The organism is Frateuria sp. YIM B11624, assembly GCF_049727805.1.
Taxonomy (GTDB): Bacteria; Pseudomonadota; Gammaproteobacteria; order Xanthomonadales; family Rhodanobacteraceae; genus Frateuria_A.
In genome coordinates this window covers 1-56,654 of the sequence record NZ_JBCNYA010000012.1, presented here as the reverse complement: position 1 = coordinate 56,654, position 56,654 = coordinate 1, and the positions used below count along the sequence as shown (strand labels likewise).

General features: G+C 69.9%; 49 protein-coding genes and 1 riboswitch (1 of these 50 running past the window's edge). Of the genes, 34 read left to right on the top strand and 15 right to left on the bottom strand.

Translation table 11 applies throughout. From position 1 onward, the window contains the following. The 6 genes from atpG to glmU form a co-directional block, all read left to right on the top strand. A protein-coding gene (gene atpG / locus AAIL17_RS07980; protein WP_424682297.1) for a F0F1 ATP synthase subunit gamma crosses the window boundary here: on the top strand, nt 1-330 show its 3' portion. 588 nt of this gene lie to the left of the window's left edge; only the last 330 of its 918 coding nucleotides appear in the window; the start codon falls outside the window, past its left edge; it ends in the stop codon at nt 328-330. Nucleotides 331-412: 82 nt separating this feature from the next. Next, nucleotides 413-1,846: a F0F1 ATP synthase subunit beta gene (gene atpD, locus AAIL17_RS07975; RefSeq protein ID WP_424682296.1), complete on the top strand. Its 1,434-nt coding sequence runs from the start codon at nt 413-415 to the stop codon at nt 1,844-1,846. Between the two features lie 53 nt (nt 1,847-1,899). Next, nucleotides 1,900-2,328, top strand: coding sequence for a F0F1 ATP synthase subunit epsilon (locus AAIL17_RS07970; protein ID WP_424682295.1), 429 nt, complete (start codon nt 1,900-1,902; stop codon nt 2,326-2,328). Nucleotides 2,329-2,598: 270 nt separating this feature from the next. After that, nucleotides 2,599-3,117 (top strand): energy transducer TonB, encoded by a 519-nt coding sequence (locus AAIL17_RS07965; RefSeq protein WP_424682294.1) that lies wholly within the window; start codon nt 2,599-2,601, stop codon nt 3,115-3,117. 73 nt (nt 3,118-3,190) lie between these two features. Beyond that, the gene (locus AAIL17_RS07960; protein ID WP_424682293.1) at nt 3,191-4,273 is read left to right on the top strand and encodes a DUF748 domain-containing protein; all 1,083 of its coding nucleotides are present in this window, start codon (nt 3,191-3,193) and stop codon (nt 4,271-4,273) included. A gap of 65 nt (nt 4,274-4,338) precedes the next feature. After that, nucleotides 4,339-5,715, top strand: a complete 1,377-nt coding sequence (gene glmU, locus AAIL17_RS07955) for a bifunctional UDP-N-acetylglucosamine diphosphorylase/glucosamine-1-phosphate N-acetyltransferase GlmU (RefSeq protein WP_424682292.1) — start codon at nt 4,339-4,341, stop codon at nt 5,713-5,715. A 53-nt stretch (nt 5,716-5,768) separates the two neighbouring features. Here the strand turns inward: glmU and AAIL17_RS07950 are convergent, their stop codons facing one another. Continuing rightward, a complete protein-coding gene (locus tag AAIL17_RS07950) occupies nt 5,769-6,761 on the bottom strand; it encodes a pteridine-dependent deoxygenase (RefSeq protein ID WP_424682291.1) in 993 nt (330 codons plus the stop codon). A 91-nt stretch (nt 6,762-6,852) separates the two neighbouring features. Here AAIL17_RS07950 and AAIL17_RS07945 point away from each other — a divergent pair, with 91 nt between their 5' ends. The 8 genes from AAIL17_RS07945 to fabG all read left to right on the top strand — a co-directional run bounded on the left by AAIL17_RS07945 (nt 6,853) and on the right by fabG (nt 13,233). After that, a complete protein-coding gene (locus AAIL17_RS07945; RefSeq protein ID WP_424682290.1) occupies nt 6,853-7,122 on the top strand; it encodes a phosphopantetheine-binding protein in 270 nt (89 codons plus the stop codon). 86 nt (nt 7,123-7,208) lie between these two features. Beyond that, on the top strand, nt 7,209-7,913 hold the full coding sequence (locus AAIL17_RS07940; RefSeq protein WP_424682289.1) for a xanthomonadin biosynthesis protein: 705 nt from the start codon (nt 7,209-7,211) through the stop codon (nt 7,911-7,913). Next, a complete protein-coding gene (locus AAIL17_RS07935) occupies nt 7,910-8,212 on the top strand; it encodes a hydroxymyristoyl-ACP dehydratase (RefSeq protein WP_424682288.1) in 303 nt (100 codons plus the stop codon). Before AAIL17_RS07940 ends, AAIL17_RS07935 begins: the two co-directional genes overlap by 4 nt. After that, a complete protein-coding gene (locus AAIL17_RS07930; protein ID WP_424682287.1) occupies nt 8,209-9,162 on the top strand; it encodes an acyltransferase in 954 nt (317 codons plus the stop codon). Before AAIL17_RS07935 ends, AAIL17_RS07930 begins: the two co-directional genes overlap by 4 nt. Next, entirely contained in the window at nt 9,086-9,724 is a 639-nt protein-coding gene (locus tag AAIL17_RS07925; protein ID WP_424682286.1) for a LolA-related protein, read from the top strand. The genes AAIL17_RS07930 and AAIL17_RS07925 overlap by 77 nt, the downstream gene beginning before the upstream one ends. Before the next feature lie 17 nt (nt 9,725-9,741). After that, nucleotides 9,742-12,075 (top strand): MMPL family transporter, encoded by a 2,334-nt coding sequence (locus AAIL17_RS07920; RefSeq protein WP_424682285.1) that lies wholly within the window; start codon nt 9,742-9,744, stop codon nt 12,073-12,075. Then, entirely contained in the window at nt 12,059-12,499 is a 441-nt protein-coding gene (locus AAIL17_RS07915; protein ID WP_424682284.1) for a phosphotransferase, read from the top strand. The genes AAIL17_RS07920 and AAIL17_RS07915 overlap by 17 nt, the downstream gene beginning before the upstream one ends. Next, the gene (gene fabG, locus AAIL17_RS07910; protein WP_424682283.1) at nt 12,496-13,233 is read left to right on the top strand and encodes a 3-oxoacyl-ACP reductase FabG; all 738 of its coding nucleotides are present in this window, start codon (nt 12,496-12,498) and stop codon (nt 13,231-13,233) included. Before AAIL17_RS07915 ends, fabG begins: the two co-directional genes overlap by 4 nt. 57 nt (nt 13,234-13,290) lie before the next feature. On the opposite strand, the gene AAIL17_RS07905 is transcribed toward fabG, so the two are convergent. From AAIL17_RS07905 to AAIL17_RS07870, 8 genes are all read right to left on the bottom strand, one after another. Next, the gene (locus tag AAIL17_RS07905; RefSeq protein ID WP_424682282.1) at nt 13,291-15,195 is read right to left on the bottom strand and encodes a M56 family metallopeptidase; all 1,905 of its coding nucleotides are present in this window, start codon (nt 15,193-15,195) and stop codon (nt 13,291-13,293) included. Nucleotides 15,196-15,197: 2 nt separating this feature from the next. Further along, nucleotides 15,198-15,584, bottom strand: a complete 387-nt coding sequence (locus AAIL17_RS07900; RefSeq protein WP_424682281.1) for a BlaI/MecI/CopY family transcriptional regulator — start codon at nt 15,582-15,584, stop codon at nt 15,198-15,200. 264 nt (nt 15,585-15,848) lie between these two features. After that, entirely contained in the window at nt 15,849-16,298 is a 450-nt protein-coding gene (locus AAIL17_RS07895) for a nuclear transport factor 2 family protein (protein ID WP_424682280.1), read from the bottom strand. A gap of 49 nt (nt 16,299-16,347) precedes the next feature. Then, a complete protein-coding gene (locus tag AAIL17_RS07890) occupies nt 16,348-17,214 on the bottom strand; it encodes a helix-turn-helix domain-containing protein (RefSeq protein ID WP_424682279.1) in 867 nt (288 codons plus the stop codon). Nucleotides 17,215-17,247: 33 nt separating this feature from the next. Then, the gene (locus tag AAIL17_RS07885) at nt 17,248-18,255 is read right to left on the bottom strand and encodes a ribonucleotide-diphosphate reductase subunit beta (RefSeq protein WP_424682278.1); all 1,008 of its coding nucleotides are present in this window, start codon (nt 18,253-18,255) and stop codon (nt 17,248-17,250) included. Between the two features lie 114 nt (nt 18,256-18,369). Further along, nucleotides 18,370-18,594, bottom strand: coding sequence for a hypothetical protein (locus AAIL17_RS07880; protein WP_424682277.1), 225 nt, complete (start codon nt 18,592-18,594; stop codon nt 18,370-18,372). Nucleotides 18,595-18,607: 13 nt separating this feature from the next. Further along, nucleotides 18,608-21,025: a ribonucleoside-diphosphate reductase subunit alpha gene (locus AAIL17_RS07875; protein ID WP_424682276.1), complete on the bottom strand. Its 2,418-nt coding sequence runs from the start codon at nt 21,023-21,025 to the stop codon at nt 18,608-18,610. Between the two features lie 244 nt (nt 21,026-21,269). After that, nucleotides 21,270-21,484: riboswitch (cobalamin riboswitch) on the bottom strand. A 73-nt stretch (nt 21,485-21,557) separates the two neighbouring features. Next, a complete protein-coding gene (locus AAIL17_RS07870) occupies nt 21,558-21,962 on the bottom strand; it encodes a hemerythrin domain-containing protein (RefSeq protein ID WP_424682275.1) in 405 nt (134 codons plus the stop codon). 180 nt (nt 21,963-22,142) lie between these two features. On the opposite strand from AAIL17_RS07870, the gene AAIL17_RS07865 reads away from it, so the two are divergent. Beyond that, nucleotides 22,143-23,159, top strand: coding sequence for an SDR family oxidoreductase (locus AAIL17_RS07865; RefSeq protein WP_424682274.1), 1,017 nt, complete (start codon nt 22,143-22,145; stop codon nt 23,157-23,159). A gap of 4 nt (nt 23,160-23,163) precedes the next feature. After that, nucleotides 23,164-23,631, top strand: a complete 468-nt coding sequence (locus AAIL17_RS07860; RefSeq protein WP_424682273.1) for a DUF421 domain-containing protein — start codon at nt 23,164-23,166, stop codon at nt 23,629-23,631. A gap of 92 nt (nt 23,632-23,723) precedes the next feature. Here the strand turns inward: AAIL17_RS07860 and AAIL17_RS07855 are convergent, their stop codons facing one another. The 4 genes from AAIL17_RS07855 to AAIL17_RS07840 all read right to left on the bottom strand — a co-directional run bounded on the left by AAIL17_RS07855 (nt 23,724) and on the right by AAIL17_RS07840 (nt 27,933). Beyond that, complete coding sequence (locus tag AAIL17_RS07855) at nt 23,724-24,122, bottom strand: hemerythrin domain-containing protein (protein WP_424682272.1); 399 nt, start codon at nt 24,120-24,122, stop codon at nt 23,724-23,726. Then, entirely contained in the window at nt 24,119-25,942 is a 1,824-nt protein-coding gene (locus tag AAIL17_RS07850) for a putative bifunctional diguanylate cyclase/phosphodiesterase (RefSeq protein WP_424682271.1), read from the bottom strand. Before AAIL17_RS07850 ends, AAIL17_RS07855 begins: the two co-directional genes overlap by 4 nt. A 127-nt stretch (nt 25,943-26,069) precedes the next feature. Next, a complete protein-coding gene (zapE, locus tag AAIL17_RS07845; protein WP_424682270.1) occupies nt 26,070-27,176 on the bottom strand; it encodes a cell division protein ZapE in 1,107 nt (368 codons plus the stop codon). A 67-nt stretch (nt 27,177-27,243) separates the two neighbouring features. Continuing rightward, nucleotides 27,244-27,933: an alpha/beta hydrolase gene (locus AAIL17_RS07840; protein WP_424682269.1), complete on the bottom strand. Its 690-nt coding sequence runs from the start codon at nt 27,931-27,933 to the stop codon at nt 27,244-27,246. Nucleotides 27,934-27,993: 60 nt separating this feature from the next. Between AAIL17_RS07840 and AAIL17_RS07835 the strand changes: the two genes are divergently transcribed. Continuing rightward, a complete protein-coding gene (locus tag AAIL17_RS07835) occupies nt 27,994-28,572 on the top strand; it encodes an ACP phosphodiesterase (RefSeq protein ID WP_424682268.1) in 579 nt (192 codons plus the stop codon). Between the two features lie 204 nt (nt 28,573-28,776). On the opposite strand, the gene AAIL17_RS07830 is transcribed toward AAIL17_RS07835, so the two are convergent. After that, the gene (locus AAIL17_RS07830) at nt 28,777-29,298 is read right to left on the bottom strand and encodes a c-type cytochrome (RefSeq protein ID WP_424682267.1); all 522 of its coding nucleotides are present in this window, start codon (nt 29,296-29,298) and stop codon (nt 28,777-28,779) included. A gap of 313 nt (nt 29,299-29,611) precedes the next feature. On the opposite strand from AAIL17_RS07830, the gene AAIL17_RS07825 reads away from it, so the two are divergent. From AAIL17_RS07825 to AAIL17_RS07815, 3 genes are all read left to right on the top strand, one after another. Continuing rightward, nucleotides 29,612-30,838, top strand: a complete 1,227-nt coding sequence (locus AAIL17_RS07825; protein ID WP_424682266.1) for an efflux RND transporter periplasmic adaptor subunit — start codon at nt 29,612-29,614, stop codon at nt 30,836-30,838. A 154-nt stretch (nt 30,839-30,992) separates the two neighbouring features. Next, nucleotides 30,993-34,241 carry an efflux RND transporter permease subunit gene (locus tag AAIL17_RS07820; protein WP_424682265.1) on the top strand — a complete coding sequence of 1,083 codons (3,249 nt, stop codon included), beginning with the start codon at nt 30,993-30,995 and terminating at the stop codon, nt 34,239-34,241. A 634-nt stretch (nt 34,242-34,875) separates the two neighbouring features. After that, the gene (locus AAIL17_RS07815; protein ID WP_424682264.1) at nt 34,876-37,989 is read left to right on the top strand and encodes an efflux RND transporter permease subunit; all 3,114 of its coding nucleotides are present in this window, start codon (nt 34,876-34,878) and stop codon (nt 37,987-37,989) included. A gap of 46 nt (nt 37,990-38,035) precedes the next feature. Here AAIL17_RS07815 and AAIL17_RS07810 read toward each other — a convergent pair whose 3' ends face one another. Further along, nucleotides 38,036-38,821 carry a TatD family hydrolase gene (locus AAIL17_RS07810; protein ID WP_424682263.1) on the bottom strand — a complete coding sequence of 262 codons (786 nt, stop codon included), beginning with the start codon at nt 38,819-38,821 and terminating at the stop codon, nt 38,036-38,038. A gap of 269 nt (nt 38,822-39,090) precedes the next feature. On the opposite strand from AAIL17_RS07810, the gene AAIL17_RS07805 reads away from it, so the two are divergent. From AAIL17_RS07805 to gspD, 14 genes are all read left to right on the top strand, one after another. Continuing rightward, complete coding sequence (locus AAIL17_RS07805; RefSeq protein WP_424682262.1) at nt 39,091-41,055, top strand: S8 family peptidase; 1,965 nt, start codon at nt 39,091-39,093, stop codon at nt 41,053-41,055. Between the two features lie 238 nt (nt 41,056-41,293). After that, the gene (locus tag AAIL17_RS07800) at nt 41,294-42,871 is read left to right on the top strand and encodes a M4 family metallopeptidase (RefSeq protein ID WP_424682261.1); all 1,578 of its coding nucleotides are present in this window, start codon (nt 41,294-41,296) and stop codon (nt 42,869-42,871) included. Nucleotides 42,872-42,974: 103 nt separating this feature from the next. After that, on the top strand, nt 42,975-44,645 hold the full coding sequence (locus AAIL17_RS07795; RefSeq protein ID WP_424682260.1) for a YadA family autotransporter adhesin: 1,671 nt from the start codon (nt 42,975-42,977) through the stop codon (nt 44,643-44,645). A gap of 207 nt (nt 44,646-44,852) precedes the next feature. Next, nucleotides 44,853-46,583, top strand: a complete 1,731-nt coding sequence (gene gspE, locus AAIL17_RS07790) for a type II secretion system ATPase GspE (RefSeq protein ID WP_424682259.1) — start codon at nt 44,853-44,855, stop codon at nt 46,581-46,583. A 215-nt stretch (nt 46,584-46,798) separates the two neighbouring features. After that, nucleotides 46,799-48,016 carry a type II secretion system inner membrane protein GspF gene (gspF, locus tag AAIL17_RS07785; protein ID WP_424682258.1) on the top strand — a complete coding sequence of 406 codons (1,218 nt, stop codon included), beginning with the start codon at nt 46,799-46,801 and terminating at the stop codon, nt 48,014-48,016. Nucleotides 48,017-48,060: 44 nt separating this feature from the next. After that, nucleotides 48,061-48,468, top strand: coding sequence for a type II secretion system major pseudopilin GspG (gene gspG, locus AAIL17_RS07780; RefSeq protein ID WP_424682257.1), 408 nt, complete (start codon nt 48,061-48,063; stop codon nt 48,466-48,468). 131 nt (nt 48,469-48,599) lie between these two features. Further along, nucleotides 48,600-49,046: a GspH/FimT family pseudopilin gene (locus tag AAIL17_RS07775; RefSeq protein ID WP_424682352.1), complete on the top strand. Its 447-nt coding sequence runs from the start codon at nt 48,600-48,602 to the stop codon at nt 49,044-49,046. Nucleotides 49,047-49,120: 74 nt separating this feature from the next. Then, nucleotides 49,121-49,612 carry a type IV pilus modification PilV family protein gene (locus AAIL17_RS07770; RefSeq protein WP_424682256.1) on the top strand — a complete coding sequence of 164 codons (492 nt, stop codon included), beginning with the start codon at nt 49,121-49,123 and terminating at the stop codon, nt 49,610-49,612. Between the two features lie 170 nt (nt 49,613-49,782). Then, nucleotides 49,783-50,427 carry a hypothetical protein gene (locus tag AAIL17_RS07765; protein ID WP_424682255.1) on the top strand — a complete coding sequence of 215 codons (645 nt, stop codon included), beginning with the start codon at nt 49,783-49,785 and terminating at the stop codon, nt 50,425-50,427. Then, the gene (locus tag AAIL17_RS07760; RefSeq protein WP_424682254.1) at nt 50,424-51,275 is read left to right on the top strand and encodes a general secretion pathway protein GspK; all 852 of its coding nucleotides are present in this window, start codon (nt 50,424-50,426) and stop codon (nt 51,273-51,275) included. The genes AAIL17_RS07765 and AAIL17_RS07760 overlap by 4 nt, the downstream gene beginning before the upstream one ends. Next, a complete protein-coding gene (locus tag AAIL17_RS07755) occupies nt 51,272-52,441 on the top strand; it encodes a PilN domain-containing protein (protein WP_424682253.1) in 1,170 nt (389 codons plus the stop codon). The genes AAIL17_RS07760 and AAIL17_RS07755 overlap by 4 nt, the downstream gene beginning before the upstream one ends. Beyond that, complete coding sequence (gene gspM / locus AAIL17_RS07750) at nt 52,438-53,100, top strand: type II secretion system protein GspM (RefSeq protein WP_424682252.1); 663 nt, start codon at nt 52,438-52,440, stop codon at nt 53,098-53,100. Before AAIL17_RS07755 ends, gspM begins: the two co-directional genes overlap by 4 nt. Next, complete coding sequence (locus AAIL17_RS07745; RefSeq protein WP_424682251.1) at nt 53,097-53,966, top strand: hypothetical protein; 870 nt, start codon at nt 53,097-53,099, stop codon at nt 53,964-53,966. Before gspM ends, AAIL17_RS07745 begins: the two co-directional genes overlap by 4 nt. A 3-nt stretch (nt 53,967-53,969) precedes the next feature. Further along, nucleotides 53,970-56,597, top strand: a complete 2,628-nt coding sequence (gspD, locus tag AAIL17_RS07740; protein WP_424682250.1) for a type II secretion system secretin GspD — start codon at nt 53,970-53,972, stop codon at nt 56,595-56,597. The last annotated feature ends 57 nt before the right edge of the window (nt 56,598-56,654 follow it).

Genomic DNA, 56,654 nt, shown 5'->3' with positions numbered 1-56,654 from the left:
GCGGCCGAGCTGGCCGCACACCAGCAGGCGGGCGAGTCGGCCTATGCCGGCATCACGCTGGAACAGACCCACGACTGGGACTACATCTACGAACCCGATGCCGCCGCGGTGCTCGAGCACGTGCTCGGCCGCTACATCGAGTCGGTGGTGTACCAGGGCGTGCTGGAGAACCTTGCCAGCGAGCACGCGGCACGCATGGTCGCCATGAAGAGCGCCTCGGACAACGCCAACAAGGTCATCGCCGAACTGACGCTCAGCTACAACAAGGCACGCCAGGCCGCGATCACCCAGGAAATTTCCGAGATCGTCGGCGGCGCCGCGGCGGTCTAAGGCAGCGCCTCAAACAATCACTCGTGGCGACGCGTAGCGGCGCCGAAAACAGACACTGAAAAGATCCATCCGGAGCACATCCATGAGCCAGGGCAAAGTTGTTCAGATCATCGGCGCGGTCATCGACGTCGAGTTCGCGCGCGATCAGGTGCCGCAGGTGTACGACGCACTGAAGATCGACGGCATGGACATCACGCTGGAGGTCCAGCAGGTGCTGGGCGACGGCGTCGTCCGTACCATCGCGCTGGGCTCCACCGAAGGCCTGCGCCGCGGCCTGGTCGCGCACAACACCGGCGAAGGCATCAAGGTGCCGGTCGGTGCCGCCACGCTCGGCCGCATCATGGACGTGCTCGGCAACCCCATCGACGAAGTCGGCCCGATCAACGCGGAAGACCACTGGGTCATCCACCGCGAGGCGCCGACCTACGACGAGCAGGCTGCCGCCAATGAGCTGCTGGAAACCGGCATCAAGGTGATCGACCTGGTCTGCCCGTTCGCCAAGGGCGGCAAGGTCGGCCTGTTCGGCGGCGCCGGCGTGGGCAAGACCGTCAACATGCTCGAACTGATCAACAACATCGCGACCCAGCACGCGGGCCTGTCGGTGTTCGCCGGCGTGGGTGAGCGTACCCGCGAGGGCAACGACTTCTACCACGAGATGCAGGACGCGGGCGTGGTCAAGCTCGACAACCTGCCCGAGTCGAAGGTGGCGATGGTCTACGGCCAGATGAACGAGCCGCCGGGCAACCGTCTGCGCGTCGCGCTGACCGGCCTGACCATGGCCGAGTACTTCCGCGACCAGAAGGACGCATCGGGCAAGGGCAAGGACGTGCTGCTGTTCGTCGACAACATCTACCGTTACACCCTGGCCGGTACCGAGGTGTCCGCGCTGCTCGGCCGTATGCCGTCGGCGGTGGGCTACCAGCCGACCCTGGCCGAGGAAATGGGCGTGCTGCAGGAACGCATCACCTCGACCAAGACCGGCTCGATCACCTCGATTCAGGCCGTGTACGTGCCCGCGGACGACCTGACCGACCCGTCGCCGGCGACCACCTTCGCCCACTTGGATGCGACCGTGGTGCTGTCGCGCAACATCGCCGCGCTGGGCATCTACCCGGCGGTGGACCCGCTGGACTCGACCAGCCGCCAGCTCGATCCGAACGTCATCGGCGCCGAGCATTACGACGTCGCCCGCCGCGTGCAGGGCACGCTGCAGCGCTACAAGGAGCTCAAGGACATCATCGCGATCCTGGGCATGGACGAGCTGTCCGAGGAAGACAAGCAGGTCGTGTCGCGCGCGCGCAAGTGCGAGCGCTTCTTCAGCCAGCCGTTCCACGTGGCCGAGGTGTTCACCGGCGCGCCGGGCAAGTACGTGTCGCTGGCCGAGACCATCCGCGGCTTCAAGATGATCGTGGATGGCGACGTGGACCACCTGCCGGAGCAGGCGTTCTACATGGTCGGCGGCATCGACGAGGCGATCAAGAAGGGCGAGGAAATGTCCGCCAAGAAGGCGGCCTGATCCGACGGCGGGCCGTCCGGCCCGCCTTCCCCTGAGCAGAACGAGACACCACCATGGCAACCACCATCCGCGTCGAAGTCGTCAGCGCCGAAGCCGCGATCTATTCGGGCGAGGCCACGATGGTCGTCGCCACCGGCGACCAGGGCGAGCTGGGCATCACGCCCCGCCACGCCCCGCTGATCACCCGCCTGAAGCCCGGTAAGGTCGTCGTGACCGAGGCCGGCGGCGAGAAGGTCGACATCTCGGTCACCGGCGGCGGCATCCTGGAAGTACAGCCACACGCGGTCACCGTGCTGGCCGACACGGCCGTGCGTTCCGAGGAAATCGACGAGGCTGCCGCGCTGGCCGCCAAGAAGGAAGCCGAAGACGCCCTGGCCAACCGCTCCGACGCCATCGATGTGGCCGAGGCGCAGGCCAAGCTGGTCGCCGCGCTGACCCAGCTGCAGGCGCTCGAGCGCCTGCGCAAGAACCTCAAGCACTGACGGCTGCCAAGCCCGAAGAAAACGCCGGCCTCGCGCCGGCGTTTTCGTTTCCGCAGTCTCCAGTTCCCTCTTCCCTCCGAGGGAGGGTCAGGGTGGGAGGCCACTCTTGCGGAAGGTCCGCTTCCAAGCCATCTCTCACCGAGCTTCCTCGTAAGCTGGGCTCCTCACCCCGGTCGCTCACCGGAGGGAGGGAAAGCGGAGCGCACCCCATGGATTGGCGCCTGCGGCGCTCCCGGCTAGGCTGGCCCGAGCCTCCAGGAAGGACCGACCATGACCCGCGCCATCACGCTGCTCGCCGCCGCCACGCTGCTGGCCGGATGCGCCCATACGGCCCGGAAGCCGTCCACCGAGCCCGGCGTCGGTTCGGCCAGCTACCGCACCGCGAACGATACGGGCCTGGCGCACTACAACCTCGCCTTGGGCCAGGTCGCCATGGGCGCGACGCTCGAAGCGCACGATCCACCCGCTTATCCCGATGCCATGCTCACCACCTGCCCGGCGCGGATCGAGCTGCCGGCGCGGGTGATCGTCGGCACGCAGGGCAACGTCGACGAGGTGCGCATGAACCCGCCGGCCACGCAGCGGGCTTTCGCCGACGCCGTGCGCCGGGCCGTCCAAGGCTGGCGCTACACCCCGCTGACGATTACCCGTTGGGCCGCCGACGCCGATGGCACCAGCCATCCGGTGGATACCGAGGCCAAGCCCTTCAGCCTCGACTACGTGTTCACCTTCCGCTGCGAACACGGCCATACCTCGGTGACGTCCGGCCCCCAGCAGGCGGCGCGATGACCGCGTCGCTCTGGACGCCGCGCCCACACTCGCGCGCCTAGACTCCGAGGCAGACTGGGCCTCAGGAGTGCGCATGAAACACGTCGCCCGCCGCACGCTGGCCGTCGTGCTGGTCGTCGTCGCGCTGCTGGTGGTGGCACGCCTGGTGCTGCCGTACGTGGTCAAGGACTACCTCAACCGCAAGATGGACCGCATGGGCGATTACCACGGCCAGGTCGCCGACGTGGACATCCACCTGTGGCGCGGCGCCTACAGTCTCGGCGACCTGCGCATCGACAAGGTCGACGGCAAGGTGCCGGTGCCGTTCTTCTCCGCCGCCACCACGGACATCGCAGTCAGCTGGCGTGCGCTCACCCACGGCACCGTCCGCGCCCGCGTCGAGTTCGACCATGCCAGCCTCAACTTCGTCGATGGCGGCGACAAGGCGCCCAGCCAGGCCGGCACGGGCGTGGATTGGCGCAAGCAACTGGAAGGCCTGATACCGATCCGCCTGGACGAAGTGAGGATCCACGACAGCCAGGTGACCTTCCACAACTTCGTGTCGCATCCGAAGGTGGACATGAAGATGACCGACGTGGAGGCGACGGTGGTCAACCTGAGCAACGCCGACCGCAGCCAGGGCCGCCGCGCCGCCGATCTCGACGCCACCGCCAAGGTACTCGGCGACGCGCCGCTGATGGCCAAGGCGAACTTCGATCCCCTGGACGAGCGGCTGCTCGACTTCACCCTCGCCCTGCGCATCCGCGACATCCAGCTCGAACGCCTGAACGACCTGGCACGTGCCTACGCCAAGCTGGATTTCGCCGGCGGCCAGGGCACCTTCGTGATGCAGCTCGAGGCGCAGGGCGGCCAGCTCAACGGCTACGCCAAGCCGCTGCTGCACGACGTCAAGGTGTTCAGCTGGAAGCAGGACGTCGAGCAGGAGAAGGAGAACCCGCTGCGGGTCGCATGGGAGGCGATCGCCAGCGGCATCACCTGGCTGTTCAAGAACCACAAGGAGGACCAGTTCGCCACCCGCGTGCCGATCAGCGGCCGCATCGACGACAAGGACATCGGCACCTGGCGGGCGGTCATCAACGTGCTGCACAACGCCTTCGTGCAGGCCTACACGCCCAAGCTGGAGGGCCTCAAGCCCGCACCCGAGAAGCAGGACTGACCGGCCTGCTTCGCGGACGCACTGCTATCCTGCCGGACCATCGATCGCTTCCACCCGGAACCCGCATGCCTGCTTCGCCGCTGCACGTCGTGATCCTCGCCGCCGGCGAGGGCAAGCGCATGAAATCGCGCAAGCCCAAGGTGCTGATGCCGCTGGCCGGCCGGCCGCTGCTGGCCCACGTGCTGGCCACCGCGCGGGCATTGTCGCCGGCCACCGTGCACGTGGTGTACGGGCATGCCGGCGAGCAGGTGCACCAGGCCTTCGCCGCCGATCCGGACATCGACTGGGTCGAGCAGGCCGAGCGCCTGGGCACCGGCCATGCGCTGGCGCAGGCTCTGGCGCACATTCCCGACGACGCGCGCGTACTGGTGCTGTACGGCGACGTGCCGCTGCTGCGCGCCGAAACGCTGGCGCCGCTGGCCGGCGCCGAAGGCCTGGCCCTGCTGGTCACCGCACTGGACGATCCGCACGGCTACGGCCGCGTGCTGCGCGATACGGACGGCCGCGTCGCCGGGGTGGTCGAGGAGAAGGATGCCGATGCCGCCCAGCGCGCGATCCGGCTGGTCAACACCGGCATCCTCGCCGGCGAGGCCGCCGCGCTGCGCGGCTGGATCGAGCGGCTGGACCGCAACAACGCGCAGGGCGAGTACTACCTCACCGACGTCTTCGCCATGGCGGCGGCGGAAGGGCGGCCGGCCGCCTGCATCGAATGCAACGATCCCATCGAGGCGGCCGGCGCCAACGATCCGCTCCAGCTCGCCGGACTGGAAGGCCATCACCGCCGCCGCGCGGCGCGGGAGTTGCTGCTCGCGGGTGTGCGCATGGCCGACCCGGCGCGCATCGAGGTGCGCGGGCAGGTGCAGGCGGGCATGGACGTGGAACTGGATATCGACGTGATCCTGGAAGGTCGCGTGGCACTGGGCGACGAGGTGCGCGTAGGGCCGTTCGTGCGGCTGAAGGACGTCGAGCTGGCAGCCGGCACCGTGGTGCTGGCGCACTGCGACCTGGAGGGCGTGGTCACCCACGGCGCCTGCACCATCGGCCCGTTCTCGCGGCTGCGCACGGGCACCGAGCTGGCCGCCGGCGTGCACGTGGGCAATTTCGTGGAAACCAAGAAGGCCAGCCTGGGCGAGGGCAGCAAGGCCAACCACCTCAGCTATCTCGGCGATGCGCGGATCGGCGCCGGCGTGAACGTGGGCGCCGGCACCATCACCTGCAACTACGACGGCGTCAACAAGCACCTGACGCAGATCGGCGACGGCGCCTTCATCGGCTCCAACAGTGCGCTGGTGGCGCCGGTGACGATCGGCGCCAACGCCACCATCGGCGCGGGTTCGGTGATCACCAAGCCGGCCCCGGACGGCGAGCTGACCCTCGCGCGCGGGCGGCAGCAGACCATTCCCGGCTTTAGGCGTCCCACCAAAAAGCCCAGGCCCGCCTAGGTGACCTGTGTAGGGTGGGCTTCAGCCCACCGCACTCCGCCGGGATGGTGGGCTTACGCGTAACGCCAGCCGTCGATTTCCACCAGCAGTTCGCTGCGGCAGATGTCGCCGTGCAGCAGCAGCACCGGCACGCCAGGCAGGCGGCCGGCGATGAACTCGCGCACCTGCGCGGCATCGGCCGGATGGCGCACGTAGGCCTTCAACGGCGATTGCGTGTCGAAGCCGGGCGCCAGGCGGCCGCGCGTCAGCAGCGCCTCGAGGTTGGTGAAGGTTTCCTCCAGTTGCGCCTGCAGGTCGTCCTCGTGCGCGGAGGCGTGGCCCACTACCGCGGCGGTACCGGAAATCGCCAGCGCATCCTGCGCCGGCAGCAGCATCGCGCGGGCGAAGCTCGGCGGCGTGCGGCCGTACTGGCGCGGGTAGCACCAGGCGCTGACCTGGCGCGGGTTCTCGATGCGCTCGCCCGGCTGGTCGCAGGCCAGCAGGTAGACCTGCAGGCGGCCGGCCGGGCCGTGGTGGCCGATCGCCGTGGCGGCGGGAAAACCTTCGGCGAAGAAGGCGCCCATGCCGGTCGCGCGGCCCTCGCAGAACTGCTTGTAACGCTCGGCGTCGCCTTCGCCGCGGTTGATCGCCTCCAGGTAGTTCCACACCCGCAGCACGTGCCGCTCGGCGCGACCCTCGACCAGCCGGCGCAGCGCCTGGTAGGCGTGGGTGGCCGCGCCGCCGGGCCCGCCATGTACCGCCTCGTCCAGCTCCACCGCGGCGAACAGCCAGCCGCCGCCGGCGGCCCAGCGCACGTCGCCGTCGCGGCCGTGGACGACCTCGGCGTCGACCTGCCACAGCTCCAGCGGCGCGGGGGCGTCGAAGCTTTCCAGCGCCACCCGCAACCAGCGCGGATCCTCGCTCGCGGGCACGCCGCTGCCGAAACCGAACACCGCCAGCGTGCCGTGCTCGGCCAGCACCGAAGCCACCTCGCCGCTGCGGTAGGCGACCCGCGGCGCGCGGCGCGGGAGCGCCTCGGCCAGCACGTTTTCACAACCCTGCATCATGCAATGCGAACCAGGAGCAACAGGGCCGCTATGTTACACTCCGCGCCTGCTGCCGCCGGGGGGAGGCAACACATGGGGTACGGAATTTCGCATGGCAGAACAGACCGCGGCCCAGCACGAGCTGGCCACCTTGATCGTCCAGAGCCTGAACCTGGAATCGGTCGCACCGGAGCAGATCGGGCCGGACGCGCCGCTGTTCGGCGGCGAACTGGGGCTGGATTCGATCGACGCGCTGGAAATCGCGCTGGCGGTATCCAAGCGATACGGCTTCCAGTTGCGCTCGGACAACCCGGACAACAAGCGCATCTTCACCAGCCTGGCCACGCTCTCGGCGCATATCGAGCAGAACCGCGCGGCCTGAGCCCGCGCGTGCGCGTCGCCGTGACGCGTCCGCCAACCCGTTGCGCGGACCATCACCCTCTCCAATCCTAGATGTACGCGCACGTCATGTCCGATTCCCGGCGCCCCGGTGGGCGCCCGCTGCCGCTGCTGCTCGCCTATCCGCTGCTGGCGCTCGCCGGCGCGTTGCTGCATCGGCAATCCCTGTCGCTGGCCGCGCTCGCGCTGTTGCTGGGCCTGCTGCTGTGGCCGGCGCTGCGCAATCGCCAGCCCGGCGCGTGGCTGCTCTGGCTGGGCCTGCTTGCGGCGATGGCCTGGCTTGCCGCGCGTGGCCTGGCCGCGCTGGCGCTCGATGCCGTGCCGGTGTTGCTGAACCTGCTGCTGGCCTGGATCTTCGGGCGCACCCTGCGCGCCGGCCGGCAGCCACTGGTGGCGCAGTTCATCGAGGCGATCGAGGGCGCGCCGCGGCTGGCCATGCCTGGCATCGCCCGCTACGCGCGTCACCTCACCGCCTTCTGGACCGTGCTGTTGACCGCCCAGGCGATGTGGCTGGGCGTGCTGCTGTCCTGCCAGGTGCCCGGCGGCCTGCTGCTTCGGCTGGGCGTCGCTTCGCCATGGCCGGTGCCGCAGGCCTGGGTGCAGGGTTACGTGCACCTGGGCGTCTACCTGCTGCTGGCCGCGGTGTTCGTGCTGGAGTATCTGTTTCGCCGCTGGCATCTGCGGCACCTGCCGCACCTAGGCCTGCATGCCCTGTTGCACCGGCTGGCGCTACGCTGGCCCCAGCTGATACGCGGCAGGAACCGCGCGCCATGACCGACGGCTACCACACCACGCTGCGCTTCCCGGCCGACCACCCGAGCCTGCCGGGCCATTTCCCGGGCCGCCCGCTGGTCGCCGGCGTGCTGCTGCTCGAACGGGTCGCCGACGCGCTGCGCGCCTGGCGCGGCGAGCGGCTGGCCTGCGTGCGCGAGGCCAAGTTCGTCGCGCCGCTGGAGCCGGAGCAGACCGCCGAACTTCGATTGACGCCGGCGGGGACGCAGGTACGCTTCGAGCTGCGCCGCGACGGCACCCTGCTGGCGCGCGGCCTGGTCGAGGGAGCGACGGACGCATGACCCATCACTGGCAAAGCCGGCCCGAAGGCGGCGGACGCTTCGCGCTGTGGCTGATCCGCAACATCGCGCTGTACGGCGGGCGGCGGTTCGGCCGGCTGTTCCTGTATCCGATCACGCTGTACTTCTTCCTGCGCCGCGGCCCCGAACGCGCCGCCTCGCGCGCCTACCTGAGCCGCGTGTTCGGCCGCCGCGCCTCGGCCTGGCAGGTCATGCGGCACATCCACTGTTTTGCCGCCACGATCATGGACCGGATCTTCCTGCTCGCCCACGGCGAGAAGAATTTCGAGATCGAGACGGTCGGCCTGGAGATGCTCGACGAGCGTCTGGCGCAGGGCCGCGGCGTGCTGCTGTTCGGCTCGCACCAGGGCAGTTTCGAGGCGCTGCGCGCGATCGGCGCGCGCCGCCCGGAAATGCCGTTGCGCGTGCTGCTGGACAAGCAGAAGACCCCGGCGATGACCGAACTGCTCGAGGCGCTGGCGCCGGAGGTGGGCGCCTGCGTGATCGACGCTTCGCAGGATGGCACCTCGATCACCCTGGCGATCGCCGAGGCCTGTCAGCAGGGCGCGCTGGTGGCGCTGCTGGCCGATCGCGGACGCAGCCACGAGGCGCTGCGGCATGCGCCGTTCCTCGGCCAGAACGCGCCGTTCCCGGTCGGCCCGTGGCTCCTGGCGCATTCGCTGAAGGTGCCTGTCGTGCTGTGCTTCGGCCTGTACCTGGGCGGGCGGCGCTATCGCCTGGTGTTCGAGCCGATGGCCGACCAGGTGGACATCCCGCGCCACCAGCGCGGGCCGGCCCTGGACGCGCTCATCGCCCGTTACGCCGAGCGGCTGGAGCATTACGTGCACGTGGCCCCCTACAACTGGTTCAACTTCTATGACTTCTGGCAGCAAGATCGGCGCGCTCCTGTGCACCCTGGCCCTGAGCTGCTCGGCGGCCGCCTCGGCACCTGACGCCACCGATGCGCTGATCGGCGCGCTCGGCCGGCCCGCCCCGGCGCGCACGGCCTTTGCCGAGGCGCGCTTCATGCAGGTGCTCGACCGCCCGCTGGTGGTCTCCGGCGAGCTGGCCTGGCTGGGCGGCGACACGCTCGAGCGCCACGTCACCCGGCCGCACGAGGAAACCGCGCGCATCGCCGACGGCAAGGTCAGCCAGCAGCGCGAGGGCAAGGGCGAACGCAGCTTCTCGCTCGAACGCGCGCCGCAGTTGAAGGTGCTGGTGGACAGTTTCGTGGCGCTGCTGGGCGGCGATGCCGGCCGCCTGCGCAAGGCTTTCGCGATCGCCCGCAGCGGCGACGCCAGCGGCGCCTGGGCGCTCACCCTCACCCCGCGCGACCTGGACGTGGCGCGCACCGTGGCGACCATCCGCATCGACGGTGAAGGCAAGGAAGCGCGTTGCATGTGGATGCAGGAAGCCGACGGCGACGTGGCCGTCGACCTGCTCGGCAGCCTGGCGGCGAAGATGCCGGCCGAGCCGACGCGCGAGGCGCTGGCCACGCTCTGCCGGGGCCGATGAGCAGCGGCCGGCCTAGCATGCCCCTGCGCGCACGCGCCGCGCTGCTGGGCGGATGGCTGCTGGTGCTCGCCCTGCTGGGGCTGTGGGTGGCCAGGCACCTGCAGGTCAGCTCGGACCTGCGCAGCTTCATGCCTGCGCCGACCACCCCCGACCAGCGGCTGCTGATGGAGCAGGTGGGCGAGGGCCCCGGTTCGCGCCTGCTGCTGCTGGCGATCACCGGCAAGGACGAGGCCACCCTGGCGGGCCTGAGCCAGGCGCTGGCGACGAAGCTCAAGGCCGACCCGCGCTACGCGCAGGTGCTCAACGGCAGCTTCGATCTCACCGCACTGGATCCGAAGCTGCTGCCCTACCGTTACCTGCTCTCGCCCACGCTGGACACGCATGCACTCGATGCGCCGTTCCTGCGCGACGAACTGGAGCAGCGCCTCGACGATCTCTCTTCGCCGGCCGCCGGCCTGCTCAAGGGCCTGCTGCCCCGCGATCCCACGCTGGAGGTACTCAAGCTCGCGCAGCGCTGGGCGCCGGCGCGTTCGCCACAGATCCGCGACGGCGTGTGGTTCTCGCCCCAGGGCGAGGCGCTGCTGCTGGTGCAGACCCGTGCGGCCGGCTTCGATCCGGATGCGCAACAGGCCGCCATCGCGGGCATCCAGCAGACGTTGCACGCGCTGCCGGATGGCGGCGACGCGAAGCTGGCCGTCTCCGGCCCGGGCTACTTCAGCGTGGTCGCCAGCACGCAGACGCGCACGCAGGCCGACTGGATCGGGCGCGTCTCCACGATCGGCTTCATCGCGCTGCTGTTGCTGGCCTACCGCAGCGTAGGCTCGCTGCTGCTGGCTGCGCTGCCGGTGGCCAGCGGCGCGCTCGCGGGCATCGCCGCGCTGACGTTGGTCTATCCGCAGGTGCACGGCATCACGCTGGCATTCGGCTTCACCCTGCTCGGCGTGGCGCAGGAATACCCGATCCGCGTGCTGAGCCACCGCCGCGCCGGCGAGGATGCGGTGGCCAGCGTGCGCGACCTGTGGCCGCTGCTGCTCACCGCGATCGCCTCGGCCTGCATCGCCTACCTCGCCTTCTATGCGTCCGGCGTCAACGGCCTGAAGCAGCTCGCGGTATTCACCATCGTGGGCCTGCTCGCCGCCGGCTTCAGCACGCGCTACCTGCTGCCGTACCTGTTGCCGGTGCGCGTGCGCGACGTCGCCGTGTTGCCGTGGCTCAAACGCCTGCGCACGATGGTCGACGCGCTGCCGCGGCCGCGCTGGATCCCGTGGGCGGTCGCGGTCGCGATCGTGGCGATGCTGGCGCTGGCACGCGGGCCGTTCTGGCAGAACGACCTGGCGGCGCTGACGCCGTTGCCGACCGAGCTGCTGCAGCGCGACGCGCGCCTGCGCGCGGCGCTGGGCGCGCCGGACGTGCGTTATCTGCTGGTCCTGGAGGCCGCCACGCCCGAGGCGGTGCTCGCGCTGTCGGAAAAGCTGGAGCCGAAGGTGGATGCACTGGTCGCACGACATGCCGTGGACGCGATCGAACTTCCCTCGCGCTACCTGCCCAGCGCGGCGACCCAGCATGCGCGCCAACGGAGGCTGCCCGACCACGCGGCGCTGGAACGGTCGCTTGCCGAAGCCACCGACGACCTGCCGTTCCGCCGTGACCTGTTCGCGCCGTTCGTGGCCGACGTGGACGCCGCACGTGGCCTGCCGCCGCTCACGCCGCAGGCGTTCGCGACCAGTCCGCTGGGGCAGCGCCTGGCGGCGATGCTGGTGCAGCGCGACGGCCACTGGCTGGGATTGGGCACGGTCAGCGGCGTGCACGATGCGGCGGCGCTCGCGGCGCTGTCCCGCGACAGTCGCGGTGCCGTGCGCGTGCTGGACCTGAAGGCCGCAGCCGAGTCGCTGGTGGCCGCCTATCGCACGCGCATCCTGCAGGCGCTGCTCGTCGCCACGATCCTGCTGGTGCTGACCATCAGCCTGGCCCTGCGCAGCCTGCGACGCGCCTGGCACGTGCTGGCGCCGATGACGCTGGCGACCTTCCTGGTGCTGGCGGTCGAGCGCGTGGCTGGCGTGGAGATCTCGCTGTTCCACCTGGTCGCGCTGATCCTCGCCGGCGGGCTCGGACTGCACTACGCGCTGTTCTTCGAGCGCGACACCGGCGATGCCGACGAACAGCGACGCACGCTGCACGCCACGCTGGTCTGCGTGCTCTCCGCGCTGCTGGTGTTCGGCATGCTGGCCTGGGCGACCATCCCGGTGCTGCGCGCCATCGGCCTGACCGTGAGCCTGGGCGTGGCCTTCCACTTCTGCCTTTCCATCCTGATGGCGCCGCACGCGCAGGCCGACGATGCTGCCGAAAAGTGACTGGGCGCACCTGATCCCGCACGCCAATGGCATGTGCCTGCTCGATGCGGTGCTGGCGTGGGATGCCGACACCCTCCACGCCAGCAGCGAAAGCCATCTGCGGCGCGGGAACCCGCTGCGCGGCCCGCACGGATTGCATGCGGTGCATCTGGCCGAGTACGGCGCGCAGGCGATGGCCGTGCACGGCGCCCTGCTGGCGCGCGCCCGCGGCGTCGAAACCGCCCGGCCAGGCATGCTGGTGAGCCTGCGCGACGTCAGGCTGCAGATCGAGCACGTCCCGACCCACGGACGTCTGGACGTCCACGCGCAATGCCTCTATGCCGACGATGCAGGTGCGCAGTACGGCTTCCGCGTCGAGCATGGCGGCCGGCTGCTGGCCAGCGGGCGTGCAGCCGTGATCCATCCCCAGGAGGCCTCGCCATGAGCACGAACCCCACGCCGCGTCGCGCCCTGGTCACCGGCGGCAGCGGTGATCTTGGCGGCGCCATCTGCCACGCGCTGGCCGCCGCGGGCTACCACGTGATCGTGCATGCCAACCGCGCCCCGGAGCGTGCCGAAGCGGTCGTGGCGGCGATCCGCGCGGCGGGCGGACAGGCGCATGCGGCCGCCTTCGACGTCACCGATGCCGGCGCCGCGCAAGCTGCACTGGAGGGCCTGCTTGCCGAGGGCCCGGTCCATGCGGTGGTCAGCAACGCCGGCGTGCACGACGACGCGCCGATGGCCGGCATGCGTGCCGATCAATGGCAGCGGGTGATCGACATCTCGCTCAACGGCTTCTTCAACGTGGTGCAACCGCTGCTGCTGCCGATGGCGCGCGCGCGTTTCGGCCGCGTGGTGGCGGTGGGATCCGTGGCCGGCCAGATCGGCAATCGCGGCCAGGCCAACTACGCGGCGGCGAAGGCTGGCCTGCACGGCGCGGTGAAATCGCTGGCGCGCGAGATGGGCTCGCGCGGCATCACCGCCAACGTGGTTGCGCCGGGCGTGATCGAAGGCCGCATGATTGGCGAAACCTTCCCGCCCGAGCGCATTCGCGAGATGGTGCCGGCGCAGCGCGCCGGCAAACCGGAGGAAGTGGCCGCGCTGGTGGCCTTCCTCTGCTCGGAGGCCGCCGCTTACATCAATGGCCAGGTGATCGGCATCAACGGCGGCATGGCCTAAAGAGAACAGGCGCCGCGTCGCGGCGGCGCCTGCGATGGCGCTGTATCGCCGGTCGCTTCAGCCAGCGCGGACCGGCTCGGCCTTGCCGTTGCGAATGGCTTCTTCCAGCAACTTCTGCATCTCCCGTTCGGCCTTGCGGCTGACATCCTGCTGGCGTTGCGCAAGCACCTGCTGCTGCTTCTGGAAAGCGGCCTGCTGGGTTTGAAGTTCATGCTGCTGCGCCGCGATCTCCTTCTGGATGGCGGCGTGCCGCTGTGCGAGCTGGGCCTGGCGCTGCTCGATGGACTGCCGGCGTGCCGCGCGGCGCTGTTCGGCGGCCGGGTCCGAGCCGGTGTCGACTTCCACCGCCTGGGCGGCCAGTTCCGCCGCTTGGCCGGCGAGTTCCGCCTGCTCGCGGGCGAACTCGGCGTCGCGCGCGGCCAGTCCAGCCTGCTGGCCGGCCAGCCTTCCCTGCTCTCCGGCCAGCCGCCCCTGTTCGCTCGCCATGTCCGTGACCGGCGCATAGATCGCCTTGGCGCGCGCGACCACCGCTGGGTCGTGCACGACGTACGCCTTGTCGTCGTGGCGGAACCAGACCAGTGGACCGTTGCTGCTGCGTAGCCGCTTGGCCGTGGCGATGTCGGCGTCGTTGCCGCTGACGATCGTGGTGTCGCCGTCGAAGATCGCCAGGCCGCTGCGTGCGCCCGAGTCGGTATCGATGTGCACGTGGTGGCCGGAGAAACTCGCCAGTACCGGGGGCGGCGGAGGCGGTGCGGGAGGAGCGGGCGGCGGTGGGGCCGGAGGAGCGGGCGGAGCCGGAGGCGGCGGCGGGACGCGGTACCGCGCGGCCGGCGTCGGCTGCGCGGCGTGCGCGGGCGATGAAGTGGGCGCGGGCGATGCCGCGGGTGCGGGGCGTGCGGCAGGAGCCTGTGCCGTTGCGGCCTGAGCCTGGCTCGCGGGAGCTTCCGCTTTGCCGGCGGTCACGCGGTAGGGCAGCACGCCGGCCGCTGCGATCGCGACGAGCAGCAGCCAGCCGCGGCTGCGGCGGGGAGTGGCCTCGATGTGCTGCAACATGGTCAGTCGCCTCTTGAGGTTGTGGAACGTGGGGGAAGCCCCGGCCAGGCCGGAGGGGAGCGGTGCAGCCACGCCCAGCCGCAGCAGCAGGCGGCCATAGGCCTGCGGTTCGCCGCCGGTGCAGGCCAGTGCCTGGGCGTCGCAGGCGGCCTCGCGGCTGAGCGCGTACTCGCGCATCGCCCAGACCACCAGCGGATGGAAGAAAAACAGCTTCTGCGCCAGCGCCGGCACCCAGCCCAGCCACAGGTCGCCGCGGCGCAGGTGCGCCAGTTCGTGCGCGAGTGCCATCGCGGTCTCCTCGTCGGAGAGGCGCGCCTCGGCTGGGAACAGCACCAGCGGGCGCCAGGCACCGAGCACCTGCGGCGAGCCGACCGCGTGCGAGAAGGCGAGCCGTGGCGCGTGGCGCAGGCCCAGCCGCCGCGCCTGCATCCGGCAGGCAGCCTGCCACTGTGCGGGCGCCGGCCGTGCGTCGCGGCGCGCCCGTGCGGCGCGCCGCGCATGCCGCGCCAGTCTTGCCAGTTGCAGCAGCACGCCGGCCAGCCACAACGCGAGCAGCGCATGCCGCCACGGGAACGGTGGCCGCGCGGGAGGCATTTCGATGGCCGGCGCGGGCAGCGCGGTCACGGTGTGCGTGGCGCGCGGCAGCAACTCCAGCGGTGCGACCGGATGGGCGACCGCAACGGTCGCCTCAGGCGCCGGCAGCCAGCGCAATTGCAGCGGCGTATGCCAGGCCAGTCCCAGCACCAGTTGCGCGCCGACCAGCCACCACAATGCGCAGCGGACCGCCGCCGGCAGGCGCGGTAGCAGGCGGCAGGCCAGCGCCACCACGCCGATCAGCAGGCAGGCCTGCGCCGAGGTCCACAACAGGCGGGTCGAAAGGACGTCCAGCAACGGGGCAAGCGTGGCCATGGTCAGGACTCCTTGCGGCGTGATTGCAACTGGGCGACCAGCGCCTCCAGCTCGGCCAGTTCGGCGTCGCTGACGTCGGCGCGTTCGGAGAGATAGGCGACGAAAGGCGACACCGAGCCGCTCAGCGTCTTTTCCACGAAGCTGCCCACCGCGTTGCGTATCGCTTCGCCGGGCGCGGTGGCCGGGCTGTAGCGGTACACGCCGCCGGCCTGGCGGCGCTTGAGGTAACCCTTGCCGCGCAGGCGCTCCATCATGGTCAGCACGGTCGAGCGGGCCAGCCCGCGCACCTCGCCGAAGCCGGCGGCGACCTCGCCCACCGAGACGGGCGCGTGTTCGGCCAGGTAGTGGAGCAGGGCGAGTTCCTGGTCACCGATGGTGGGGCGGGACATGGCGGCTTTCCTGACTACAGTTGTAGTCAAACTAGCGCTGACTACAATTGTAGTCAATAGGCCGGCCGGCACGCCGATCGGCTCCCTCTCCTCTGCGGGGAGAGGGCTGGGGTGAGGGGACAAGGCTGGCGGGGAAGCCAGGCGTGGCAGGGGTTCGCGGGGGGAAGACGCCACCACGCCATAGATTCCGGCGAGCCCCGACCCCTCACCCCAACCCTCTCCCCCATCCTTGGAAAAAGAAAAAGGGAGAGGGAGCTGGAAGGTCTACGGCGCGGGCGCGCGCGTTGCCTCGGTGAACACCACCTGCCAGCGCCCGTCGCGCTCGGCCCAGATGTCGGCGAAGCGCAGCCGCACCTTGTACGGCTTGCCCTCGCTGGTGCCCTCGAGCGTCGCCACGCCGCCGAGGACCGCGCCGCCCGGCCAGTGGCGCACCACTTCGTCCTCCACCGTGAACGGCTTCATCGACGTGCCGGGCGCGGTGTAGTCGTGGATGAAGGCGGCCTTGTCCTCGACCAGGCCACGGCTGTTGAACAGCACGTAGTCGTCGGCGAGCAGGCGTCCGAGCGCCGCACCGTCGCCCTGCATCTGCGCACGGTCGAACTCCGCCACGGCCTTGGCGAGCGCCGGCGGCAGCATCGGATGCGGCGCGGTGGCGCGGGCATCGCGGGCGTAAAACGCGACGACGAGGGCGAGCAGGGCAGTGGCGGTCTTCATGGCGTCCTCCGGCAGGTCGTGCCCGGCGGGGCACCGGGTGCCGGACACGCTAGCGGCCAGGGAATGGCGTCGCTATCAAATGCCTGCTCATGCACGCCAGGCCGCCGGCCCGCAGCCGTGCGCGCGCCGCCCCAGGCGTGAGCCCCACGTGGCGACGGAAAGTGGCGCCGAAATGGCTGTGGTGGCTGAAACCCAGCTCGCAGGCCAGCGCAGCCAGGTCGTCCGCGCCGTCGGCGAGGCGCTCGAGCGCCAGCGCCAGGCGCAGCCGCGTGCGGCAGTCGGCCAGGCACAGGCCGAAGGCGCGGCGGAACACGCGCGTCAGGTGGAACGGCGAACAGCCGACGCGTGCGGCCAACGCCGCGAGGCCGGCATCGTCGGCCGGATCGGCGAGCAGGGCTTCGCGCGCGCGCCACGCCAGCCGCCGCGCGGCCGGCGAGAGCGGTGTGGTCGGCGCCGGGTCGTGCCGCACGACGTCCTGGCACAGCAGGGACGCGGCTTCCTCCGCCGCCAGCCGATCGGCCTCGCGGCGTTGCAGCGCGGCATGCAGGACGCAGTGGCGGAACTGCTCCGCGGCGCCGACCACGCGCGTGGCATCGCGCTCCTCGCGCAGGCGCCGGCCGAACAGTTCCTCCTCGTGCTCGGGCATCAGCTCGAAGCAGGTGCAGGCATCGCCACCCTCGAACGGATGCGAGATGCGATAGCTGTCGCCGGCGCGGTAGAGCAGCGCGGTGGCCGGGTCGCCCACGTGCACCGCGCCGCGCAGGTGGTAGCCGAAACCGCCGCGGCGCAGCAGCACCAGGTGCGTGCGCTCGTCGCCGCGCTCGCAGCCGCAGCCGCCGCGCGGGTGGCGGCAGTCGATGCCGCTGATCCGTAGCAGCGGACTGTCGAACAGCACCGTGACATGCGCCAGGCTCATCGGTTCCTCGCGGCGGGCGGGGCCGCCAGCGTGTCAGAACGCCATGTCGAACGCCACCTCGCCCTGTACGCCGACCTGGTAGGCCGACACGCGCCGTTCGAAGAAGTTGGTCAGTTCCTGCACGTCCTGCAGGTCCATGAAGTCGAACGGGTTGGCGGCGCCGTATTTCTTCGGGAGGTCGAGCTGGGCCAGGCGCTGGTCGGCGCAGTACTCCAGGTACTGGCGCATGTCCTTCACCGACAGCCCGGCCACGCCGCCGGAGAGCACGTCCTGCGCGAACTGCGTCTCGCAGGCGATCGCCTCCTCCAGCATCTGTTCGACCTGCATGCGCAGTTCGTCATCGAACAGCTCCGGCTCCTCCGCGCGCACGGTGCGCACCACCTCGAAGGCGAACGCCATGTGTCCGCTCTCGTCGCGGAATACCCAGTTAGTGCCCGAGGCCAGCCCATGCAGCAGGCCGCGCGAGCGCAGGTAGTAGACGTAGGCGAAGGCGGCATAGAAGAACAGGCCCTCGATGCAGGCGGCGAAGCAGATCAGGTTGAGCAGGAACTGCCGCCGCTGCTCGCGCGTCTCCACGCGGCGCAGGTGCTGGATCGAGTCGATCCACTTGAAGCAGAACGCGCCCTTGGCGCGGATCGAGGGAATCGCCTCGATCGCCGCGAAGGCCTTGTGCCGCTCGGCCGGGTCGGGGATGTAGGTGTCCAGCAGGGTCAGGTAGAACTGCACGTGCAGCGCCTCTTCGTAGAGCTGCCGCGAGAGGTACATGCGTGCTTCGGGTGCATTGACGTGCTGGTAGAGGTTGAGCACCAGGTTGTTGGCCACGATGGTGTCGCCAGTGGCGAAGAAGGCCACCAGGCGCTGGATCAGGTGGCGCTCGGCGGGGTTCATCTTGTTATTCAGATCGTTGAGGTCGGGCGCGAAATCGACCTCGTCCACCGTCCAGGTGTTGCGGATGGCGGCGCGGTACATCTCGTAGAAGGGCGAGTAGCGCATCGGACGCAGGGTGAGCGCATAGCCGGGGTCGAGCAGTTGGCTGGTCATGGGATGCCTTGGTGTGCGACCGCCCGGAAGGCGGCGAGACTGCATGGGTATCATTCCCGCGAAAGCCGGAAGGACGCCGAGGAAGGACGTGGGCTTTACCGCCTCACGCCACCGTCAGAGCTTGCGCGCGTACGCCTCGTGCACGAACCGGCTGACGTAGGTCGCCAGGCCTTCGCCCGCCTGCGCCAGGGTCTGCATGTTGCGTACGTGTTCGGTACCGGTGGCCGCGTCGGTGTACTCGTAGGTCTCGCCGCCGACGAAGCGGATGCGGATCCAGCCGTCGCCGAACTCGTAGGCACTGACGCCGGAATGGCCGTCCAGGTTGCGGTAGCGGTGCATGCGCGGGCCCGGTTCATTGGCAGGCCTCGCAATACTCGGGATTCTCCAGTGAACAGAACACCGCTGCGCTCGCCTGGCTCTGGTCCGGCACGGCGGCGACGGTCGTCTTGGCGATCTTGGTCGCCGGGCGCGAGCGCAGGTAGTAGGTGGTCTTGATGCCCGCCTTCCAGGCGTACATGTACATCGAGGAAAGCTGCCCGATGTTCGGGTTCTCCATGAAGAGATTCAGCGACTGGCTCTGGTCGATGTAGGCCCCGCGCGCGGCGGCGAGGTCGATCAGCGCCTTCTGCGGCAGCTCCCACACGGTGCGGTAGACCTGGCGCAGGCGTTCGGGAATCGCGCCGATGTTCTGGATGGAACCTTCCGCCAGCTTGATCGCGTCGCGCACGTCGGCCGTCCACAGGCCCAGCGTCTTCAGTTCCTCGACCAGGTAGCGGTTGACCACCAGGAAGTCGCCCGAGAGCGTCTCGCGCTTGAACAGGTTGGACACCTGCGGTTCGATGCATTCGTAACAGCCGGCGATCGAGGCGATCGTCGCCGTCGGGGCGATGGCGATCAGCAGCGAGTTGCGCAGGCCGCCGGTCCTGATGCGCTCGCGCAAGGCATGCCAGCGCGCCTCGTCGTGCGGCGCGGCCTGCGGCCAGTAGTCGAACTGCAGCTCGCCGCGTGCCGCGCGCGTCTGCGCAAAGCCCGGGTGCGCGCCCGCCTGAGCGGCCAGTTCGCAGGACTGCTCCAGCGCGTGGAAGTAGATCTCCTCGGCGATGCGCGTGGACAGGGCGAGCGCCTCGGCCGAGTCGAACGCCAGCCGCAACTGGAAGAACACGTCCTGCAGGCCCATCACGCCCAGCCCCACCGGGCGCCACTTGCGGTTCGCCGCGCGCGCCGTGGCGATCGGGTAGAAGTTGAGGTCGATCACCCGGTCGAGCTGGCGCACCGCCGTGCGCACGGTGGCCGCGAGCTTGGCGAAGTCGAAGGCGCCGTCCGTGACGTGCCGTGCCAGGTTGATCGAACCCAGGTTGCACACCGCCGTCTCGTCGGCGGAGGTGACTTCCAGGATCTCCGTGCACAGGTTGGAGAGATGGATCACGTTGCCCGGTTCGGCCGTCTGGTTGCCGGTGGCGTTGCAGCGGTCCTTGAAGGTCATCCAGCCGTTGCCGGTCTGCGCCAGCGTGCGCAGCATGCGCGCGTAGAGCTCGCGCGCCTTGATCGTCTTCGCCGCCAGGCCGGCCGCCTCCGCCTCGCGGTAGGCCTGCTCGAAAGCCACGCCCCACAGGTCGACCAGTTGCGGCACGCTCTTGGGATCGAACAGCGACCAGTCGCCGTCGGCCTCGACGCGGCGCATGAACTCGTCGGGGATCCAGTTGGCCAGGTTGAGGTTGTGCGTGCGCCGCGCCTCGTCGCCGGTGTTGTCGCGCAGCTCGAGGAACTCCTCGATATCCGCATGCCACGGCTCGACGTACACGCAGGCCGCACCCTTGCGCTTGCCGCCCTGGTTCACCGCGGCCACCGAGGCGTCGAGCGTCTTCAGCCACGGCACCAGCCCGTTGGAATGGCCGTTGGTGCCGCGGATCAGCGAACCGCGCGAGCGCACGCGGGTGAAGGACAGACCGATGCCTCCGGCGAACTTGGACAGCTTCGCCACGTCGGCATACTTCTCGTAGATCGCCTCCAGTGCGTCGGCCGGCGAATCGAGCAGGAAGCAGGAGGACAACTGCTCGTGCGCGGTGCCGGCGTTGAACAGCGTCGGCGAGCTGGCGATGTATTCCAGCGCCGAGAGCAGCCGGTAGAGCTCCAGCGTCTCGCCGACCTCGCCGCCGCCCAGCGCGCAGGCGATGCGCATGAAGAAATGCTGCGGCGTCTCGATCACCTTGCGCGCCTGCGGATGGCGCAGCAGGTAGCGGTCGTACACCGTGCGCAGGCCGAAGTATTCGAAGCGGCGCGTGGCCAGTGGATCGATCGCGTCATTGAGCTTGCGCGCGTGCGCGGCGACGAAATCGCGCAGCCGCGCGTTGAGCAGGCCGAGTTCGGCGCCGCGCGCGATCGACTGCGAGAAGCTCTGGATCTCCTGCCCGCGCACTTCCTTGTCGATGAACGCGCCGAGCAGGCGCGCGGCGAGCTGACCGTATTCGGGCTCCTCGGCGGTGAGCGCGGCGGCGGTGCGGATCGAGAGCTGGTCCAGCTCGGCGGTGGTGGCGCCGTCGTACAGGCCGCCGATGGTCTTCAGCGCCACGCGCAGCGGGTCGACCGCGTGCAGGCCGTCGGCGTTGCGCGTCACCGCGCGCACGATCTTGTTGACGTCGACGCTTTCGGTGGCGCCATTACGCTTGGTCACGCGCATCTGCGCGGGACTGTGCGGCGGGGTCAGGGCGAAGCCGTCGTCGGCCTGCGATGCGGCGCTGCCTTCGCGGGCAGGGGTGTCGAGGGTGTCCATGCGGAATCTCCGGAAGGGAAGCCGCCGCGCCGATACGGAGGAGAAGCGCACCGACGCGACGGTTCCGAAAACATCAAACGCCTGCTCCCGCGCGCAGGGCCTGAGGGTCGCTTGTCACGGAAGACGCGCATCACGCGGAGGCAGGACCGCCCGCATGCAACGCGCCTCCCCGCGGAAGCGGTCACCCGCGCCGGGCCGCGTCAGGGTCGGACGGGCGCGTCTCAGCGGACGCGACCGCCGGCCCCAGGGGTCCGGCGTGCCGGCAGGTCTTCGGACTTCGCGGACACGGGCCTTGCGGCCCACCTAGTTCCCGCCGCTTCCCAGGCGCAGAGGCCCAGTGCTGGTGACGGGTTTCGTTTCCGCTTACCGCTGCGGGGCAGTTCCGGATTCACACCGGATTCCCTTTTAAGCCCGACCGACAGTCGCGTCTGGACGGGCACCGACGAGGCACAACATATCGGGCTTGACGGTAACGGTCAACCCAATATCTGGTGTGGTTGGCGTCGCCCGGGACCGGATGCGGCGGTCCGCCTCAGGCGGCGTCGGTGCGCAGGCAATGCTGTTCGTAGGCCGGGTACAGCCGCACTTCCTCGCGCGTCCAGCGGCGGTCGAGCAGACCCAGCAGACGCCCGTAGTGGCGCGCGAAGGCCAGGTCGCCGCCGCCGTGCTGCCAGCTGTCGAAGAACGCCAGGATGTCGCCGGAGAGCCGGCGCATCTCGTCGGCGTAGCTTTGCGCCAGCGCCTGCGTGCCGGCGTTGCGGTGCAGTGCCGGATACAGCTCGGCATCCTCCTGGCGCAGGTGTTCCACGATCAGCGCGCGCGCCTGGCGCAGCCGCTCGCGGCCAGCCTCCTTGCCGATGCCGAACTGGCGGACGTCGTCGAGCACCTGGCGCATCTGCGCATGCTGGCCGCGCAAGGTATCCGTGAGCCGGGGCATACCAGGGATCTTTCGCAGGGACAGGACTGCAGTCTGGACGTCCGCCGCCGCGCCGGCACTGATCCAGGTCAGCGGCGATCGGGCGTCACATCCGCATCAAGGATGCGCGGCGCCGCGCTCACCCCGTTGCCACGGCGGGCTGTCTAAGGTCGCGGACGACACCCGCCCGGAGCGTTGCGCATGGCTACCCGAACCGATTCCACCCGCACGCCGCGCAAGCGCGGCGCCGTCGACAAGGCCCGCAAGGTGCAGGGCCGCACCGATGCGAAGGACGCGCGCAAATCGCAGGCCAAGGCCGCGGGCAAGAGCGCGGCGAAGAAACAGCCGGCACCGACCAGTCCGCGCGCCAAACCGCGGCCGCCGTTGCCCGAGCAGCACCTGCGCAAACCGGGCAAGGAAGCCAGGCTCGATCCGCGCCCGCAGTTCGAGGCGCCAGACTACCGCGGCAGCGGCAAGCTCGACGGCATGGCCGCGATCATCACCGGCGGGGATTCCGGCATCGGCCGCGCGGTGGCGGTGCTGTTCGCGCGCGAGGGCGCCGACGTGGCGGTGGTGTACCTGTCCGAGGACCAGGATGCGCGCGAGACCAAGCGCTACGTGGAAAAGGAGGGCCAGCGCTGCCTGCTGATCCGCGGCGACGTGCGCGACCCGGACTTCTGCGGGCAGGCGGTGCAGCAGACGGTCGACGAATTCGGCCGGCTCGACGTGCTGGTCAACAACGCCGCCTTTCAGGAACACGCCGATGCGCTGGAGGACATCACCGAGGAACACTTCGACCTCACCATGCGCACCAACATCTACGGCTACTTCCACATGGCCAAGGCCGCGCTGCCGCACCTGCACGAGGGCAGCGCGATCATCAACACCGGCTCGGAAACCGGCCTGTTCGGCAACGCGCACCTGCTCGACTACTCGGCGACCAAGGGTGCGATCCACGCCTTCACGATGTCGCTGGCGAGCAACCTGGTCAGCCGCGGCATCCGCGTCAACGCGGTGGCGCCCGGCCCGGTGTGGACGCCGCTCAACCCCGCCGACAAGCAGGCCAAGCAGGTGGCGAAGTTCGGCCAGCAGAACCCGCTGGGCCGTCCGGCGCAGCCGGAGGAGCTTTCGCCCGCCTACGTGTTCCTGGCCGCGCCGAGCTGCTCCAGCTACGTCAACGGCGCGATCCTGCCGGTGATGGGCGGCTCGACCGGGTGACGCCATGCACCTCACCGATCCGTGGTGGGTCTATGCGCTGCGCGGCGCGGGCGTCTACCTGGGCCTGCTGATCGTCCTGCGGCTGATCGGCAAGCGCGCGTTCGGCGACATGACCACCTTCGACATCGTGGTGCTGATGCTGGTCGGCAGCACGCTGCGCCTGGCGATCACCGGCGACGACAAGTCGCCGCTGTCGGCGGTGATCGGGGTGATACCGATTTTCCTGCTGGACAAGGCGATGGGTTGGTCCTGCGCGCGCTGGCCGTGGCTCGATCGCGTGGTCGAAGGCAAGGACAGCCTGCTGGCCCGCGGGGGCCGCCTCGTCGAGGGTGCGCTGCGCCGGCACGACATGTCCGAGGCGGCCTTCCGCCGCGCGCTGCGCGAGAAGGGATTGCGCGAGGTCGGCGACGCGGCCGAAGTGCGGCTGGAGGCCAATGGCAAGGTCAGCGTGTTGAAAATGCCGAAAAGCTAGTGCGACTTCCGTAGGGTGGGCTTCAGCCCATCACGTCTTGCCGCGGCCTGCGCTGGGCTGAAGCCCACCCCACGCGGCAAAGAAGGCAACCGTCAGCCGGCCTTATCGCAATGCGCATCGTAGGCGGGATAAAGCCGCCCCTCCTCGCGCCCGATGCGCTGGCGCAACACCGCCAGCAGTTGTTCCAGGCTGCGCGAAAAGGCCAGCGGATCGGCATGGCCGTCGTGGTAGGCGTCGAAGAACGCGACCAGCGCCGGCGTGAGCTGCTGCATCTCGTCGGCGTACTGGCGCGCCAGTTCGGCGGTGGCCGGGTGCGTGCGCAGGGCCGGGTAGAGCCGGCTGTCCTCGAGGCTGAGGTGCGCAAGCATCGCCTGCCGCGCCTTCTGCAGGCGCTCGCCGCCTTCGCGGCCGGCGGCACCGAGCCGTTGCAGTTCGTCGAGCAGGACGTACAACTGTGCGTGCTGGTCGCGCAGGATGTCGGTCAACCTCACGTGGCGTCCCCGCCCTCGGCGTGGTGCCAGTCGGCGGCGCGCTCGAGCCAGGGCGGTATCGCGGCCGCCGGCAACGGGCGCGAGACGTGGAAGCCCTGCACCTCGTCGCAGGCCATGCGGCGCACGGTCTCGTAGATGCGCCGGGTCTCCACGCCCTCGACCACCACGCGGAAGCCCAGGTCGTGCGCCAGCGCCGCGGTCGAGCGCACGATCGCCGCGTCGTGCCGGCTGGCGTCCATCGCACGCACGAACGACTGGTCGATCTTCAGGCAGGTCGCCGGCATCTGCCGCAGCGAGGCGAGGTTGCTGTAGCCGGTGCCGAAATCGTCGATGGCGATGCCGGCGCCCAGCTCGCGCACCGCATCGAGGTGGCGGCGGGTGGCGTCGTTGTGGGCCAGCAGCGTGGTTTCGGTGAACTCCAGCTCCAGCGCGTGCGGATCGACCGCATGGCGGGAGGACACCGCCTGCAGACGGGTGACCAGGTCGGCGTCGAAGTCGGCGTTGGAAATGTTGATCGACAGGCCGACGTCGTGGCCGGCGCGGCGCCAGGCGGCCAGTTGCGCCACGCCGTGGTCGAGCACCCAGCCGGTCAGCGAGCGCATCAGGCCGGCACGTTCGGCCAGCGGCACGAACTGGCTGGGCGGCACTTCGCCCAGGGTCGGGTGGCGCCAGCGGGCGAGCGCCTCCAGTGCCACGCATTTGCCGTCACTCAGGCTGACGCGCGGCTGGTAATGCAGGTAGAGCTCGGTGCGCTCGGTCAGCGCAGCCGCGAGTTCCGTGACCAGGAAGAACTCCTGCCGATGGCGCTCGTCCTGGCTGCGCTCGTACAGCGCCCAGCCGCGCGGGCTGCGCTGTGCGGCGTAGGAGGCGCTCATCACCTGCCGCAGCGGGTCGGCGCCGTCGAGCCGGCGCATGTCCAGTTCGAGCAGGCCGACGCCGGGCTGCAGGGTGAGCGGGATGTCCATGCAGAGCACCGGTGTGCGCAGGCGCGCGACCAGATCGTCGAGCTGGGCGGTATCCAGCGGCGCGTCGGCATCCGGCAGCACCGCGGCGAAACGCGTCACGCCGACCTGGTAGAGACGGGTGTCGGTCGGCATCCACTCGAGCACGCGCACGGCCACCGCGCGCATCAGCTCGTCGGCGTAGGCAAAACCCATCGCCCGCACGAAGGCATTGAAGCGCTCCACCGGCGCCACCTCGATGGCGATCAGCCATGCCCGCTGCGCGCCGTTCTGTCGGCGTGCGCGCAGGTCCTCGAAGAACGCGCTGCGATGCGGCAACTGGGTGACCGGGTCGGTGCGGCCCAGGTAGCCGCCCAGCACCACGCCGGCGCCGGCCAGCCGCGCGGCCTGCAGCAGCGCGTTGTGGCCGGCCTCGTCCAGGCCGGCGCGTGGGGCGTGGTCCATCACGCACAGCGCGCCGACGTGGCGGCCGCTGAGCGTGTAGACCGGCTCGCAGGCGAAGAAACGCAAGGCCGCCGGCGAAGGGCCAGTCAGCGGCGGGGTGTCGCGGTAGCGTGCATCGGCGGCGATGTCCGGCAGCACCTGGCCGGCGCCGCGGCGCGCCGCCTCCAGGTAGAGCGGATGCAGGACGGGGCTGCGATGCGTGTCGGGATCGCGGCTGTACCAATAGGCGCTGCCGTTGTTGAGCACCAGCGAGACCATCGCGACGTCGAGCGAGGCGGCCGCCAGTTGCGCAACCGCGTCGAAGCCCGGCACCGCGTAGCCGTCGACGGCAGGTGGCGCAACCGTGTCGCCGCCCGGGGCGGCTCCTCGCTGCATGGACGTCACCTCGGGATCGTGCTCCACGGTCGTCTGCATGGCGTCCTCCCCCACCGGCCTGGCGGGATTCGCGGTAACGCGTTGGCCAGAGTACTTCCGCCATATCGACGGCTGCAATGCGAAAAATGGACCCTCGGTGTCGCCGGGCTATACCGGGTTGCCATGGTTATTCCGGCCGATGCGGCAGTGCCAGGTACTGCTCGCTCTGCATCTCGATCAGGCGCGATTCGGTGCGGCTGAATTCGGCACGGTGGCGTTCACCGTCGTACAACTCGGTGATCGGCGCGGCGGCCGAAAGCACCAGCTTGACGTGGCGGTCGTAGAACTCGTCCACCAGCAGCACGAAGCGCCTGGCGGCGTCCTCGCTGTAGATGGAAAACTGCGGCACGTTGGAGACGATCACGGTGGGCACGCGGCGCGCGAGCGCGATGTAGTCGGCCACCGCGCGCGGTCCCTCGCACAGCGCCTCGAAGTCGAACCACAGCACGCCCGGGGCTTCGCGGCGCGCGGGTAGCGGGCGGCCGTTGATCTCCAGCGTGGCGTCTTCGTGCGCCTCGCCCTGTGCCTGGCTGGCGAAGATGCGCGCCAGCGCGCGCTCGGCCTCGGCGCCGGGCGGGGTCAGGTAGACCGGCGCCTGGGTCAGCGCGCGCAGGCGCCAGTCGTGCGGCGAGACCATTTCCACGACATCGCAATGCTTCTGGATCAGCGCGATGGCCGGCAGGAAGCGGGCGCGCTGCAGGCCGTCGCGGTAGAGGTTCGCCGGCGGCGTGTTGGAGGTGGTCACCAGCGCCACGCCGCGCCGGAACAGCGCGTCGAGCAGGTTGGCCAGGATCATCGCGTCGCCGATGTCGTTGACCAGGAACTCGTCCAGGCACAGCACGCGGCAGCGCCCGGCCAGGCCCTCGGCCACCGCCTCCAGCGGGTCGGCGCGCTCGCCCAGTTCGCGCAGGTGCGCGTGCACCTCGCCCATGAAGCGGTGGAAATGCCGGCGCAGCGCTACGCCGTGCGGCAGGCTGGCGGCGAACAGGTCCATCAGGAAGGTCTTGCCGCGGCCGACGCTACCCCACAGGTACAGGCCCGGCACCGGCGTGCGCTCGTCGTCGCCGAACAGCGATTTCAGCCGTCCGAACAGGCCGCCGTTGTCGGGCGCGGCGCACAGCGCCGCGTGCATGCGGTCGAATTCCGGCAGCACGGCCAGTTGCGCCGGGTCGGATTCCCAGCGGTGGGCGGCGACGCCTTCGTGGTAGCGGGCGGAAGGGAAAAGGTCGGTCATGTGGCTGAGGCGGCAGGGACGGGCGTGGTCGGCTCCTTCCTGCATCGCAGGGAGGATGGGGGACGACTCAGCCGTCGCGCCGCGGCGGCAGCCATGGCTGCACCGCGTGCTTGACCGCCCCGCGCAGGTCCATCAATCGGCGGTGGAAGAAGTGGCTGGTCTCGGGCATGCGCACCAGCTCGGGGGTCACCGGCAGGCTGTCGATCCAGTCGAACACCGCCTGTGGCTCGACCACCTCGTCCGCCTCGCCCTGCACGATCAGCCAGGGGCACTGCGGCGGCTCGACCGAGGTCAGCGCGAAGCGTCCGGCCGGCGGCGCGATGCTCACCAGCGCCGCCGCCTGCAGGCGCACCGCGTTGCGGATCGTCACGTAGCTGCCGAAGGAGAATCCCGCCAGCCACAACGCGTCGCCCGGGCGCACGCGGCGTACCCACGCGACTACCGCGGCCAGGTCCTCGCTCTCGCCGTCGCCTTCGTCGTAGCTGCCCTCGGAGGCGCCGGTGCCGCGGAAGTTGAAGCGCAGCGTGTCCAGCCCCGACTCGCGCAGGCTGCGCTCGACCATCGTCACCACCTTGTTGTGCATGGTGCCGCCCTGCACGGGGTTGGGATGGCAGATCACCGCCACGCCGCGGCGTGCCTCGCCGGGCTCGGCCGCGTTGCTGATCGCCTCGAGCTTGCCGGCGGGGCCGTCGAGCGCGAAGCTCGCCTCTTCCGTCGGAAAGCTCGCGGGGTTGTCGGGAACGGTGGTGGGCGTCATGCAGGCAATGATAACCGTCGCGGCCGTGCATCGGCCGGCGAGCCCGTCGCGGGAGCGCGCATGAACCACCTGGCCCACGTGCTGCTGGCCGGGGCCGACCCGGAGCGGCGCCTGGGCGGCGTGCTGGGGGACTTCGTGCGCGGAACGCCGGATCCGTCGCTGCCGTCGGGCGTGCGCGAAGGCATCGCGCTGCACCGGGCGATCGATGGCTACACCGACCGCCACCCCGACGTGCTCGCGGCGCGGACGCTGTTCGAGCCGCCGTACCGGCGCTATGCCGGCATCGCGCTCGACATGTGGTTCGACCATTGCCTGGCGCGCGATTTCGCGCGCTGGTCGAGGCAACCGCTGGAGGCCTTCTCGGTGGACCTGCGCGAGCTGCTGCGCCGGCACGATGCGTTGCTGCCGGCTGCCGCGCAGTGCTTCGCGCGCTACATGCAGGCCAATGACTTGCCGGCCGGCTATGCCGATCCGGCGGTGCTCGACCGTGCGCTGGCCGGCATCGGCCAGCGGCTGCGGCGGGACAATCCGCTGGACCGGATGCTGCCGGTGCTGCAGGCGCTGGACGCGCCGCTGCAGGAACGGTTCGAGGCGTTCTTTCCGCAGTTGCGGCGCTTCGCGGGTGCGTGGCGGCCGTAGGGTGGGCTTCAGCCTACTGCGGAAGGTTGCGGGCAAAGGGGGTGGTGGGCTGAAGCTCACCCTACGGGTGTCGCGTCGTTTTATGAAGGTATCGGCGAGTGTGGCCCCTCACCCCAACCCTCTCCCCGGAGGGGAGAGGGGGCTAACGAAAAACGCCGCCCGGTGGGCGGCGTTTTGGCGAAAGCTCGTTGGATCAGGCCAAGTTTACTTGGCCTGATCGACGATCCAGTGCACGGTGTTCTTGACCTGCTCGTCGGTGAGCGAGGGCATGCCGCCCTTCGGCGGCATGAAGTTGCCGTCCGGACCGTGGTAGCCCTCGATCGCGTGCTTGACCAGGGTGTCGATGCCCTGCGCGATGCGCGGCGCCCAGGCGGCCTTGTCGCCGAGCTTCGGCGCGCCGGCCACGCCAGCGGTGTGGCAGCTGTGGCACAGGCCTTCGTAGACCGTCTTGCCGTCGGTGCTGCCGCCGAAGGCAACCTGCGAGGCGGCGGCCTTGGCCGCGGCTTCCTGCGCCGCCATCATCGCCGCGCGACCGGTGTCGCCGGCATACACCGCGCCGGCCGGGGCCAGGCGCTCGGCGACCTTCTGTGCCGCGTGCGGATTGGTTTCCTTCGCCGAGCGGGCGTAGATGCTGTACGCCATGATCAGCAACACCAGCGCCAGTACGTGGAGACCGGCAATCAGCCAGCTGAACTGGCGGATGAAGCTCTGGTCCGATTTGGTCATGGTACCGCTCACGCAAGTAACTCCAGATGGTCGGTGGACGGGCCGGCAGCCTCGTGGAGGGCCGGCGCGGGCAGACAAGACGCCGGATTATAGATCAAAGCGGGCCCCAAGTTTCAGGCGTGCCGTCGCGCCGCGACGTCGCAGGCGACGGGCGGCGCGCCCTGCCATCGGTAACGTGTCATCGGTCATGGGGCACCCCTGTCAACTGGCATTGTCCAAGCCCGTTGCTGTAACCCTATGCTTTTCACAGGGTCGGCTTTGACTGCGCGCGGCGCGGACGAGGGGACCGACATCCATTCCGGGAGCTTTTGCAATGTCGCGTTTTTGGAAGATCGCGCTGGTCGTGGTGGTCGTGCTGGTGTTGGCCGTGGTGGGCCTGCGCCTGATGCACAAGCCGGGCGGCCCGCAGGCTGGGCAGGCCCAGCCCCAAGGCAAGGAAGGCGGGCAGCAACCGCCGGTGCCGGTCACCGTGGTGCCGGTCGCGCGCCAGGACGTGCCGGTCTACCTGACCGCGCTGGGCACGGTGCAGGCGCTCAACACGGTGGTGGTGAGCCCGCAGGTGAGCGGCACCCTGATCAGCCTCCAGTTCACCGAGGGCCAGCCGGTGAAGAAGGGCCAGGTGCTCGCGCAGATCGACCCGCGCACCTTCCAGGCCGCCTATGACCAAGCCGTCGCGCGCCTGCACCAGGACCAGGCGCAGCTGGCCACCGCCAAGGCCAACTATTCGCGCAGCCAGGAGCTGGGTCCGAAGGGCTACATCGCCAAGCAGGACCTGGATGCGCTGCGCAACACGGTCAGCCAGCTGCAGGCGACGATCGCCTCCGACCAGGCGCAGATCCGCGACGCGCAGGTGCAACTGGGCTACACCAAGGTGATCTCGCCGATCGACGGCCTGGCCGGCATCCGCGGCGTCGACCCGGGCAACGTGGTGACCACCTCCAGCAGCATCGTCACGCTGACCCAGCTGCACCCGATCAACGTGATGTTCACCCTGCCCGAGCAGAACCTGGACATGGTGCGCCAGGCGTCGATGGGCGGCGGCGAGCTGACCGTGGCGGCGCTCGACCGCGGCGATGCGCACGTGGTTGCCGGCGGCGGCGTGCTCAAGGTGATCGACAACCAGATCGACGCCAGCACCGGCACCTTCCGCCTGAAGTCGGAGTTCCCGAACGAGAAGAACGAGCTGTGGCCCGGCCAGTTCGTCAACGTGCGGCTGAAGGTGCGCACCGTCGGCGGCGGCCTGGTGATCCCGGCACAGGCGGTGCAGCGCGGCCCGGACGGCGACTACGTCTACCTGCTGCAGCAGGACAACACGGTCAAGATGCAGCCGGTGCAGGTCGCGCAGGAAGTGGGCGACAGCGCGGTGATGATCGCCAGCGGCCTGAGCGAGGGCCAGCGCGTGGTCACCGAGGGCCAGTTCCGGCTCAAGCCCGGCAGCAAGGTCAACCCGCTCAAGCCGGGCGAGGTGCCGCCGGCGCCGACCAAGGAAGAGCTGGAGAAGGCCAAGCAGGGCGGTGGCCGCGGTCGTCGCGGGCACTGATCGCTGCTGCTGCTCCCCCTGATGTACAGGGGGAGATCGGGAGGGGGCAGGCGGGCTCGCCCCGGCGCGTGGAACCTCTCCCCAGCTCTTCCCTGCAGGCAGGGGAGGGAGTGACACATCACGCGGCATGAGGCCGCATCAAAGGTTCAGACCCATGGGCTTCTCCACCCTCTTCATCCGCCGCCCGATCGCCACCTCGCTGCTGATGGTCGCGGTGCTGCTGCTGGGCGTGCTCGGCTACCGCCAGCTGCCGGTGTCGGCGTTGCCGGAGATCGACGCGCCCAGCCTGGTCGTGACCACGCAATATCCCGGTGCCAGCGCGACCACCATGGCAGCGCTGGTGACCACGCCGCTGGAGCGCCAGCTCGGGCAGATCTCCGGCCTGTCGATGATGAGCTCGGATTCGTCCGCCGGCCTGTCGACGATCATCCTGCAGTTCAACATGGACCGGGACATCGACATCGCGGCGCAGGACGTGCAGGCGGCGATCAGCTCGGCCAAGGGCACGCTGCCGAACAACCTGCCCTACCCGCCGGTGTACAACCGCGTGAATCCGGCCGACGCGCCGATCCTCACGCTGATGCTCACCTCCGACAGCCGGCAATTGCGCGAGGTCAACGACCTGGCCGATTCGATCATTGCGCAGAAGCTCTCGCAGGTGCAGGGCGTGGGCCTGGTCTCGATCGCCGGCAACGTGCGCCCGGCCGTGCGCGTGCAGGTCAATCCTTCGCAGCTTTCCAACCTCGGGCTCACGCTGGAAGACGTGCGCGGCTCGCTGCAGGCGGCCAACGTCAACGCGCCCAAGGGCACCCTGAATGGCGCCACGCAGAGCTATTCGATCGGCACCAACGACCAGCTCACCGACGCGGCCGCCTACGGCCAGACCATCATCAGCTACAAGGACGGTGCGCCGGTACGGCTGAAGGACGTCGCCCGCGTGGTCGACGGCGTGGAGAACGACCAGCTCGCCGCCTGGGCCAACGGCAAGCCGGCGGTGCTTTTGGACATCCGCCGCCAGCCGGGCGCCAACATCGTGCAGACGGTCGAGCAGATCCGCGCCGTGCTGCCCTCGCTGCGCGCGGTGCTGCCGGCCGACGTGCACCTGGACGTGTTCGCCGACCGCACGGTGACCATCCGCGCCTCGGTGCACGACGTCGAGTTCACGCTGATCCTCACCGTGTTCCTGGTGGTGGGCGTGATCTTCGTGTTCCTGCGGCGGCTGTGGGCGACGGTGATCCCGTCGGTGGCGGTACCGCTATCGCTGATGGGCACCTTCGGCGTGATGGCCTTCAGCGGCATGTCGCTGGACAACCTCTCGCTGATGGCGCTGACCGTGGCCACCGGCTTCGTGGTCGACGATGCGATCGTGATGATCGAGAACATCGTGCGCTACATCGAGCAGGGCAAGAGCGGCAAGGAGGCGGCCGAGATCGGCGCCAAGGAGATCGGCTTCACGGTGCTGTCGCTGACCGTCTCGCTGATCGCCGTGTTCCTGCCGCTGCTGCTGATGCCCGGCGTCACCGGCCGGCTGTTCCACGAGTTCGCCTGGGTGCTGACGATCGCCGTGGCGATCTCGATGCTGGTGTCGCTGACGCTGACGCCGATGATGTGCGCCTACCTGCTCAAGCCGGACCAGTTACCGGAAGGTGACGCCGCGCACGAGCACGCCCTCGTGCAGGGCAAGCGCAACCTGTGGACGCGCACGGTCGACTTCTACGGCCGCACGCTGGACGTGGTGCTCGACCATCGCCGCCTGACCATGCTGGTGGCCGGGGCCACGGTGGTGCTCACCGTGATCCTCTACGTGGTGATCCCCAAGGGCCTGCTGCCCGAGCAGGACACCGGCCTGATCACCGGCGTGGTGCAGGCCGACGAGAACGTCGCCTTCCCGCAGATGGAACAGCGCACCAAGGCCGTCGCCGAGGCCCTGCGCGCCGATCCGGCGGTGTCGGGCGTGGCTGCGTTCATCGGCGCGGGCACGATCAACCCCACGCTCAACCAGGGCCAGCTCTCGATCGTGCTGAAGGACCGCGGCGACCGCGGCGGCCTGGACGAGGTGGTGCCGCGGCTGCAGCAGGCAGTGGCCAACATCCCGGGCGTGGCGCTGTACCTCAAGCCCGTGCAGGACGTGACGCTGGACAGCCGAGTCGCCGCCACCGAGTACCAGTACTCGCTCTCGGAGGTGAACTCGACGGAGCTGGCCAAGTACGCCGAGCAGATGACCCAGGCGCTGCGCCAGCGCCCGGAGCTGGCGGACGTGGACAACAACCTGGCCGACCAGGGCAATGCGCTCAAGCTGACCATCGACCGCGAGAAGGCTAGCCGCCTGGGCGTGCCGGTGCAGACCATCGACGACACGCTTTACGACGCCTTCGGCCAGCGCCAGATCTCGACCATCTTCACCCAGTTGAACCAGTACCGCGTGGTGCTGGAGGTGGCGCCAGAGTTCCGCTCCAGCCGTGACCTGCTCAACAAGCTCACCGTGCGCGGCAACGGCTCGGGCGCGTTGACCGGCTCCACCGCGACCAGCTTCGGCCAGTTGACCTCGGCCAACTCGGCGACGCCGTCGGGCATCGGCAACACCGGCAACGTCGGTTTCCAGATCGGCGCCGGCGGCACCATCCCGATCGCCTCGCTGGCCACCGCGCAGGTCACCAACGCGCCGCTGGTGGTCAGCCATCAGCAGCAGCTGCCGGCGGTGACGCTGTCGTTCAATCTGGCGCCGGGCTACTCGCTGTCGCAGGCGGTCGATGCGATCCACGAGGTCGAGGCGCAGCTCAGCTTCCCGCCGCAGGTGCGCGGCGAGTTCATCGGCAAGGCCGCGGAATTCAATGCGTCGCTGGGCGATGAGGTGCTGTTGCTGCTGGCTGCGATCGTGGTGATCTACATCGTGCTGGGCGTGCTCTACGAGAGCTACATCCATCCGCTGACGATCATCTCGACCCTGCCGCCGGCGGGCGTGGGTGCGCTGCTGGCGCTGATCCTGTGCGGCATGAGCCTGTCGGTGGACGGCATCGTCGGCATCGTGCTCTTGATCGGCATCGTCAAGAAGAACGCGATCATGATGATCGACTTCGCGATCGAGGCGCAGCGCGAGGGGCTCAATGCGCGCGACGCGATCCGTCGCGCGTGTCTGCTGCGTTTCCGGCCGATCATGATGACCACCGCGGCGGCGATGCTGGGCGCGTTGCCGCTGGCGCTGGGCAACGGCATCGGGGCGGAGTTGCGGCGGCCGCTGGGCGTGTCGATCGTGGGTGGCCTGCTGCTGTCGCAGCTGGTGACGCTGTACACCACGCCGGTGATCTACCTGTACATGGAGCGCTTCTCCGACTGGCTGCGGCTGCGCCGCGAGCGCCGGGCGCTGGCGCGGGCCGAAGCCGAGGCGGATGCCCGCGCGGTGTGACGCGCTCTGCTCCCTCTCCCCTCCGGGGAGAGGGTTGGGGCGAGGGGCCGGGGCTCGCGGGAAGGTTTCGTATGAGCCTTCCCGGCTTCCAATCGTGACCTTTCCGCGACCTGGCTCGCCTGCGGCGAGCTTCCGATCGCCTGACGGCGCTCGGGTCACTTTTCTTTGCTGGCCCAAAGAAAAGTAACCAAAAGAAACGGCCTGCTCAGCACGGGGTGAGATAAGAGCTAGGTGCCCTTGCGCCTTGCCGAGTACCTCTCTTGCTCTTAGAGGAGCTGCCGCCGCTATACCGCGGGCGCTCGGGAGTTGAGGCAAGAGAGGCTTAGGGCCCGTGCGCAGACGGCGGCCTGGATGTGCCGCGAGCGATGCTTGCAGACGTACCGGCTCTGCTCCCTCTCCCCTCCGGGGAGAGGGCTGGGGTGAGGGGCCGGGGCTCGCGGGGAAGCCTGCGAGCGCGCTGCCTTGCTCGTCGTTCTCGCGGGCGCTTCGACCAGGCCTTCTGCGGCGTGCTTCCGATCGGGCCGCGGAAGCTTTGGCACTTTCCCCCCGATCCGGATCAACCGAATCGCCCGATGCGCGTTAGCACGGCGATGCCGCGTATCCTCTCTCCCTTTGCCCCATCCTCCCCCGCCGCATGAACATCTCCGGCCCCTTCATCCGCCGTCCGATCGGCACCTCGCTGCTGGCCATCGGCGTGTTCATCGCCGGGGCGATCTGCTACGCGCTGCTGGGCGTGGCGGCGCTGCCGCAGATGCAGTTCCCGGTGATCTTCGTGCAGGCGCAGGAGGCCGGTGCCGATGCCAGCACCATGGCCTCGACCGTGGCCGCGCCGCTGGAGCGCCACCTGGGCCAGGTGCCCGGCATCGACAGCATGCGCTCGCACAGTTCGGAGGGCAGTACGTTCGTCTTCATCATGTTCCGCGGCGGCACCGACCTGGACGCGGCGGCGCGCGACGTGCAGGCGGCGATCAACGCGGCCGCGCCGGACCTGCCGCCAGGGCTCAACAGCCCGCCGAGTTACGAGAAGGCCAACCCCAACGACGACCCGATCATCGCCTTCGCGCTGACGTCGGACACCGAATCGGCCGCCACGCTCTACAACGCTGCCGATACGCTGCTTGCGCAGCGGCTGCGCCAGTTGCCGGGCGTGTCCTCGGTGGAAATCGCCGGCGCGGCGACGCCGGCGATCCGCGTGGACGTGGACCTGCATGCGCTCAGCGCGATGGGCCTGTCGCCCGACCAGCTGCGCAACGCGCTGACCGCGGCCAACGTCACCTCGCCGCAGGGCTTCCTCTCCAACGGCGTCACCACCATGGCGGTGACCGCCAACGACCAGCTGCACACGGCCGACGACTTCGCGCAGTTGATCGTCGCCGTGCGCAGCGGCGTACCGATCCGCCTGTCCGACGTGGCGCACGTCTACGCCGGACAGCAGGACGCCTTCCAGGCCGCCTGGTTCGAGGGCAAGCCCGCGGTGCTGATGTACGTCTACAAGAAGGCCGATGCCAACGTCATCGCCACCGTCGATGCGGTCAAGGACCAGGTGCCGGCGCTGCGCGCCTACCTCTCGCCCGGCACCACCCTGACACCGTACTTCGACGGCACGCCGACCATCCGCGCCTCGCTGCACGAGGTGCAGGCGACGCTCCTGATCTCGCTGGCGATGGTGGTGCTGACCATGGCGCTGTTCCTGCGCCGCCTGGCGCCCACCCTGATCGCCGCCGCCACCGTGCCGCTGTCGCTGGCCGGCGCGTTCGTGGTGATGTACGTGCTCGGCTACACGCTCAACAACCTCACCCTGCTGGCGCTGGTGATCGCGATCGGCTTCGTGGTCGACGACGCCATCGTGGTGATCGAGAACGTGATCCGGCACATCGACAGCGGCATGCCGCGGATGGAGGCGGCGCTGACCGGCGCGCGCGAGATCGGCTTCACGGTGGTCTCGATCACCGCCTCGCTGATCGCCGTGTTCATCCCGCTGCTGTTCGCGCCGGGCATCACCGGCATGTTCATGCACGAGTTCACGATGACGCTGGTGGCGGCGATCGCGATGTCCGCGCTGATCTCGCTGACCCTCACGCCATCGCTGTGCGGCCTGTTCCTGCGCGGGCACGGCACGGCGAAACCCTCGCGGCTGGGCCATGCGCTGGACCGCTTCCACGGCGGCATGCTCGGGTTCTACACGCGCGCTCTGGATTTCGCGCTGCGCCACGCGCTGGCGCTCTCACTCACCCCGCTGGTGCTGATCGTCGCCACCTTCTTCCTGTTCGGCATGGTCAAGTCCGGCCTGTTCCCGCCGCAGGACACCGGGCTGATCTGGGGTCGCGCCACCTCCAGCGCGACGGTGTCGTTCCAGGACGCGATCGACCGGCAGGAGCGGCTGACCGAGATGCTGCTGGCCGATCCGGACGTCAAGGCGGTCGGCTCGCGCCTGGGTACCAGCCGTCAGGGCACCAGCGGCGCGTTCAACATCGAACTGAAGACCCGCGCGGAGGGCCGCCGCGACGACACGTTCACCGTGGTCGCGCGGCTGTCGGCCAAGGCCGACCGCTACCCCGACCTCAACCTGCGCCTGCGCGCGATCCAGGACCTGCCCAGCGCCAGCGGCGGTGGCGGCAACCAGGGCGCGCAGTACCAGGTCTCGCTGCAGGGCGACGACCTGGGCGAGCTGCAGACCTGGTTGCCGAAGCTGGTCGACGCGCTGAAGAAGAATCCCAAGCTCAAGGACGTGGGCAGCGACGTCGACGAATCCGGCCTGCGCCAGAACGTGGTGATCGACCGCGACAAGGCCGCACGGCTGGGCGTCTCGATCGGCACCATCGACGGCGCGCTGTACAACGCCTTCGGCCAGCGCCAGGTGTCGACCATCTACTCGGACATCAACCAGTACAAGGTGGTGGTCAACGCGCTACCTTCGCAGACCGCCACGCCGGCGGCGATCGACCGCATCTACGTGCGCTCCGACAGCGGCAAGATGATCCCGCTCGGCGCGCTGGCGCACCAGGAACCGGGGCTGGCGCCCTCGGAGGTGTCGCACGAGAACCAGTACACGACCATGGACCTCTCCTTCAACCTGGCCGAAGGCGTGAGCATGGGCGAGGCGATGGTGATCATCCAGCACACGGTCGAGGGCCTGCGCATGCCCGGCGACATCCGCCTCAACGTGGGTGGCGATTTCCGCCGCTTCATGGAAACCCAGAGCGGCATGGGCTGGCTGATCCTGGCGGCGATCCTCACCGTGTACATCGTGCTGGGCATGCTCTACGAGAGCCTGATCCACCCGGTGACGATCCTCTCCACCTTGCCGGCGGCGGGCGTGGGCGCGCTGCTGGCGCTGTGGCTGACCAGCACCGAATTGTCGGTGGTGTCGCAGATCGCGTTGGTGCTGTTGATCGGCATCGTCAAGAAGAACGCGATCATGATGATCGACTTCGCGCTGGTGGCCGAGCGCGAGCACGGCAAGAGTCCGTTGGAGGCGGTGCGCGAGGCGTGCATCGTGCGCTTCCGGCCGATCATGATGACCACCATGGTGGCGATCCTTGCGGCGGTGCCGATCGCGGTCGGGCTGGGCGAGGGATCGGAGTTGCGCCGGCCGCTGGGTATCGCGCTGATCGGCGGCCTGTTGATCTCGCAGAGCCTGACCTTGCTCAGTACGCCGGCGCTGTACGTGATCTTCTCGTGCCTGTCGGCGCGCGTGCGCGCGTGGCGAGCAAGGCACCGCCGGCGCGAGGTCGTCCACGTCTCCTGATCCCAGCTCCCTCGCCCCGCAGAAGAGTCAAGGAGCAAAGCGCCCGCTATAGACCGAAGAATGCGACTGCCGCAGCGGCACTGTTCGCCGCGGTTACTTCCGCCGGCTCGCCGCGATCGCGCGCGACTTCCTCGCAGATGTGCTTCAGGTACATCGGCTCGTTGCGCCGGTGGCTGGGCTGCGGACGCACGGTACGGGGCAGCAGGTAGGGGGCGTCGGTTTCCAGCAGCAGCCGCTCGGCGGGAATTTCGCGCACGAACTCGCGCAGGTGGGTGCCGCGGCGCTCGTCGCAGATCCAACCGGTGATGCCGATGTGGCAATCCAGCGCCAGGTAGTCGTGCAGCGCCTCGCGGGTGTCGGTGAAGCAGTGCACCACGGCCGCCGGCACGCGGTCGCGATAGCGTTTGAGCAGGGCCAGGAAATCGGCGTGTGCGTCGCGCTGGTGCAGGAACAGCGGCTTGCCCAAATCCGCGGCGATGGCGAGCTGCCGCTCGAACACGCGCAGCTGCACGTCGCGCGGCGAGTAGTTACGGTGGTAGTCCAGCCCGGCCTCGCCGACCGCGCGCACCTGCGGCAGCTGCGCCAGCTCGCGCAGACGCGTGTCGGTGGCCTCGTCGTAGTCGACCGCATGGTGCGGATGCACGCCTGCGGTCGCCCACAGCACGCCCGGATGTTCGTGCGCCAGCGCGAGCGCCTGTTCGCTGCCCTCGCGCGAAGCGCCGGTCACCATCATCCGCGTGACGCCCTGCGTTGCCGCGCGTGCGAGCACCTCCGCGAAGTCGTGGCGGAACGATTCGTGGGTGAGATTGGCGCCGATGTCGACCAGTTGCATGGCTTGCCCGCAAAGCGATCATTGTTGCAAAGCGCGGCGGATTGGCAAGGACGCACCGCCGCGCCCGCTGTCACGCCGAAGTGACGGACGACTGCCTAGCGTGCGAGGCGACGGTGGCAGGGAAGCGGTGGGCGTTGGTGATGCAGTCTCGCGACAGCCGGCAGGACGCCTTCACGGCAACCATCGTCAACGGAAGCGGGGACTCAGGCACCCGTGCAGTAAAGCTCGCCGTGCAAGGCGGCGGGCACTCAAGATCGGGGAATCACTTCATGGCAAATCGTATGCGGATCGGGGCGCTGCTCGGCGCCTCTCTGGCCTTGGCCGTCTCCATGGCGGCGCAGGCCGCCACGACCACCAGCGGACTCGGCGCCACCCACTACAACATCAGCTCGTTGAAGGCCAACGGGCGTTACGACCGCTTCATCGTCACCTGGCGCCCCGGCAGCGCCGAACGCGCCAACCCGACGCTTATGCAACAGAGCATGGGCGTGGCGCTGGATCGCGCCGGCCTGATGCGCGCCACGCTCGGACCGCAGGGCCGGATGCAAGCACCCGTGCAGGCGGCCTACGGGCGACGGCTGGCGATCGGCGCCGACCTGCTGCGCACCTCGCGCAAGCTCGACCGCGACGAAGCCGCCGCGCTGATGGCGCAGATCGCCAGCAATCCGGCGGTGCTGCACGTGGCGCCGGACGTGCTGCGCCATCCAGTGGCCGACATCGCCGCGCCCGCCACGCTGCGGCCGAGTACGTTGCAGCCGAGCGATCCGCAATACCGCGACTACCAGTGGGACCTGAAGGCGCCCAGCGGCCTCGCCACCGCCTTCGGTGACCGCAACTTCGGCGGCTCGCGGGTCAACGCCGCATGGAGCCTGGCCAACGGCGCCAACGGCCACGGCATCGTGATCGCGGTGCTGGACACCGGCATCACCAGCCACGTGGACGTGAACACCCAACTCGCCGATGCCGGCTACGACTTCATCACCGACCACCTGCTGTCCGGCCGCAAGCGGGACGGCCGCAAGCCGGGCGGCTGGGATCCCGGCGACTGGACCACCAGCGAACCGTGGGAATCGATGTGCACGGACGAGTTCTATCCGCCGCAGCCGAGTTCCTGGCACGGCACCCACGTGGCCAGCACGGTCGGGGCCGAGCGCACCAACAACGGCGTCGGCCTGGCCGGCATCGCCTACCGCGCGCGCGTGCTGCCGATCCGCGTGCTCGGCCACTGCGGCGGCTTCGACAGCGACATCAGCGACGCGATCATCTGGGCCGCCGGCGGCCACGTGACCGGTGTGCCGGACAACACCCATCCGGCCAGGGTGATCAACCTGAGCCTCGGCGGCTACGGCCATTGCACGGCGGACGACCCGATGGGCCAGGCGATCGCGCTGGCCAACCGGCGCGGTGCCACCGTGGTGGTGGCGGCCGGCAACGACGGCGACAACGTGACCAACTACTCGCCGGCCAGTTGCCCCGGTACGGTCACCGTGGCCGCCACCGGCATCACCAGCCGGCGCGCGTACTACTCCAACTACGGCCGCGGGATCGACCTGGCCGCGCCTGGCGGCGGCATCTACGCCGGCGACAAGGACAGCGGCAAGCAGGTCTCCGATGGCTTCGTCTGGCAGGCGCTCAACAGCGGCACCACCAAACCGGTGGCCGACGATTCCAGCTACGCCGGCTACGCAGGCACCTCGCAGGCGACGCCGCACGTCAGCGGTACTGTCGCGCTGATGCAGGCCGCACGCCTGGCCCGTGGCCTCAAGCCGCTGTCGCCCACGCAGGTGCTGGACATCCTCAAGCGCACCGCGGCCACGCCCAAGGTGGCGCCCGACCGCTTGATCGGTGCCGGCATCCTGGACAGCTACGCCGCGGTGAGCATGGCCATCGGCCAAGCCACGTCGGGCAGCCAGGCGATCGTGCTGAGCAACGGCATCGCGCGCACCGGCCAGGCGGGCGCCAAGGGCAGCCAGGTGGTGTATCGCATCGACGTGCCCGCCGGCGCCGGCAGGCTGCGTCTACGCACGACCGGCGGCAGCGGCGACGTCACCCTGTACGTCAAGCAGGGCATGCCGGCCACGCTGCAGGACTATCACTGCCGTTCGGCCCATCCCGGCACCGACGAGTCGGTGGTGCTGAACCGCCCGGCCGCCGGCAGCTGGTACGTCACCGTGGTGGGGAGGACGGCCTACCGCGGCGTCAGCGTGCTGGGTAGCTACACCGTCATGCGCTGAGCACGCCCGGGCCGGCGGCGTCACGCCGCCGGCCTGCGCATGACGGAAAAGCGACGGTCCCGCGTCGTTCGAGCGGCTGCCCTAACAGAACGGCGGGCCGGCTGCCTTTGGAAAATTTCGCAATTGACGCTCCTGTCAACCCTGCATAACGTGATGAAGTTGTCGTTTCCAAGGAATGGCAGCGCCACTCAAGGCCCAGCGGCAGCGTCCCGGGGCCATCGTCTGCAGGGGGAAAACCATGTTTCACAAGAAGCTCGCCGGCGCGATGTTCGCCGCGCTCGGCTGCGCCTCGGTGTCGCTGTGCGAAGCCACGCCGGTCCACGTCCACACCGGTCGCCTCGGCCATCTCGCCCCGGCCACGCTGGCTGCCCGGCTGGGCCTGGGCAAGGGCAGCACCTTCGCCGCCGGCACCCATGTGCGCACCATGCGCGGCACGATCAAGACGCGCGAACGGCAGACCTTCCAAGGCGTGCCGGTCTACGGCCGCAGCCTAGCCGTCGAGCGCGACCGCGCCGGCAACGTGGTGAGCGCCCAGGGCGTCGCCGAAGGCAGCCTGGTCACCACGCTGCCGTCGGTGCGTCCGCACCTCACCGGCGCTCAGGCGCAGAAGGCGCTGCAGGCGAAGCTGGGCCAGCAGCGCGAGTCGGCCAGCCACGTGCAGAGCGAGCTGTTCGTCTATCCGCAGGCCAAGGGTAAGGCGCGGCTGGTCTATCGCACCTCCTACCTGGTCAACGTGCGCGGCCGGATGTCGCGTCCGACCGCGATCGTCGACGCCAATACCGGGCAGGTGATCCGCCATTGGGACGGCCTGACCAGCGGCCGCCGTCCGCCTGGCGGCACGCCCGTGGCGATCCAGGCCAACGGCCCCGGCGGCAACGGTGCCACCGGCCTGTACTGGTATGACGGCTCCGGCCCTGGCCAGGAACTGCTCGATGCCACCCGCATCGGCAGCGCCTGCTACCTGCAGGACGACAAGGTGGCGACCTACAACCTGGCCGGTGGCCAGCGCATCGCACTGTGGTCGTTCGGCTGCGCGGGCACCGATCCGGCCGGCTGGACCAGCATGGGCGACGCTACCAACGGCGCCTACTCGCCGATCAACGACGCCCACCACTTCGGCGGCGTGGTGTACGACATGTACTCCAGCTGGTTCGGCGAACCACCACTGCGCAATGGCGACGGCAGCCCGATGCAGCTGCACATGTGGGTGCACTACGGCACCAACTACGAAAACGCGTTCTGGGACGGTGCCGAGATGGTGTTCGGCGACGGCGACCAGTACTTCTATCCCTTCGTGGTGCTGGACGTGACCGGCCACGAGATCAGCCACGGCTTCACCGAGCAGCATGCGGGCCTGGAATACACCGGCCAGTCCGGCGGCATGAACGAGGCGTTCTCCGACATGGCCGGCGAGGCAGTGAAGTACTACGACCGCGGCAGCAACGATTTCCTGGTCGGTGCCGAGATGGTCAAGCCGGCGCTCGGCGCGCCGTACCTGCGCGACATGTGCACCCCGAGCAACGACGGCGGTTCGATCGACAACGCCAGCCAGTACAACGACCGCCTGGACGTGCACTACACCAGCGGCGTCTACAACCGCGCGTTCTGCACGTTGGCCAAGACCGCCGGCTGGAACACGCGCATGGCGTTCGAGGTGTTCCATGACGCCAACGCGCTGTACTGGGCGCCCGACGAGACCTTCGATGGCGGCGCCTGCGGGGTAGAGCAGGCGGCGGATGATCGCGGCTACAACGTCGTCGACGTCGCCAACGCCTTCGGTGTGGTCGGCGTGGCCTGCAACAGCACGTCGCGCTGAGCTTCTGCGGTCGCGCGACCTCGCGCGACCGCTTCCCTTTTTCTTCCCGCGCGCCGGCCCGGTGGGCTGCGCGTCGCGTCGCTTCGCCTTCGAGGAGAAACCGATGAACCTTCCTTCCCGCCGCCGTGCCCGCCGCCTGGCGCTGGCCGGCGCATTGACGCTGGCGTTGGCGCCGGCCGCCTACGCCGGCGATACCTGCACGATGGGTAGCGGCCTGGCGCCGGTGGCCAGTGGCACCAATGCCTTCGCCTGTGGCAGCGCCGCCACCGCCACCGACGACTCGGCCACCGCGGTCGGCAGTACCTACGTCGATCCGGTCGACGGCACCGGCTACGACACCGAGGCCTCCGCCTTTGGCGCCACCGCGCTGGGCGCGGGTGCCGGCGCCGACGGCGTGGACAGCACCGCGGTCGGCTCGCTGTCCTACGCCACCGGGCAGGGTTCCTTCGCCGGCGGTACCAATGCCGGCGCCGACGGCTACAACAGCGTGGCACTGGGCGCCAATGCGCAGTCGTCCGATCGTGGAAGCATCGCCATCGGCGGCGGCGACCCGGATCCGGACAATGGTTTCTACGCCACCCTGGCCGAAGGCGAGGGTTCGATCGCGCTGGGTTCGCTGGCGGTATCCAGCGGCCGGGGCGCGCTGGCCTCGGGCTACCAGAGCGTGGCGCTGGGCGACAACGCCACCGCGCAGGGCAACGGTGCCTGGGCCCAGGGTGCCGGTGCGTCGGCGATCGGCGCGGCGGCTTTCGCCGGCAACGATGGAGCCACGGCGCTTGGCCTCAATGCGGCCTCCACCGGCACCAACAGCACGGCGCTGGGCACCGACGCCAACGCCAGCGGCGCCTACGCCATCGGCATCGGTTCGCAGGAAGGCTCCGACGCACCGGGCGGCGCGCTGGGCGAGCAGTCGACGTCGGTCGGTTTCAACAGCGGTGCGCTCGACGCCGGCGCGGTGGCGCTGGGTGGCTACAGCGTGGCGCAGGGCTTCCTGTCCACCGCGCTCGGCTACGGCTCGCTGAGCGCGGGCGACTACTCCCTCGCGGGCGGCTTCGGCGCCGAGAGCGACGGCCCGTCGAGCGTGGCGCTGGGCGGCGCCAGCTATGCCGCCGGTCCCAACGACACCGCGGTCGGCGGCAACGCGCTGGTGCTGGCTGACGGCAGCACCGCGCTGGGCGCCAACGCGGCGATCGGCCCGGACGCGACGAACGCGGTGGCGGTCGGCGAAAGCGCCACGGTGATCGCGCCTTCCGGCACCGCGCTCGGCCAGGGCGCGGTGGTCACCGCCGACGGCGCGGTGGCGCTGGGCCAGGGGTCGGTGGCCGACAGCGCCGATACGGTGTCGGTCGGCAACGCCACCCGGCAGCGCCGGATCACCAACGTGGCGCCCGGCACCGCGCCCACCGACGCTGCCAATACCGGGCAGGTCGACCAGGCGCTGGCCACCGCGCGGGCCTACACCGACCAGCGCGTGGCCACCATGGGCACCGACGTCGCCAGCCTGCGGCACGACATGGACGACCGCTTCCGCACCGTCAACAACCGTGTGGATGCGGTTGGCGCCATGGGTGCGGCGATGGCGCAGATGGCGTTCAGCACCCAGGGCATCAACAGCCCCAACCGGTTGGGCGTCGGCGTCGGCGGTTACCACAACCAGGCGGCGCTGGCGGTGGGCTATTCCCGCCAGCTGTCCTCGCACGCCAGCCTGACCTTCGGCGCGGCGGTCAGCGGCAGCGAGACATCCGGTGGCGTGGGCCTGGGCGTAGGCTGGTAAGCGCCACGGCAAAGCCGGGACAGCCGTCGCCCGCGGCGGGTGCCGGCCGTTTCACGTCGCGCTGAACTTGCCGGCGTGATGTTAGTCCGAAGTTCCACGGCATCCCCGCCGCGCGCTCGCGCCCGGGCCGGGGGATGTGCTACCAATGGTTTTTCTCGTCGACGCAGGGGGTGTTGGCGGGTTGACGTGACTGGCGGGAGACACTGCATGTCGGCAGTTCCAACGCCGGCGGCCACCTGGGCGCTCTCCGTGGACGACCGTGAAGCGGCGGTCTGCGCACTCCTGGTGTCGCGCGGCAACCTCAAGGACAGCGACCTCCATCGTGCGCGACGGCTGCACGAGGAGGCGCCCGAAGGCACCCTGACCGCGCTGCTGGCGCGGCTCGGGCTGGTGTCCGAGCGCGACCTGGCCGACGCCTGGTCCGAGCTGCTCGGCGTGCCGTTGCTGGCCGCGCGCGACGCGCCGGAAATGCCGCCGGCCGAGCCCGAACTCTCGCTGCGCTTCCTCAAGCAGCAGCACGTGGTGCTGCTGCGCGAAGGCGAGGACGACCTGGCGCTGGTGGTGGCCGACCCGGCCGATCCCTACCCGCTGCAGGCGGTGGAACTGGCCGCCGGCCGGCCGGTGGCGCTGCGCATCGGCCTGCGCTCGGAGATCGACGACCTGATCGAGCGCTACCACGGCACCGGCCGTTCGGCGATGGGCACGATCGTCGAAAATCTCGGTGGGGAATCCAGCGAGGAGGACGACGTCGAGCACCTGCGCGACCTCGCCTCCGAGGCGCCGGTGATCCGCCTGGTGAATCTCATCCTGCAGCGCGCGGTCGAGCAGCGCGCCTCCGACGTGCACATCGAGCCATTCGAGAACCGCCTGAAGGTGCGCTACCGCATCGACGGCGTGCTGCACGAGGTCGAGGCGCCGCCGTCCTCGTCCACCGCGGCGGTGATCAGTCGCGTCAAGATCATGGCCAAGCTCAACATCGCCGAACGCCGGCTGCCGCAGGACGGGCGCATCCAGTTGCGCGTGCAGGGCAAGGAGCTGGACCTGCGCGTGTCGACCGTGCCGACCGCCTACGGCGAGTCGGTGGTGATGCGTATCCTCGATCGCGAGTCGGTGGTATTCGATTTCGCCTCGCTGGGCTTCACGCCCGCGTTCGAGAAGCGCTTCGTCGACGTGCTGGAGCGCCCCAACGGCATCCTGCTGGTGACCGGCCCGACCGGTTCGGGCAAGACCACCACGCTGTACACCGCGCTCTCGCGGATCAACACGCCGGACGTGAAGATCATCACCGTCGAGGACCCGGTCGAGTACCAGCTCGAGGGCATCAACCAGATCCAGGTCAAGCCGCAGATCGGGCTGGATTTCGCCAACGCGCTGCGCTCGATCATGCGCCAGGATCCGGACGTGATCATGATCGGCGAGATGCGCGACCTGGAAACCTGCCGCATTGCGATCCAGTCCGCGCTGACCGGTCACCTGGTGCTGTCCACGCTGCATACCAACTCGGCCGCCGGCGGTGTCACCCGGCTGCTCGACATGGGTGTGGAGGATTACCTGCTCGGTTCGACCGTCAACGCGATCCTGGCGCAGCGGCTGGTGCGCCGGCTCGATCCGGAAACGGCGATTCCCTACGAGGCCTCGCCCGAGGTGATCGCCGAATTCGAGCTGGAGAAATACACCGACGCGCGCCCGATCCGGCTGTGGAAACCGGGCAGCAGCGCCGCCAATCCCACCGGATACCGCGGCCGCCGCGCCATCGTCGAGTTCCTGGTGATGAGCGAGCCGCTGCGCCGGCTGGTGATGCAGCGCGCCGACGCCAGCGAGATCGAGCGGGTGGCCCGCGCCGAGGGCATGCGCACCATGTACGAGGACGGCATCGCCAAGGCGGTGGCCGGCGTCACCACCCTCGAGGAGGTGCTGCGTGTCACGCAGGAGGGCTGATGCCGCGCGGGCCGGTGCCCTTGCTCCCTCTCCCCTTTGGGGAGAGGGTCGGGGTGAGGGGCCGGGGCTCGCCCGGAACTCTCATGGAGCGGCGGCTCTTATGCTGAAAAGCAGGAGCACGCCCAGCTCCGCCCTTCTCTTCCCGCAAGCCATGGCCCCTCACCCCAACCCTCTCCCCGGAGGGGAGAGGGAGCTAGATTTGCCGAGGGGCTGACATGGCCCAGTTCCGCTACCGCGCCATCAGCGCCGCCGGCGAGATGCTGCAGGGCCAGATCGAGGCCCCCAGCCTGGAGGAGGCGATCGGCCGCCTGCAGGACCAGGGCCACACGCCGCTGGAGGCGCGCCCGGCCGACGCGCTAGGTGAAGGCTCGGCGTTCGCCGCGTTGTTCAAGCGCGGCCCCTTCACCGGCGACCAGTTGGCGCAGTTCACCCATCAACTGGCGACCCTGCTCGGCGCGGGCCAGCCGCTGGACCGCGCGCTGGGCATCCTGATGGAGCTGCCCGAGGCCGAGCGCGCCAGGCGCCTGGTCGAGCGCGTGCGCGACCGCGTGCGCGGCGGCACCACGCTGTCGCAGGCGCTGGACGAGGAGCACGGCGTGTTCCCGCGGCTGTACATCTCGCTGGTGCGCGCCGGCGAGGCGGGCGGTTCGCTGGAAGACACCTTGCGGCGCCTGGCCGATTACCTCGAGCGCGCCCAGCTGCTGCGCGGCAGCATCATTAATGCGCTGATCTATCCGGCGTTCCTGCTGGTCGGCGTGCTCGGCTCGCTGGTATTGCTGCTGGCTTACGTGGTGCCGCAGTTTGTGCCGATCTTCCAGGACATGCAGGTGCCGATCCCGTGGATCACGCGGGTCGTGCTGTTCATCGGCCAGGTGCTGCAGGGCTGGTGGTGGCTGCTGCTGATCGTGCTGATCGCGGGCATCGCGGCTTGGCGCGCGCGCCTGCGCGACCCGGTGCAGCGCATGGCCTGGCACGCGAAGCTGTTGACCCTGCGCGTGATCGGGCCGTTACTGCTGAAGGTGGAGACCGCACGCATCGCCCGCACGCTGGGCACGCTCCTTAAGAACGGCGTGCCGCTGCTGGCCGCGTTGGGCATCGCACGGCAGGTCACCGGCAACACCGCGCTGGACGACGCGCTCGCCCAGGCTGCCGAGCAGGTCAAGGGAGGCGGCGGTTTGAGCGCAGCGCTGGCGCGTTCACAACGCTTCCCGCGGCTGTCCCTGCAAATGGTGCAGGTGGGCGAGGAGGCCGGGCAGCTGGACAGCATGCTGCTGAAGGTCGCCGACACCTTCGACGTCGAATCCAAGCGCGCGATCGACCGCCTGCTGGCCGCGCTGGTGCCGGCGCTGACGATCGTGATGACGGTGCTGGTGGCGATCATCATGGCGGCGATCCTGCTGCCGCTGCTGAGCCTCACGGCGAACATTCAATAGATGTGGAGAGTGCAATGAGTTCGACATACCCACGCAACCGCCCGATGCGCCCCCGCCGCGCGCGCGGCTTCACCCTGCTGGAAATGCTCGCGGTGATCGTGCTGATCGGCATCATCGGCGCGATCGTCGTGCGCCAGGTCGGCGGCAGCGTGGACAAGGGCAAGTACGGCGCGGGCAAGGCGCAGCTCATGACGCTGGGCCAGAAGATCGAGAACTACTCGCTGGACAACGGTTCGCCGCCGGCCAGCCTCGATGCGCTGGTCAAGAAGCCGCCGAACGCTCCGAACTGGCAGGGCCCGTACGCCAAGCCGTCCGACCTGGTCGATCCGTTCGGCCACGCCTTCGGCTACAAGGCGCCGGGCGAGCACGGCAGCTACGACCTGGTGTTCTACGGCCAGGACGGCCAGCCCGGCGGCGACGGCTACAGCAAGGATCTCGGGAACTGGCAATGAAAGCAGGGAACGGGGAATGGGGAACGGGGAACGACGGGCGCAACGCGCCCCGTGCCTTCGCGCACGTTCGGGGCACGCTGTCCGATGCTTGCGCCGGTCCGACCCGTTCCCCGTTCCCCGTTCCCCGTTCCCTGTGTGCGCAGCGCACCAGAGGCTTCACCCTGCTCGAAATGCTCGCGGTGATCCTGCTGATCGGCATCGCCGCGGCCGCGGTGGCGGTATCGGTCAGCCAGGGACTGGCCAGCGCGCGCGTGCGCGCGGCCAGCGTGGAACTGGCGGCTGCGCTGCGCGCCACCCGCGCGCAGGCGATCGTCAAGGGCAAGGAGCAGACCTTCGCGCTGGACATCAGGTCGGCCAGCTACCAGGCCGCCGGCGGCAAGCAGGTGGCATTGCCCAAGGGCATGCGCCTGTCCATCACGAGCGCGCGCGAAGACCAGAAGGACGACCACACCGGCCGCATCCGCTTCTTCCCCGACGGCAGCTCCACCGGCGGCCACATCGTGCTGCAGCGCGGAGAGCGCCGCTGGCAGGTCAACGTGGCCTGGCTGACCGGCGCGGTGAGCGTGGTGACGTCGTGAGAGCGGGACACGGGGAAGGGGGAATCAGGAACCTGGGACGCAACGCGCCCCCGGCTTTCCCGCATGCCCGGAACATGCAGCCCGATGCTTGCGCGAACACAGCCCGTTCCCCGTTCCCCGTTCCCGGTTCCCGGCGCACAACGCGCGCCCGCGGCTTCACCCTGCTCGAAGTGATCGCCGCGGTGCTGCTGCTGGCGATCACCTTCGCATCGCTGATGCGCGTGGCGGGAAGTTCGCTCAACCTCACGGCGCGCTCGGCCGAACGCACCCAGGCGGCCATGTGGGCACGCAGCCTGCTCGATAGTGCCTTCGTGCTGGAGCCGATCCGCACCGGCCGCAGCAGCGGTCGCTTCGACGAGCGCTACCGCTGGCAACTGAACGTGCAGCCGTTCCAGCCGCCGGCCACTGCGCCGGCAGCCGGTCCACAGCCGCGCGTGCCCGCCACGCCGCTGAAGCTCTACCGGCTCGACCTGGAGGTGATGTGGAAGAGCGCGGGCCATGACTACAACGCGCGGTTCAGCACGTTGCGCGTGGGTGGACCGCAGCCGCAAGGGGCGGGGACATGAGTACGGAAAACGGAAAACGGGAAACCGGGAACGCGTGGGTTGCAGAGACCCGGGAATTTTTGCCCGGCCAAGGCACGAAGCCTGGTTCGCAGGGTGAATCGGCCCGTTCCCCGTTCCGCGTTCCCCATTCCCGGTGCGCCTCGCGCGCCGGCGGCTTCACCCTGCTCGAGGTGCTCGCCGCACTGGCCCTGCTGGCACTGCTGCTGGTCGGCGTGTATTCGGGCATCCGCACCGCCTCGCACAGCGTGCGCGCCGGCACTGCCGCGGTGGAGCGGCTCGACGCGGTGCGTTCGGCGCAGCAGTTCCTGCGCAGCGAGCTGGCCCAGGCGATGACGGCGCAACTGGCCAAGAACCCGGACAACGACGAGCCGATCTTCTTCAAGGGCGACGCGCGTTCGATGAGCTTCGTCGCCCCCTTGCCCGGTTACCTGGGCAAGCTCGGCCCGCAGGCGCAGATGCTCGAACTGGTGGACAACGGCAAGGGTGGGCAGCGGCTGCAGGTGCGCTTCGCGCTGCTGCCGCCCAGCGGCGAGCCGTTGCCGGCGGGACCGCCGCAGGTGCTGCTGGAGGACGTGCGCGAAGGCCGCTTCCAGTATCGCGGGCTGGATGCGCGGGGCCGCGTCGGGCCGTGGCGCGCCGACTGGCCCGGCGGCGACCACCTGCCGCAGCTGGTGCGCATCGACCTGAAGCTGCCCGATGCCGGCTACTGGCCGCAGCTCACCGTACCGCTGCGCGTCGACGCCTCGGCCAACCAGCGCCAGTTCGCCATGCTCGACGGCGCCGACGCGCCGCGCTTCGCCTGGAGCCGGCCGTGAGCGCGCCCCGCCATGCGCAACGTGGCGTCGCGCTGCTGCTGGTGCTGTGGGCCTGCACGCTGCTGGCGATCATGCTCGGTGGCTACGCGATGACCGCGCGCACCGAGGGTCTGCAGGCGCGCTACCAGTTCGCCCAGACGCAGGCGCACTACGCCGCCGAGGCGGGCCTGTCGCGGGCGATCTACGGCCTGCAGGACACGCGGCTGGCCGAACGCTGGCTCGCCGACGGGCGGCCGTACACGTTCCGCTTCGACGGCTTCACGGTCCGGGTCAGCGCGGTCGACGAGGGCGGCAAGGTGGACCTCAACAGCGCCTCGCCGCTGGTGCTGCAGGGCCTGTTCCGTGCAGCCGGCCTGCGCCCGGATGCGGCGCAGAAGATGGCGGCCGCGGTGGTCGACTGGCGCGGGTTCGACGTGAGCCGCCAGGTCGGCCTCGACGTCTACGCGGCGAACGGCTACAAGCCGCGCCATGCGCCGTTCCTCAGCATCGAGGAACTGCAGCAGGTGGCGGGGATGACGCCTGCGCTGTACCGGGAGATCGCCGGGGCCATCACCATCTGGTCCGGCCGCGAAAGCCCCGATCCGAACACCGCCCAGCCGCTGGCGCTCGCGGCGATTCCCGGCATGACGCCGGAGCGGGCCGCCCAGGTGCTGGCGGCGCGCAAGAACACGCGGCCCGGCGTGGCGGGCCTGTTCGCCGGCAATGGAGTGACGCATAGTATCCGGGCGGAGGCCACGATGGCCGACGGCATGCGCGCCGTGCTGCTTACCACCGTACGCCTGCAGGGCGTTCGTCCGGGCGCGCAGCCCTACGCGGTGTTGCACTGGCGGGAGGGTGACCGCGAATGACCAACGCAACGCAATCGCTGCGGCCGCAGCTGGACCGCGTGCGCCGCGCCTGGCGCGCCTCGCCGCTGCCGCGCTTCCTTGCCTGGTGGGGCGGCGAGCTGGGCGCGCTGTTGCCGGCCTCGTGGGGCCGGCTGTTCGGCGGCGGCGCGCAGTGGTATCTGCTGCAGCGGGTCGAGGAGCGCTGGGAGCTGCGCCGGGCGGGCGACACCGAGGTCCGCGCGCAATGGCCGCGCGGCACCGAGGCGGCGATCGAGCAGGCTGCGTTGGCTGCGGCGATCCGCGAGGTCGACCGCGAGGACCTGCGCCTGGCCCTGCTGCTGCCGGCCGCGGCGGTGCTGCGCCGGCGCCTGCTGCTGCCGCGCGCGGCGGCAGACAACCTGCAGCAGGTCGGTGCCTTCGAGATGGACCGGCAGACGCCCTTCCGCGTCGAGCAGGTGTACTACGCGGTGATCGAACTGGACGCGCCGGCGCCGACCGGCCGCTTCTTCGCCGAACTGGTGGCGGTGCCGCGCGACACGCTCGATCCCTTGCTGACCGAGCTGGAAAACGCCGGCATCCACGTCGATGCGGCGGACGTGGCCGAAAGCACCGGCCGGCTGGGCGTGAACCTGCTGCCGCCTGCGCGGGTGCCGCACCGCACGCATCCGCGCCAGCGGCTCAACCTGGCGCTGGCCGGCGCGGCGGTACTGCTGCTGGTGCTGGCGCTGGCGCAATGGCTCAACAACCGCGAGCAGGCGCTGGCGGCGATGCAGGCCCAGGTGCAGGACATGCAGGCCGAAGCGCAGCAGGTCGCGGCCCTGCGCCAGGAGCTGCAGGACAACGCCGGCGCGGCGAGCTTCCTGGTCCGGCGCAAGCAGAACCGCGTGACCATGCTCGACCTGCTGCTCGACCTCACCCGCCGCCTGCCGCAGAGCGCCTGGCTGGAGCGCCTCAGCGTCGACCCGAGCGGACAGGTCGGCTTCCAGGGCCAGGCGCCGCAGGCCGCCGCGTTGATCGACGCGCTGAAGGATTCGAAGATCGTGCGCGACCCGAATTTCCAGGGCAGCATCCAGCCCGATCCGGCCACCGGCAAGGAGCGTTTCTACATGGTCGCGCAACTGCGCCAGAGCGGCGGCAGCGCGCAGGCGGCGCCGGCCAGTTCCAGCGCGGAGGATGAGCAGCCATGAGGCAGCTCGTGCTCAAGCCGCGCGACAGCCGCATCGCCGCCATCCTGTTGCTGGTGCTGGCGCTGGTGCTGGTCTACTTCCTGCTGATCCATTGGTGGTTCGTGGCGCCGCTGCGTGCGGTGCATGCGCAGATGGCCGACCTGCGCGACACGCAGAGCCGCTACGCCGCGGCGATCGCCGAGAAGCCGGCGCTGCAGAAGCGCATCGCCGAGCTGGGCGCCGGCCAGGCCGCCAGCGCCGCGTTCCTGCCCGAAGCCGATCCCAATGCCGCCTCCGCCGGGCTGATGCAGCGCGTGGTCGATGCGGTCGGCGCACAAACCGCCGGCGGCAGTTGCGCGGTCACCCAGAAGATGCCCTTGCCCAATCCGCCGGACGACGACAACAGCCCCTATCGCAAGGCCGCGGTGAGCATCAGCCTGCGTTGCGACATGGAGCCGCTGGTGGCGGTGCTCAACGCATTGGAGCAGGGCACGCCCTACCTGTTCGTCGACGACCTGAGCATCTACCGCAACCCGGTCGCCGCGCAGCAGGGCAACCAGCCGGTGCTGGAAGTGCAGTTCACGCTGTCCGGCTACGTGCGACCGGCGCGCGGGCCCGGCGGCGCCGCGCCGGCACCGGCCGCAAGCGCCGAGAGTGCCGACACGGGGGACGCGCCATGAACGCGGCCGCACAACGCCGGCTTACCGCGCCGCTCGCCGCGGCAGTACTGCTGCTGGGCCTGTTGTTCCTGCTGTTCCTGGCGGGCATCGGCCGCGGCGTGCACTGGGCGGCGCCACGCGCGCCAGCGCCGCTGCCGGCACAACATGCCGCCACGCTGCCGCCGCCGGTGCCGCTGGAGCGCTACGCGGCGGTCTGGCAGCAGCCGCTGTTCAACCCCGACCGCAAGCCGGTGGCGCATGCCGCCAGTGGCGGTGGCGGTCAACTGGGCGACATGCAGCTGACCGGCATCATCCTCACGCCCACGCTGCGCATGGCGCTGCTGCACAACAAGCGCCAGGGCAACACCGGGCAGGAACTGCGCGTGCGCGAAGGCACCCGGCTGCCCGACGGCAGCTGGACGCTGGTGGAGGTGAAGCCACGTTCGGCGGTGTTCGACTCTTCCAGCGGCCGCGTCGAACTGCAGTTGCCGGCCGGTGCGCCGATCGACCAGGTGCGCGGGCCCGGCCCGGGCCCTGGTGGTGTCCCCGCGGAAGACTCGTCGGTGCCCGAACTGCCGGAAAGCGTGATCAACCGCTCGCATCGTTTGCAGCCGCCCGGCGACGACGACCAGCAGGACGGCAATCCCCAGGACCAGCCCGGTCCCGGCCCGGGGCCGGGCACGCCCGAAAGCAGCGGCGGCGCGGACGAGCAGGACAATCCACCGCCGACCGGTGGCGCCGCGCTCTCGGCCTTGCGCGGCGGTCCGGCACGCATGGACATGACCAACGAAGAGCGCCAGGCCGAACGCCTGCGACAGCTCAGGGCGGCCATCGAGAAACGCCGCGCCGAACAGGCTGCCGCGAAGGCAAACGAAGGAGATCGCTGAACCATGTTCCCCAATGCCCTGCACCGTCTGTCCCGGATCGGCGCGATAGCGCTGACGGTCTGGCTTGTCGGCTGCTCCAGCATGCCGCAGCCGCGCGATGACTACGCATTGCAGCGCGAGGCCATGGCCGGCACCGAGAAGCCCGCGCCGGCCCCGTTGCCGCTCAACAACAACGTCGGCCCGGAAAGCCAGACCAGCCCGCAGCCGCAGGTCACCAGCGGCACGGGCGAGTTCATCCACCCGCAGCCGCTGGCCCGGCCGCGGCCGCCGGCTCGTGGCGAGGGTGCGGTCACCTTCAACTTCGAGAACCAGCCGGTGCAGGCGGTGGTCAAGGCGATCCTCGGCGACTTCCTTAAGAAGAACTACACCATCGTGCCCGGCGTGCAGGGCAACATCTCCTTCTCCACTTCCGAGCCGATCGACGCCAGCCAGGCGCTGCCGGTGCTGGAGACGCTGCTGTCCTGGACCGGCAACGCGCTGGTCCAGCGCGAGGGCAGCTACGTGGTGCTGCCGGCGAAGAACGCGGTGGCCGGCAGCGTCATGCCTAGCCTCGGCGCGGTCGCGCCGCAGGGCGGCCTGCAGGCACGGCTGTTCCCGCTGCACTACATCTCCGCGGCGCAGATGCAGAAGCTGATCAAGCCGTTCGCGCGGCCCGACTCGATCCTGCTGGTCGACCCGGCACGCAACCTGCTGGTGCTGGCCGGCACGCCGCAGGAACTGGACAACTACGCGCGCACCGTGCGCACCTTCGACGTGGATTGGCTCAAGGGCATGTCGGTAGGCGTGTTCAGCCTGCAACGGGCCAGCGTGACCGAGCTGATGCCCAAGCTGGACGCCATCTTCGGCAAGCAGGGCGACAGCCCGCTGGCGGGCATGCTGCGCTTCATCCCGATCGAGCGCACCAACGCGCTGGTGGTGATCAGTACGCAGCCCGACTACCTGGATGAAGTGGGCGACTGGATCGCACGCATCGACCGCGGCGGCGGCAACGAGCCGCAGCTCTACGTCTATGACGTGCGCAACATCAAGGCCTCCGACCTGGCCCGCTACCTGGCGCAGATCTACACCAACGCCTCGCCGAGCGGCAGCAGCGGCGGCGAGGTGGGTCCGGGCCTCAATTCCGGCACGCTGGGCAACGCCGACAACGCCAACGGCACCTCGATGGGCAGCACGGCCGGCAGCTTCGGTAACAGCGGCGGTCTTGCCGGCGGCCAGGGCGCCTTCAAGGGCGGCAACGACAACAGCACCGGCATGGACAACGGCGGCCAGTTCGGCAACAACGGCAGCAGTTTCGGCAACGGCGGCTTGAACAACGGGACGGGGACCGGCGGCGGCTTCGGCAACAGCGGCGGCCTGGCCAACGCCACCAGTGCCGCCAACGACCAGCAGTACAGCTCCTCCGACGGCTCGATTAAGATTTCCTCGGTGGATGCCAACAACCAGTTGCTGGTGCGCGCGCGGCCCTCGCAGTGGGCCGAGATCGAAGGCGCGATCAAGCGCCTGGACACGGTGCCGCTGCAGGTGCAGATCGAGACGCGCATCCTGGAGGTGCAGCTCACCGGGCAGTTCCAGTTTGGCGTGCAGTGGTACCTGGAAGGCCTGGTCGGCGGCACGCCCAACAGCGGCGGCGGGATCACCCCCGGCCAGCCGGGCAACCAGCAGCAGTGGGCGCTGGGCAAGGGCGGCATGACCTACAACCCCACCGGCGATTCGTTCTTCTACTCGTTCCTCAACAACAACCTGCAGGTCGCACTGCACGCGCAGGAGACCAAGGGCAACGTCAAGACGCTCTCGGCGCCGTCGCTGGTGGTGATGAACAACCAGGTGGCGCACATCCAGGCCGGTGATCAGATCCCGGTCAACCAGACCTTCTTCACCACCGGCCTGGGAACCACCACGAGCAACGATCCGACCACCATCGGCCAGGTGCAGTACATCAGCACCGGCGTGATCATGGACGTCCAGCCGCGGATCAATCCGGGCGGCCTGGTCTACCTCAACATCAAGCAGCAGGTGAGCGTGCCGGGCGACAAGGATTCCAACGGCAACTACACCATCCAGCAGCGCGAGATCGCCACCCAGGTCGGCGTGCAGAGCGGCCAGACGGTGCTGCTTGGCGGCCTGATCCGGCAGGACGAGGGCAGTACCGACACCGGCATCCCCGGCTTGAACCGCATCCCGCTGATCGGGCGCCTGTTCGGCAGCACCGACCGCCATCGCAACCGTTCCGAGCTGATCGTGCTGATCACTCCTCGCGTGATCGGTTCCAGTGACGACGCCAAGCGCATCACCGACGAGTACCAGGCCAAGTTCGAATCGCTCGCGCCGCTGCGCGCCGAGCGTGCCAAGGAAGCGCCGGCGCCGGCCGCCTCGCCGGCCGACGTGCCGCTACCCACGCCGCCGTCCACGCCTGAACAGCTGACCCGGCAGGCCGAGGCGGCGCTCAAGCAGACCGACTACGACGCCGCGCAGCGGCTGGCGCTGGAGTCCTGGCGCAACGGCCCGCAGCGCGGCCAGCTGTGTGCGCGCAACTGGCAGATCATCGCCAGCGTGCGCACGCACCTGGGCGATACCAGCGGCGTGGACACGGCGCGCAAATGGGTGGCGCAATGCATGGCGGGCGGCAAGTAGGGAGAGGCGGGGCGGGGGGGTGGCGCCCACCCCCCCCCCAAGACGCGTTAAAGCCCC

Excerpts from the sequence above, each read along its gene's own strand:
- atpD (WP_424682296.1), top strand. The coding sequence starts at position 413 with ATGAGCCAGGGCAAAGTTGTTCAGATCATCGGCGCGGTCATCGACGTC.
- AAIL17_RS07970 (WP_424682295.1), top strand. The coding sequence starts at position 1,900 with ATGGCAACCACCATCCGCGTCGAAGTCGTCAGCGCCGAAGCCGCGATC.
- AAIL17_RS07965 (WP_424682294.1), top strand. The coding sequence starts at position 2,599 with ATGACCCGCGCCATCACGCTGCTCGCCGCCGCCACGCTGCTGGCCGGA.
- AAIL17_RS07960 (WP_424682293.1), top strand. The coding sequence starts at position 3,191 with ATGAAACACGTCGCCCGCCGCACGCTGGCCGTCGTGCTGGTCGTCGTC.
- glmU (WP_424682292.1), top strand. The coding sequence starts at position 4,339 with ATGCCTGCTTCGCCGCTGCACGTCGTGATCCTCGCCGCCGGCGAGGGC.
- AAIL17_RS07950 (WP_424682291.1), bottom strand. The coding sequence starts at position 6,761 with ATGATGCAGGGTTGTGAAAACGTGCTGGCCGAGGCGCTCCCGCGCCGC.
- AAIL17_RS07945 (WP_424682290.1), top strand. The coding sequence starts at position 6,853 with ATGGCAGAACAGACCGCGGCCCAGCACGAGCTGGCCACCTTGATCGTC.
- AAIL17_RS07940 (WP_424682289.1), top strand. The coding sequence starts at position 7,209 with ATGTCCGATTCCCGGCGCCCCGGTGGGCGCCCGCTGCCGCTGCTGCTC.
- AAIL17_RS07935 (WP_424682288.1), top strand. The coding sequence starts at position 7,910 with ATGACCGACGGCTACCACACCACGCTGCGCTTCCCGGCCGACCACCCG.
- AAIL17_RS07930 (WP_424682287.1), top strand. The coding sequence starts at position 8,209 with ATGACCCATCACTGGCAAAGCCGGCCCGAAGGCGGCGGACGCTTCGCG.
- AAIL17_RS07925 (WP_424682286.1), top strand. The coding sequence starts at position 9,086 with ATGACTTCTGGCAGCAAGATCGGCGCGCTCCTGTGCACCCTGGCCCTG.
- AAIL17_RS07920 (WP_424682285.1), top strand. The coding sequence starts at position 9,742 with ATGCCCCTGCGCGCACGCGCCGCGCTGCTGGGCGGATGGCTGCTGGTG.
- AAIL17_RS07915 (WP_424682284.1), top strand. The coding sequence starts at position 12,059 with ATGCTGCCGAAAAGTGACTGGGCGCACCTGATCCCGCACGCCAATGGC.
- fabG (WP_424682283.1), top strand. The coding sequence starts at position 12,496 with ATGAGCACGAACCCCACGCCGCGTCGCGCCCTGGTCACCGGCGGCAGC.
- AAIL17_RS07905 (WP_424682282.1), bottom strand. The coding sequence starts at position 15,195 with ATGGCCACGCTTGCCCCGTTGCTGGACGTCCTTTCGACCCGCCTGTTG.
- AAIL17_RS07900 (WP_424682281.1), bottom strand. The coding sequence starts at position 15,584 with ATGTCCCGCCCCACCATCGGTGACCAGGAACTCGCCCTGCTCCACTAC.
- AAIL17_RS07895 (WP_424682280.1), bottom strand. The coding sequence starts at position 16,298 with ATGAAGACCGCCACTGCCCTGCTCGCCCTCGTCGTCGCGTTTTACGCC.
- AAIL17_RS07890 (WP_424682279.1), bottom strand. The coding sequence starts at position 17,214 with ATGAGCCTGGCGCATGTCACGGTGCTGTTCGACAGTCCGCTGCTACGG.
- AAIL17_RS07885 (WP_424682278.1), bottom strand. The coding sequence starts at position 18,255 with ATGACCAGCCAACTGCTCGACCCCGGCTATGCGCTCACCCTGCGTCCG.
- AAIL17_RS07880 (WP_424682277.1), bottom strand. The coding sequence starts at position 18,594 with ATGCACCGCTACCGCAACCTGGACGGCCATTCCGGCGTCAGTGCCTAC.
- AAIL17_RS07875 (WP_424682276.1), bottom strand. The coding sequence starts at position 21,025 with ATGGACACCCTCGACACCCCTGCCCGCGAAGGCAGCGCCGCATCGCAG.
- AAIL17_RS07870 (WP_424682275.1), bottom strand. The coding sequence starts at position 21,962 with ATGCCCCGGCTCACGGATACCTTGCGCGGCCAGCATGCGCAGATGCGC.
- AAIL17_RS07865 (WP_424682274.1), top strand. The coding sequence starts at position 22,143 with ATGGCTACCCGAACCGATTCCACCCGCACGCCGCGCAAGCGCGGCGCC.
- AAIL17_RS07860 (WP_424682273.1), top strand. The coding sequence starts at position 23,164 with ATGCACCTCACCGATCCGTGGTGGGTCTATGCGCTGCGCGGCGCGGGC.
- AAIL17_RS07850 (WP_424682271.1), bottom strand. The coding sequence starts at position 25,942 with ATGCAGACGACCGTGGAGCACGATCCCGAGGTGACGTCCATGCAGCGA.
- zapE (WP_424682270.1), bottom strand. The coding sequence starts at position 27,176 with ATGACCGACCTTTTCCCTTCCGCCCGCTACCACGAAGGCGTCGCCGCC.
- AAIL17_RS07840 (WP_424682269.1), bottom strand. The coding sequence starts at position 27,933 with ATGACGCCCACCACCGTTCCCGACAACCCCGCGAGCTTTCCGACGGAA.
- AAIL17_RS07835 (WP_424682268.1), top strand. The coding sequence starts at position 27,994 with ATGAACCACCTGGCCCACGTGCTGCTGGCCGGGGCCGACCCGGAGCGG.
- AAIL17_RS07830 (WP_424682267.1), bottom strand. The coding sequence starts at position 29,298 with ATGACCAAATCGGACCAGAGCTTCATCCGCCAGTTCAGCTGGCTGATT.
- AAIL17_RS07825 (WP_424682266.1), top strand. The coding sequence starts at position 29,612 with ATGTCGCGTTTTTGGAAGATCGCGCTGGTCGTGGTGGTCGTGCTGGTG.
- AAIL17_RS07820 (WP_424682265.1), top strand. The coding sequence starts at position 30,993 with ATGGGCTTCTCCACCCTCTTCATCCGCCGCCCGATCGCCACCTCGCTG.
- AAIL17_RS07815 (WP_424682264.1), top strand. The coding sequence starts at position 34,876 with ATGAACATCTCCGGCCCCTTCATCCGCCGTCCGATCGGCACCTCGCTG.
- AAIL17_RS07810 (WP_424682263.1), bottom strand. The coding sequence starts at position 38,821 with ATGCAACTGGTCGACATCGGCGCCAATCTCACCCACGAATCGTTCCGC.
- AAIL17_RS07805 (WP_424682262.1), top strand. The coding sequence starts at position 39,091 with ATGGCAAATCGTATGCGGATCGGGGCGCTGCTCGGCGCCTCTCTGGCC.
- AAIL17_RS07800 (WP_424682261.1), top strand. The coding sequence starts at position 41,294 with ATGTTTCACAAGAAGCTCGCCGGCGCGATGTTCGCCGCGCTCGGCTGC.
- AAIL17_RS07795 (WP_424682260.1), top strand. The coding sequence starts at position 42,975 with ATGAACCTTCCTTCCCGCCGCCGTGCCCGCCGCCTGGCGCTGGCCGGC.
- gspE (WP_424682259.1), top strand. The coding sequence starts at position 44,853 with ATGTCGGCAGTTCCAACGCCGGCGGCCACCTGGGCGCTCTCCGTGGAC.
- gspF (WP_424682258.1), top strand. The coding sequence starts at position 46,799 with ATGGCCCAGTTCCGCTACCGCGCCATCAGCGCCGCCGGCGAGATGCTG.
- gspG (WP_424682257.1), top strand. The coding sequence starts at position 48,061 with ATGCGCCCCCGCCGCGCGCGCGGCTTCACCCTGCTGGAAATGCTCGCG.
- AAIL17_RS07770 (WP_424682256.1), top strand. The coding sequence starts at position 49,121 with ATGCAGCCCGATGCTTGCGCGAACACAGCCCGTTCCCCGTTCCCCGTT.
- AAIL17_RS07755 (WP_424682253.1), top strand. The coding sequence starts at position 51,272 with ATGACCAACGCAACGCAATCGCTGCGGCCGCAGCTGGACCGCGTGCGC.
- gspM (WP_424682252.1), top strand. The coding sequence starts at position 52,438 with ATGAGGCAGCTCGTGCTCAAGCCGCGCGACAGCCGCATCGCCGCCATC.
- AAIL17_RS07745 (WP_424682251.1), top strand. The coding sequence starts at position 53,097 with ATGAACGCGGCCGCACAACGCCGGCTTACCGCGCCGCTCGCCGCGGCA.
- gspD (WP_424682250.1), top strand. The coding sequence starts at position 53,970 with ATGTTCCCCAATGCCCTGCACCGTCTGTCCCGGATCGGCGCGATAGCG.